The organism is Comamonas sp. GCA5 (assembly GCF_036541385.1).
Lineage (GTDB): Bacteria > Pseudomonadota > Gammaproteobacteria > Burkholderiales > Burkholderiaceae_C > Comamonas > Comamonas aquatica.
In genome coordinates, this window is sequence record NZ_JAZHFR010000006.1 from 1 (window position 1) to 55768 (window position 55768).

Below are 55768 nucleotides of genomic sequence, written 5' to 3' on the forward strand. Positions count from 1 at the left end.
GTTCTGCGGGCGATCTCCCGGATGGACAGGTGCTCACGCAGAGCCCAGCGCCTGATGACACTCAAAGTAGCCACGTCAATCACTCCTGGTCTCCTGCTGCACATAAAAGCAGCAGGCTAGGGTTAATGCGTGGGTCAGATTGAGATGGAAAAACCGGGGGCTAGTGGGTCACTTCTGGATGGAAATCAACAGTGTGGCTGTTCGATCGTCGCTGCGTGAAGCCAGACAAGGCCAACGCCAGCGCGCTGGCGCTGCTGCCCAGGGATTCCGCTCACCGGCTCGACCGGCTGTGGACCCTGGTGCAGGACACCTGCCCGCTGCCACTGCTCGACCACTGGCGCGACACCGTGCTGGAGCTGTTGCAGACACGGCGGATGCTGACCGGTCTTCCCTTGGCCCTCGGGCCGCTGGAAGGCCATCGGCTGGCCCTCGATGTCCCGGCGCTGACGAAGGCGCTGGGCGAGCTGATCCGCAACGGCACCCTCGGCGCCACGCAGTACGAACTGGCCGCGAAAGCACCGCTTCGGCGTGTGGCGTGAGCCATCCCCACGGGCATGCGCGCCGCGCGTGCCCGCCTTCCCTCATCCATCACCAGGAGAAATCCATGGCACTCATGTTTCCGCGCTTGGCGCGCAATTTCATTCGTAACGGCTACTTCCCCACCGACGAGCCGACGCTGGAGCGGACCTTGTCCGCGCTGGCGCCGTCTCCCGGCGCCATGTCCATCCTTGATCCCTGCGCCGGCGAAGGCGTGGCGATCGCCGAAGCCGCCCACGCCCTTGGGCGCGAGCAGGTCCAGGCCTTCGCCGTCGAGTACGACGCCGAGCGTGCCCGCCACGCACGGCAACTGGTCGATCGCTGCATCCACGGTGACCTGATGGACACGCTGATCTCGCGCCAGTCCTTCGGGCTGCTGTGGCTGAACCCGCCGTATGGCGACCTGAGCAAGGACGTGAACGGCAACATCGGCTATCAGGGCCAGGGCCGTGCACGGCTGGAAAAGCTGTTCTATCAGCGCGCGCTGCCGCTGCTGCAGTACGGCGGCGTGCTGATCTTCATCGTGCCGTCCTACGTGCTCGACGCCGAGCTGGTCGGATGGCTGACGCGCCACTTCGCCGACCTGCGCATCTACCGTGCGGTGGAAACGCAGTTCAAGCAGGTGGTGATCTTCGGTCGCAGGATTCGTCAGCGCGACCAGGCGTTGGAGTCGGTCAAAGCCGTGCGCGGTCTGCTGCTGCAGATCGGACAGGGCGACGCCGAAGCCGATGAGCTGCCGCTCGAATGGCCGTTCCTGCCGTACACCGTCCCTGCCAGCCCGGCCGAGCCGGAGCACTTCTGTCGCGTGACGATGGAGCCCGAGCAGTTCGCCGATGAAGTCGGCCGGCTACAAGGACTCTGGCCGGCGCTCGATATGCACCTGGGCGCCGCGCAGCAATCGCTGCGTCCGCCCGCGCGGGCCTTGTCGCACTGGCATCTCGCCCTGGCTTTGGCCGCAGGCGCGATCTCCGGCGTAGTGAAGTCCAAGAGCGGGCGCGTGCTCGTCGTCAAAGGTGATACCCACAAGGAGAAGACCCTCCAGACGGAATACACCGAACGCGACGATGGCTCCGTGGCCGAGACGCGCATCCTCACCGACAAGTTCGTGCCGGTCATTCGTGCATGGGACTTGACGCTGGGCTCGCCCACGTGGGGCGAAGTGCTGACCATCCGCTGATCCCTGTTCCCTGACGGTTCGCCGTCGCTTTCATCCACCCACCGGGGTCACGTTGCCCCGATGGGGTGCCGTGGCCCCTTCTTCCAGAAGGAGAAACCACCATGGCACTCGCAATCCTCAACCGCGCGTCACAAGCACGCTTTTCGCCCGGGCAGGTGGTCATGACCGCCGGCGTCGACGAGCTGGTCCGACAGGGCCGGCTCAACCCCACGCCGTACCTGCGCCGCCATCTTCATGGCGACTGGGGCGACCTGAGCGACGACGATCGGCGATTGAACGACGCTGCGCTGCAATCCGGTGAGGATCGTCTGTTTTCGTCCTACCAGGTCACGCGCGACCTGAAGCTTTGGATCATCACCGAATGGGATCGCAGCGTCACCACGCTGCTGTTGCCCAGCGAATACTGATCCGCATCCAGCGGCACCTACAGTTTTCTTTGCCGCTTCTTTCTTCCCACCCAGGGGCATGTCACCGCCCCGTGGGGGAGGTGCATGCCCCATTGCTCTGGAGCATCACCATGTCCCTCGATCTCGAAACCGTTCCCGAAACCGCTGTGCAGCGCGACCTCCTCGAAGCGGCCGCTTCACCCCTCACGCTCAGCCTGCAGGACTTCGTGTCCGAGTTCGGCGACGAGTTGCTCGACTCGCTCAACCGCGCCAATCCTCCGGTCTACACCGGCCAAGTGCGGGTGCATCGGCAACTGATCCTCGCCGCGCTGAAGCGCAAGCTGTTCCCGGCGCAAGCCGATGTGGTCCACGCCGTCACCGAGCTGTTGGTCGACCGCGGCGAACGTGCCGCGATCGTCAATGGCGAGATGGGCTGCGGCAAGACGACGGTGGGTATTGCCACCGCCGCCGTGCTCAACGCCGAAGGTTACCGCCGCACCCTGGTGCTCTCGCCACCCCACCTGGTCTACAAGTGGCGGCGCGAAATCCAGGAGACGGTGGCCAGCGCCAAGGTCTGGGTGCTCAACGGCCCGGACACGCTGGTCAAGCTGCTTAAACTGCGCGAGCAGTTGGGCGCGCCGGCCCAGGGCCAGGAGTTCTTCGTCCTGGGGCGCGTGCGGATGCGGATGGGGTTCCACTGGAAGCCTGTCTTCGTTCGGCGGCGCACGCCTCACGGCGACGTGGGGGCCTGCCCGGATTGCGGGCATGTCATCAACGACCTCGACGGCGAGCCGATCAACCCGGTCGAGCTGGAAGCCGAGGAGTCCCGTCGCAAGTGCAGCCACTGCCGTGCACCGCTGTGGTCGTTGATCCGTCCCAGAGGCCTGTCCGCCAGCGACCAGTCCTCGACCGTGCTCAAGGCACTGAAGCGTATTCCAACCATAGGCGAAGTCACCGCGCAGAAGCTGATGCAGAAGTTCGGTGACGCCTTCCTCGCATCGATGCTCGGGGACAACATCCACGAGTTCATCAACCTGATGGATGGCAACGGCGAGCTGGTCTTCTCGGACCGGCAAGCCCACCGGATGGAACGCGCGATGGCCAACATGGAGTTCGGCTTCGGCGAAGGCGGCTACCAGCCGTCCGAGTTCATCAAACGGTACCTGCCGCAAGGCACGTTCGACCTGCTCATCGCCGACGAGGCGCACGAGTACAAGAACGGCGGCTCCGCACAGGGCCAGGCCATGGGGGTGTTGGCGGCCAAGGCGCACAAGACGCTGCTGCTCACCGGCACACTGATGGGCGGCTACGGCGATGACCTGTTCCACCTGCTGTTCCGAGCCCTGCCGGGGCGGATGATCGAAGACGGCTACCGGCCGACGAAGAGCGGCAGCATGACCTCGGCCGCGATGGCGTTCATGCGCGATCACGGCGTGCTCAAGGACATCTATTCCGAGAGCACCGGCACGGCGCACAAGACGGCCAAGGGCACCAAGGTATCGGTGCGCACGGTCAAGGCGCCGGGTTTCGGTCCCAAGGGCGTGCTGCGTTGCGTCCTGCCGTTCACGGTCTTCCTCAAGTTGAAGGACATCGGTGGCAACGTGCTGCCGCCCTACGACGAGGAGTTCCGCGAAGTCGCGATGGACACGGCGCAGGCCTCGGCCTACCGCGATCTGGCGGGTCGCCTGACCCAGGAGCTGAAGCAGGCCCTGGCGAAGCGCGACACGACGCTGCTCGGTGTGGTCCTCAACGTGCTGCTGGCCTGGCCGGACTGCTGCTTCCGGTCGGAAACGGTGGTGCATCCGCGCACGCGCAACACCTTGGCGTTCGTGCCGGCTCAGTTCAACGAGCTGGAGGTGATGCCCAAGGAACGCGAGCTGATCGAGATCTGCAAGCAGGAGAAAGCAGAAGGTCGCAAGACCCTGGTCTATTCGGTCTATACCGGCACGCGCGACACCACGTCGCGCTTGAGGGTGCTGCTGGAGCAGGAAGGCTTCAAGGTGGCGGTACTGCGCGCGAGCGTGGATGCCTCCCGCCGCGAGGACTGGATCGCCGAGCAGTTGGACCGCGGCATCGATGTGCTCATCACCAATCCCGAGCTGGTGAAAACCGGCCTGGACCTATTGGAGTTCCCGACCATCGTGTTCCTCCAGTCCGGCTACAACGTCTATTCGCTGCAGCAGGCCGCCCGGCGCTCTTGGCGCATCGGCCAGAAGCAGCCGGTGCGCGTGATCTACCTCGGCTACGCCAACTCCTCGCAGATGACCTGCCTGGGGTTGATGGCCCGGAAGATCATGGTGTCGCAAAGCACGTCGGGCGACGTGCCGGAGTCCGGGCTTGATGTCCTGAATCAGGACGGAGACTCGGTGGAAGTCGCGCTGGCACGACAGTTGGTGTGCTGAACTTCACTGCTTCACTTCAACGGCCCCTCCGGGGGCCGTTCTTTTTTGGGCATCCTGACGGTGACATCGATCCGGGAAGTGGAAGACAGGGCCTCATCCACCGCCATGGGCCATGCGGGTCGCCTCGTAGGCCTGCATGTGTGCAAGGCTTACCCTCAGCAGCGGCGCATCCAGTCGAGCTTCATGCGCGCGTCGCAGCATGTCCCCAATGATGTGCTCATGCTCGGTGGGGCCACCACGTTGCAGATCGCGCAGCATCGATGCGGTGCCGGTGGACCCGCGCTCGGCCAACGTCGTGAACATGCGGGCATAGGCGTCCTGCGATGGGATGTACCCTGAGGCGGCGGCGGTCGCCACGCATTCGCCAAGCATCTGGCGCACCAGCGCTTCGCCATCTTGTGCCTGCACGATTGCGCCAACGGGCGCGCGCATCAGCGTGGTCATGCCGGCATAGGTCGTGAGGAATACGAACTTCTCCCACATCTCCTGCAGGATGTCCTGGCTCAACACCAGTGCGAAGCCGCCGCGCTCCATCAATCCATGCAGCGCCTGCGCCGCGTCCTGCTGGCTGTGGGTGCGTGCGCCGAGGGCGAGGCGCTGCAGCGTATTGAGATGCTGGATTTCTCCGGCCGGCCGAGCGCAACACCGATATGGCACAGGCCGCCCAGAACGCGCTCGGCGCCGAAGCGCGCATCCAGGTGATCCAGATGCCGCACCCCATTGAGCAGCGGAACGATGCATGTCGAGGGACCGATAGCGGGCGCGATGGCGGCCATCGCGCCCTCAAGATCGTAGGCCTTGCAGGCCAGCAGCACGGCATCCACGGAAGGCGGTGCCTCGACGACTGTTTTCACGGGAAGGGTCAGGTCACCCAAAGGGCTCTTGATGACGAGCCCGGTTTCGGCGAGTTGTGCGGCGCGTCTCGGCCGGACCAGGAAACGCACGTCCAGGCCGGCCGCGGCCAGACGCCCGCCGAAATAGCCTCCGATCCCACCTGCACCCAGCACCAGAAGACGCATGGCCATGCTCCTGTTTGAAGTTGAGAATTTCTACTATAGTAGAAATTCGTGGCGCGATCGATTTCAGCGCCATCGAGACTCCACGCATCCATCCTGACTTGATCGCGGCCCATGCCGAACTCCTCTGCTCCCCAGACCAGGCAGAAAGGTGAGCGCGCCGAAGCGCTCCCAGCCAATCTTCGACGTCTGCGCCTGGAGGCGCAGCTCACCCTCGATCGGCTCGGGGCGTTGTCGGGCGTGAGCCGCGCGATGATCTCCAAGATCGAACGTGGCGCTTCGGTTCCCACTGCCACGGTGCTGGGCAAGCTTGCCGCCGCACTGCAGGTCAGTCTGTCTCAACTCCTGGGGGGATTCCATGCGCGCCAGCCCAGGCTGCATGGCAGGGAGCGCCAGGCGGTCTATCACGACCCCGCTTCCGGCTTTGAACGCCGTTCTCTTTCGCCGCTGTTCGAGGATGGCGCGGTCGATCTGGCCTTCAACGTGTTGCCTCCGGGCAAGTCCGTCGAGTTCCCCCCGCACCATGCGGGCGTGGAGGAGTTTCTCGTCGTGCATGAGGGGGCGCTTACCGTGGTCATCGACGGAAGGCGCTTCGACGTCGCTGCCGGAGATACGTTGTTCTTTCCTTCGGATTGCGTGCATGAGTTCCGCAATGAAGGCGGCGAGCCGGCTGTCTTCTATATCGTGATCAACGATCGGACGCGGCGTTAGGCGGCGAGATCGCCCCGGCCCGACCATTCGCCGCGGCATGATCCCGACATGCATCCTGGCAACCGCGTGGTTGCCGGCATTGCTTTCGGCAAATCGGGAGCCGACGGATTCGCTTTGTTTGCTGTGACAAAGGGCCGGCGCGGCGATGGTGATGGCTCGTTGTTTCAGGACACCGATCCATGCGCCCATCCCGCCAGCCCTTCCGTATTGCCGGACGCAGCCATCTGATCCGTTTGCCCGGCTTGCTCCTGGCCGCCATGGCCAGCGGCTGCGCGATGACGAACGCCGTGCCACCGACGCCCGCATCCAAAGTCACCGACATCGCGCCCGAAGCCGTGATGGAGTTCGTGCCGGTGACGCGGTATGGCCGCTACACCCTGGTTGAACTCGCGCCGACGGCGGCCCAGCACGACCTGTTGCTGCAGGTGGTGGATGTGGAGATCCCCGGCACGCTGGGCGCCACCGTCGGGGATGCCCTCCGGCACCTCGTCCTGCGTTCCGGCTACCGGCTGTGCGATGAGCAGTCCGCCGATCTGTTGGCCTTGCCGCTGCCGGCGGCTCACTACCGGCTCGGCCCGGTCCTGCTGCGCGATGCGCTCTTGACACTGGCCGGCCCCGTCTGGGATCTGCAGGTCGACGACGGTGAGCGGAAGGTGTGCTTCATCCGCAGCCTCAGGGAGGCTCATACGCCGCACGAGCCCAAACCACCGGAAATCAACCGTTCGGCGGAGAGCCCTCCGCTGATCCGGGAGGTTTCGCCATGACCATCCGGGACTCAGCGACGGGCCAGCGCACGACGCTGCTGCGGGTCGCCGCCGCAACCTGGTTGTTGCTCGTCAGCGCGGTGGTGCTGGTGGATCACATGGCCTTGTCCGGGCTGGCTGAACAGACCCAGGCCTTCGCGCCCACCGCGCAGGTGTCCCTGCTCGAATCCCGAGTGGACGGCCTCTCGCATCGGATCGAACAACGCCATACTCAGCCCGCCGCCTTGCCGCAGGCGCGCTACGAGCAGGACACCGCGGCGTTGGACCAACGGCTGGCGGCGATCGAGCTGGCGCAGGCCCATCACGCCGCGACCGATGCGCTGCACGCATTGGAAACCCGCGTCGCGCGACTGGAAGCCCGCCCGGTCTCGCGCCAGCCCAAGCTGCCCGCACCACGGCCATCCCAACCTGTGGCGGCCCAACCCAAGCCTGTTGAGCCTTCATTCCGCCTGATCGGAGTGGAACTGCGTGCGGGAGAACACTTCGTGTCGGTGATGCCTGCCGATGGCACCGGGCTGGCCGATGTCCGCCTGCTGCGCGCCGGAGAGTCGGAGGGTGGCTGGCGACTGGACGGGATCGAGCGCGATGGCGCCGTCTTCCGGCAGGGAGACGAGATCCGCAGGCTGCCCATCCCGCCCCGATAAGGAGGCCCACACCGATGGTCCCGCGCCACTTGACCCCGCCGTTGCTGGTTGCATTGCTGGCCGCCTCCGCCATGCAGGCGGCGCTCGCGCAGCCCACCGGCGCAACCACCGCGACCAGGACGGCGCCGAGCCGTGAAGCGCCTGCGGCCATCGCTCGCAGCGACGAACAGCGGGCGCAGGACTGGGGGCTGCGCACGGATGAATGGACGCGCTATCGCGAGTTGATGCAGGGGCCGCTGGGCGTCTACTCGCCCAGCCTCGACCCGCTCACCGCCCTTGGCATCGAAGCACGTTCCGACGAGGAGCGCCGCCGCTACGCGGAATTGCAGGTTCGGGCCGAAGCCCGGCGGGTCGAGAAGACGCTGGCCTACCAGCGTGCCTACGACGCCGCCTGGCAACGGATCGCGCCGGGCATGGCGAGGGTCAACCTACCCGGGGCCAAGCCGACCGGCGCGGGCACCGCCATCGCATCAGGCACCGACCGAACCGCCATCTTCGTGAAGGACGGCTGTACCGCCTGCGACCAGGCCGTGCAGCGGCTGCAGACGTCGGGCGTCGAATTCGATGTCTATGTCGTCGGCAGTCGCGCAGACGACGCGCGCATCCGTGAATGGGCACGCCGGGCCCGTATCGACCCGGCGAAAGTGCGCGCCCGGCACATCACCCTCAACCACGACGGTGGCCGCTGGCTCTCCCTCGGCCTGCAGGGCGAACTGCCCGCCGTCGTACGCCAGGTCGGCGGCCAATGGCAGCGACAGTAGGCCTCGCGCGTCTCGCGCTCCTGCTGCTGGCTTGTTGGGCACTCGGCCAGGCGAAGGCCGGGGAGGTTCCGCCGCCGGCCTACCAGTTCGCGGCACAGCGTGCGGGCATTCCGGCGGCGGTGTTGTACGCGGTGGCCTTGCAGGAGAGTGGCACCCGGTACCACGACCGCCTCGTGCCCTGGCCCTGGACGCTCAACGTGGCCGGGGCATCGCATCGGTTCGCCACCCGCACCGAGGCCTGCGCCGGCCTGCACCAGGCATTGCGCGACGTGCCGCGCACCCGCATCGACGCCGGCCTGGGCCAGATCAATCTGGGCTACCAGCGTCACCGCTACGACCACCCCTGCGAACTGCTCGATCCCTATCGGAACCTGGCGCTGGCCGCGCAGATCCTGCGCGAGCAGCACGCGCCGGGCCAGGACTGGCTGATCACGATCGGCCGCTACCACCGTCCCGCTGGTGGCGCACCCGCTGCGCGCTACCGCCAGAGTGTTGGCCGCCACCTGGCCCGCGTACTGGGCGAGCCAGCGCGGGGCTCGGATACCCGGAGAACCCTGCCATGAAGCCTCGAATCTTCCGTCCGGCTGTGCCGTGGCTGATCGGCTTGCTGCCGCTCGTGTCCGTGCCAGCCGCTTTCGCACAATCGCCGCCCTTGATCGTCGTCGAAGATCGCGGCGGGGCCTCCGCGCTGCCTTATTACCAAGCCCTCGACCTGCAACCGCGCACCGGAAACCGGTCATCACCCAGGATCGAGATGCCACGCCTGCCCGAAGGGCCTTCTGGCGAGGCGGCCATGCTGCCGGTGCGTTCGGCCCATTTGGCCCCTGGCGATGTGGCTCCCCGGGCGATCCAGGCGCCGGGGCTCACGCCGATGTTCCTGGTTGGTGATGACCAGCGCTCCCATGCCTGGCTGCGCCAGCGTGCCCCGGCGCTGCGCGAGCTTGGGGCCGTGGGGTTGGTGGTCCAGGTCGAGTCACCGCAGGCACTTGCGGCACTGCGTGCCCTGGCGCCCGGGCTGATGCTGGCGCCGGCGTCCGGGGACGAACTGGCCGGGCGCCTGGGGCTGCGCCACTACCCGGTGCTGGTGACCGCCACCGGCATCGAACAGTGAGGAATGCCCGATGGCCCAGCCGCACGCCGTCGAAGTCCTGCTGCGGCCAGCGGTGGAGCTATACACCGTTGCCGTATGCGCAGGCGCCGCGGTGGTGTGCGTGGTGGCACCGTGGTCGCTCGCGCTGAATCCGGTACTCGGCCTCGGCAGCGCGCTGGCCTTCCTGGCCTTCGGCGCGATTCGCCTGCGCGACGCCTGGGCCATCCTGCGGTACCGCCGCCACATCCGTCGTCTGCCTCGCTACGTGATGACGAGCCGTGACGTGCCAGTGAGCCAGTACCGTCTGTTCGTTGGGCGTGGCTTCCGCTGGGAACAACGACACACCCATCGGCTGACGCAGACCTACAAGCCCGAGTTCCGGCGCTACGCCGAACCGACGACGTTCTACCGCCTGGCGCGCCGCCTGGAGGAGCGGCTGGAATTCGCGCCTCCGCCGCTGCCTAGGCTGGCGCGGGCATTGGCCTGGGACAGCCCGCTCAACCCGGTCCGGCCTTTGCCGCCAGTGGGTGGCATGCCGCGCCTGCATGGCATCGAGCCGCACGAAACCGACGTCACCCTGCCGCTGGGCGAGCGTGTGGGCCACACCCTGGTACTCGGTACCACGCGAGTGGGCAAGACGCGCCTGGCCGAACTGTTCATCACCCAGGACATCCGTCGCAAGATCCATGGCGAGCATGAGGTGGTGATCGTCTTCGATCCCAAGGGCGATGCCGACCTGCTCAAGCGCATGTATGTCGAAGCCAGGCGCGCCGGACGCGAGGGTGAGATGTACGTCTTCCACCTGGGCTGGCCGGACATCTCGGCACGCTACAACGCCGTGGGCCGGTTCGGGCGCATCTCGGAAGTCGCCACCCGCATTGCGGGGCAGCTTTCCGGCGAGGGCAACAGCGCCGCGTTTCGCGAGTTCGCCTGGCGCTTCGTCAACATCATCGCGCGTGCCTTGGTGGAACTGGGGCAGCGGCCAGACTACCTGCTGATCCAGCGGCACGTCGTCAACATCGACGCGCTGTTCATCGAGTACGCCCAGCATTTCTTCGCCAGAACCGAGCCCAAGGCCTGGGAGGTGATCGTCCAATTCGAAGGACGACTCAACGACAAGACCATCCCGCGCCACATGGTCGGGCGAGAGAAGCGGGTGGTGGCACTGGAGCAGTACCTGTCGCAGACGCGAACCTACGACGCGGTGCTCGACGGCCTGCGCTCTGCGGTGCGCTACGACCGCACTTACTTCGACAAGATCGTCGCTTCGCTGTTGCCGCTGCTGGAGAAGCTCACCACCGGCAAAATCGCGCAACTGCTCGCGCCGAACTACTCCGACCTGTCCGACCCGCGCCCGATCTTCGACTGGATGCAAATCATCAGGAAGCGGGCCGTGGTCTATGTGGGGCTGGATGCGCTGTCCGACGCCGAAGTGGCGGCGGCCGTCGGCAACAGCATGTTCAGCGACCTGGTGTCGGTAGCGGGGCACATCTACAAGCACGGCATCGACGATGGCTTGCCTGGAGCATCGGCCAATGCCAAGGTCGCCATCAATGTCCATGCGGACGAGTTCAACGAACTGATGGGCGATGAGTTCATCCCGCTCATCAACAAGGGTGGCGGTGCAGGCATGCAGGTCACGGCCTATACGCAGACGCTCTCGGACATCGAGGCGCGCATCGGCAATCGCGCCAAGGCCGGCCAGGTCATCGGCAACTTCAACAACCTGTTCATGCTGCGGGTGCGCGAGACCGCCACCGCCGAACTGCTGACGCGACAACTGCCGAAGGTGGAGGTCTACACCACCACCCTGGTCAGCGGCGCCACCGACAGTTCCGACATCCACGGCCCGACCGACTTCACGAGCAACGCGCAGGACCGCATCAGCACGTCGAGCGTGCCGCTCATCGAGCCCGCACACGTGGTCGGCCTGCCCAAAGGGCAGTGCTTCGCCCTCATCGAAGGCGGTAACCTGTGGAAGGTCCGCATGCCGTTGCCAGCGCCCGATCCGGACGAAGCCATGCCCCGGGACCTGCAACAACTGGCCGGCTACATGCGCCAGCACTACGCCGAGGCGGGCGAATGGTGGGAGGGCAACGGGCTGCTCCGGTTGCACGACGACGACGCGTTGCCAGCGGATCTGGCCGAGGAAGTGCAAGAAGGCACGCCGGATGAAGAGGCCCCATCGTGAAAGAGCCCGCCGCGACCGCCGAGCGACAGCAGGCACGCCAACGCGGCCTGGTCGCCAGCGTGGTCACGCTGCCGTGGCGCCTGTTCGGCGTACTGGTCGCCTCGCTGCTGCTGTCCATCGTCATCGAATGCGTCGGCATGCACCTGTTTTGGCCCGACCAGGGCTGGCGCCACGCGCAGGGCATGCTCGACTACGAACTGAACCAGCTCTCCACCCATTTCACCCGGAGCGCCGTTGTGCAGGAGCCGGGACGCACCGCGCGCTGGCTGGTGGAGAGCACCTACGAGTGGGTTTTCGTGAAGACGGGCTTGTTGGACTGGATGCGCGACGCCTCGGCGCAGGCTAGCGCACCTAGCCGAGGCGTGCACCGGGACTTCCGCTATTACCTCGCCCAGGTCTATGTCTGGACCGAGCGCTATCTGATTGCCGCCGGCTTCACCGTCCTGACATTCATCGTCCGCCTGCTGGTCTTGGTGCTCACGCTGCCGCTGTTCCTGCTCGCGGCCTTCGTCGGCCTGGTCGATGGACTGGTTCGCCGCGACATCCGCAAGTTCGGCGCGGGGCGGGAATCGGGCTTCGTCTACCACCGGGCGAAGGCGGCCTTGATGCCGCTGGCGGTGTTGCCGTGGGTGACCTACCTGGCGTTACCGGTGTCATTGCACCCTTTGATGATTCTGCTGCCTGCAGCGTTTCTGCTGGGACTGGCGGTGAACATCGTGGCGGCGAGCTTCAAGAAGTACATTTAGCCGATTGTTGGACCAGGACTACACACTACGACCTTCATCGACCCACGGGTCATGGCGACGTAAAGGTTCTGTGCGCTCATACCCTCGATATTTAGCAGCACCGCGACTTCGGCTTCCAGCCCCTTGAGCAACAGCGTGCTGCCGACGGCGCGTTTTGGTAGCGGGCGCCCCAACAGCCGGTTCTCTTCCCGCACGCGCCGGGCCGCTTCTGCCAGAGGGACGGCCCCCGACGAGGCTTCCCGGAGCGCCTTAAGCATCCCGTAGAAGATGGCCGGCCGATGCACACGTACGTTCGGCAGTGCCCGCAGTTCCGACAACAGCGCGGCGGCCGCAGCGAGAGAGGGCGCGCGCCCGAACGCCAGTGCGCGGCTTTCTGCCTCGTTCGGAGGATTCCTTGCAGTTCCCTTTGCCAACGACTCCAGGCGCCGCGTCAACTCCGCCACGCCCACATTGGTCATAACGCTCTGCGCCAGCGCCAGTAACTGCGCGAAAGCATTCGGTGCCCCCGCATCAAAGTTGCTAGCGAAGGCGATGAGGTCTTGCAGATCGACGGCCTCGACCGTCGAAGCGCCCGGCGTCTGGCTCGCAAAGTTCTGCTGTGCTGCTCGGTTGCGGCTATCGGCGATGATGAGCACGCGCCCGTCAGCGGTTGGCGATGCCGTCCTCGCAGCGGCTAGGCGCTGGGCATGGTCGTTGGGTGGTACGGCCTGCATCCAGGTCACATGCTCCGGTGGCCCACTACGCAGATCCACCGACTGCCCTGCCGCCAACAACCGGCGGGCCTCCAACAACCATTGTCCCAGCGCTTCCGCGCCGGCGTTGCGCCATCGCCAGGGCGTTGCCAGTTCCCCGACGACAGGAAAATGCGCGCACACGTGCTGGTTCCAGTCGGCCAGCGTATTGCCCCGGAACCCGAAGATCGCCTGCATGGGGTCGCCCAGCACGCAGGTCGGCAGGATCAACGAGAGGAAATAGACGATGTAGTGCTGAGGCACCGAACAATCCTGGTACTCATCCACGATCAGATGCGCATACGAGGCTTTCAGCACCTCACTGACGTGCCCGGCCTGCAGGAGCTTCCAGGCGGCGTCGCGGATAGCCGGGTAGTCCCGCGCAGGTGCAGCCAGCCGCAGAATCTCCGGATCGTGGGCGCTGCGGCCCGGAAAGGTCGAGATGAGCCGGATAGCCCAGCCATCGATCGTGCTCAATCGATAGGCGCTGGCTGGCACACCGGCGCGGTCCAGCCGGCCACGCAAGGCCGCGACCCCGGCATTCGTGTGTGTCAGCACGAGAATGGGCTTGTTGCCCCGATGACCGGCAAGCGCGTGGGCAATCAGCTGTGTCTTGCCGCAGCCGGCCGGTGCGGTGACGGTTCCGCGTTGGATTGCACGAAGGTCGATTTCAACGTGGTCCATCAGTGGCCCACCCGAATACCTGGTCCATCAGAGCGCGGAATCCCTGATCGCAAAGATGCAGGTCAGGTGCAACGATGGTCCTCGCCACGTCCTCCATCCACGAGATTTGCTTGAACCAGCCAGCCTTTCGGATGCGCGCCGCCTGACCAAGGATGGCCCTGCGTTCGGCCGACAGGAGGCCGGTGTTCTGGATTTCGTCCCAGATCTGCTGGAAGGTGAGCGTGTTGTTCGAGACAGTGCGCAGGTGTTCGACGATCAGGTCGCCATGCAATTCGTTGGCGTAGCCGATCAGCCTCTGGCAGGCAGCCGGCGTGAGACTGCCGAACAGCTCGTCCTCCAGCGCCCGGCCCGCGCGGTAGGCGACGACGGTGCCACCGTTCTCGACAAAAGCCTGCTCGACCGCAGGAGTGGGCTTCTTGTCGTCGTCGCGCAGCACCATCACCCGGTAGCCCAGAGACTGGAACGCTGCGGCGCGGGCATACGGTCGATCCGGCTCCCCGCCACCGCAGTCGACGAGGGCCACGCCCAATGCAGCCAGTGACGCATTCCCCTGGTCAAGCCTGTATAAGTCCAGCCCGCGCAGCAGGCCTATCTCGCTGGCTCCCTCGCACACGACCACGGAGCCAGCCAGGAAGGCCTCGGGGTAGAGGCGGATCGTGCTCTGGATGTCATTGTCGGCGCCGACCAGGCGAGCCTCATGGCCGAGGGGGCCGCGGCGCAACACGAAGAGCTGGCCGCCAGACAGTTCTCTCAGCGCCACGGGTGAGTGGGTGGTGAGGAACACCTGAAGCGGAGCAGCGGCCTCCTTGGCGCCGAGGGAGCCCAAGAACCTCGCGATGCGGTGCGGCTCCAGCCCGTACTCCAGTTCGTCCGAGAGCACGATCGACGCCTGACCGGCCGCCTTGCGCTGTAGGCCAGCGACAAGCAGACGCGTGGACCCGACGCCCAGGCTGCGAAGCGGGATGCCGCTTTCGTTGTGCAGGGAGATGGTGCCGCCACCGAACGACACCGAATGCGAATCCAGCAGCGCCTTGGCCTTAGCGCCGATGTTGACGCCCAGCTCCTGAGCAGTGGCGGTGACGATCCCCAGCGCTTCTCCCAACTGTTGTTCGGCCTGGTCTCCGAAGGCACTCCGCGCATCTCTGGCGGCCTTGACGAGGGCGGCCGACGCGTCGGCTCGCTCTTCCGAGATGCGGTTCAGTACCGAGCCGCGCTGCCATCCCAGGTTGAAGTCCGCCAGCGCGCCGATACGAGTGGGCGCCAGGGCGACGCGATCCTTCCATGCGAGCGTCTTGACGATGCCTTGCTGTGCGGCGCGGTCGGAGACGAGGGTCCACGAGGGCTCCAGGTCACTGGCGACCGTCAGGTTCAGGCAGAGCACAACCTCCGCGCCGGCAGAGGGCTCGTCTTCGACGACGCCAGTGTTGGCGTGGTATCCGCGCAGGAATGCACCAAAGCCCTCCAGCGTCCTCATGCTGTCATCGAGGTCGCCGAGCGTCAGCGTGATGCTGATTGGGGTTGTGATGTCCAGGCCGAAGAAGTCAGCATCCGAGAACTGGACATTGCGTCTGGCCCCCAGGCATAGGTCGATCGCGTCCAGCACCGTGGACTTGCCGCTGTCGCCCGGGCCGATCAGGCAGTTGATGCCAGGCGTCGGGCACCAGGTCAGCAGCTGGATGCCGCGGAAGTTGGCGATCTGGATTTTTCTGATTCGTGCCATGCCTATCCCCCGCGCATTGAAGCCGCTCCCACTGAAATCGCAACACCTCACTATCCACTCGGGCCGCCTGCTGCAGGCCTCCTGCCCAGTTCTCTACTTGGTAGGGCGAGACAGCGACTCGGCAAGCTCCAACAACTTTGCGACGTCCTCTGCGGGCAATGACGCCTCCTTGAGGTATCGCACTAAAGCCATCGCTTCAGGCTGCGTGTGCAAGTAGTCGACGACTTCAGGGTCAGTCGAAGGCGATAGGCGGAACAACACGTCGGGATCTGCCGCCAGCACCTTCGCTAGAGCTTTGATGACCTCAGGCCTAGGCGGAGACTCCTTACCACGCTCGATACGGCTCAAGTAGGCCGGCGAAATGCCGACTAAGCCTGCCGCCTCGCGTAAGCCAAGGCTCTGTGCCACCCGAAGGTCGCGAATCGTCTCTCCAAAGCTACTCATGCCGCGCATCCTACCTCAGGTGTTTAGTGTTGTGCAACATTTAACACACTTAGTAGACTACTCCATTGTTTGGTAAAGTTTGCTCTTTCCTGCCGATCTTGGGCCAGGACCATGCCGGCCAACCTGCCCACGTCGTCACTTTTCAGGAGCGAACAGATGCTTGGGGAAGAAGTGTTCACGGTTAAAGAGGTCGCCACGCTCTTAAAGGTCGGCGAGAAGACGGTCTACTCCATGGCCCAGGCTGGAGAACTACCTGCGTTCAAGGTGCGAGGTCAGTGGCGATTCGCCCGAAAGGACATCGATACATGGATAGAGCAGCAGAAACACACAACCCATGATTTCGGCGAGGAAGACCAGAAATGACCCCAGCCTCGGTGAGCGGAGTTTTTATATGAGCAGAACGAAGAACAAGCAGGCCGAGAACACCATCCCAGCTGGATACACGCTCGACTACGTTTCTGGCAGACAGATCAAGGAAACGAAGAAAGAGCTCGTCCGGCAGCGGGTAGTTCGTGCCCTGATCCATGAATACGGATTCTCTCCGGAAGACATGGAGCTGGATTTCTCCATTGGCGGGCGCAAGAAGGTGGATGTGGCCATCTTCCACCACGGCAAGGACCACACAATTGAGAATCTCAGCCGCGCAGTGATTTGCCGCCAAGAACCGAACGTCGGCAAAAATGCCATGCGCATCCGCGATTACGAGCAGGCCGCCAAAGACCTCGACGAGATCGAAACCATCATGCGCGAGGTCGATGCCGTTCAATACGGCTTGTGGACCAACGGCCTGGAGTTCTTCTTTGTCGAGAAAGAGCAAAAGCGCTTCGAAACCAAGTGCAACCCCATCGGCGACTGGCCGATGGCCGAAGAGTCGGTCGGCACTAAGGAGGTCATCTCCGATGCCCATACCCGTGTCGCCGACAACGAGATGCTGAAGATCACCTTCCGGCGTTGCCACAACTTCATCCATGGCAACGAGGGCATGCCCAAGGACGCCGCCTTCTGGCAATTCCTGTACCTAATATTCTGCAAGATGCACGACGAGAACCTGCGTGCCAAGCAGCGGCAGGCCTGGCAGCGCCGTTTCTGGGCTGGCCCCAGGGAGCAGTTCGAGCCACAAGGGCGCAAAGCCATCCGCGTCCGCATCGAGGAACTCTTCACCGAGGTCAAGAAGCAATACAAGAATATTTTCCGCGGCAACGAGGAGATCACTCTCTCCGACCGGGCGCTGGCCTTTATCGTTTCGGAACTGGCCAAGTACGACTTCACCCGGACTGACGTCGATGCCAAGGGCGTGGCCTACCAGGAGCTGGTTGGCGTTAACCTGCGTGGCGACCGGGGCCAGTATTTCACTCCTAGAGGCGTCGTGAAGCTGGTCATTGAGATGCTCGACCCCAAAGAGACCGAGACTCTGCTGGACCCGGCCTGTGGCACCGGTGGCTTCCTGGTCGCCACCCTGGGGCACATGCTGAAGAAGTTCCGCGAAGAGCAAAACATCCAGGCCGGAAACGAGAACACCACCGAGTTCCTGAACATCCACGAACGGCTGAAGGAGTATGCCGCCGCCAATGTCTTCGGCACCGACTTCGACCCGTTCCTGATCCGCGCCGCTCAGATGAACATGGTGCTGGCGGGCGATGGCCGTGGACATATCTACAACATCAACTCATTGGAGTTTCCGCTGGGGCATCTAGCCGACCTGCCCAGCGTCAAGAAGGAGATCCCGCTGGCGTCGGTGGATATCATCGCCACCAACCCTCCCTTCGGCTCCGACATCCCGATTACGGACAAGCACATTCTGGAGCAGTACGAGCTGGCTCATGGCTGGGAGCCGGACGGCGAAGGCGGGTTCCGCAACACCGGCGTCCTCAAGGGCAGCGTTGCCCCCGAAATTCTCTTTATCGAGCGCTGCATCAAGTGGCTCAAGCCGGGAACCGGCCGCATGGGCATCGTTCTTCCCGACGGAGTTCTCGGCAATCCGGCCGCGGAATACATCCGCTGGTGGATCATGCGCGAAACGCAGGTGCTTGCTTCCGTCGACCTGCCGGTAGAAGCCTTCATTGCCGAAGCCAACGTCAACATCCTCACCAGCTTGCTGTTCCTGCGCCGCAAGGACGACCAGGAGAAGCATCGCGAGGCCCTAGGTCGTGCCGAGGAATACCCAGTCTTCATGGCCGTTGCCGACAAGGTTGGCTTCGACCGCCGTGGTAACAAACTCTACAAGCGCACCCCGGACGGCGAAGAGATTGTCGAGCCCAAGCAGCATATCGAGCGCATCCGTATCGGCGGGCGCTTCGTGGAACGGACCCTGACCCGCAGTGAAAAGATCGAGGACAACGATCTGCCGGTCATCGCTGAGAAGTACCGCGAATTTCTCAAGGAGCAGAACGGGTGAGCGATCAAGACGACATCATCGAGACCCCGCAGGATGCTGCCGAAGAGAGCGGCCCGGATAACTTTTTCATCGACATCCTGACCGGCAACAAGGAAAGCGCCTCGGCCAAGAAGCTGCTGGTGCAGAAAGTTCTGCGCCAGCTCATCGAGAGCTATGGCTTTGACCGAAACGATCTGGAGGTCAACTACAACCCGCAGATCCCCGGCCAGGGGCGCAAGCGCATCGACATCGCGATTTTCCGCCCCGATGCCGAGCACAATAACGACAACCTGCAGCGGATCATCGTCTGCAAAAATCAGAAAAAGCGAGACAAGCTCCGCTCCATTGCCGAGGCCGACGCCGACCTGCGCGAGCTCAAGGAGCTGCTGGAACTGATCCCGGGCGCGACGCTGGGCATGTGGACCAACGGTCAAGAAGAGTTCCTGTTCCAGGTCGAGCGCACCCGATTTGAAGTCCGGCCCAAACCGCTGGGTGTCTGGCCGGTTCCGGGCGAACGCACCTCCGATCTCGATCGCACCGGCGGTGTCATTCAGGTCAGCGCCGAAGCGGAAGATCTGGAAGACGCCCTGATGCGCTGCCGTCAATATCTGAACCGGAATCTTGGTCTCGATCACAAGGATTCCTTCAAGCAGTTGGCCGTGCTGATGCTGGCCAAGATCCATGACGAGACCCTGCCCACCGGTGAGCGCAAGTTCTGGATCAGGGGTGACGAGCCTTTCACCGAGGCGGGCCAACAGGCCATTGCCCAGCGCATCACCGAATCCATTGCCGCCGCCAAGGCCTGGCAACCGAACCTGCTGACCCGTGGCTGGGATCTGACGCTGGAACCCCACGAGACCGCCCGCGTGGTCATGGAGCTGGCCCGTTACTCACTGAGCGAAACCCAGCCACGTTACCGTACCGAGGCCTTCCGTGCGGTTGCCCGCAGCGTGATGGACGGCCGCGAGGGCCGCTACCCTACGCCGCTCAACGTGGCCGAAATGGCGGTGGAGATGCTCGACCCGCAACCCGGTGAACGCATCATGGACTGCTCCAGCGGCACCGGCACCTTCCTGGCCATGACCGCTGCGCACATCTTCAGGAAAAAACTGGCGGCCGTGGGCACGACGCCTGAAGAGGCCACCAACGAACAGATCCGCCAGGCGCAAAACGAAACCGCCGCCTGGGCGGCCAGCAATGCCCTCGGCTGCGACATTGATCCCTTCCTGGCCGTGGCCAGCCGCATGAACCTGCTGTTCACCACCGGCAATCCCGGTCGTGTGTTCCGCATCGATGCTCGCACCTTCCCGGACGGCGATCTGGATGGCATTGAGGCCGCTCGCCCGGCCATGCCGCTGGGCAGCATGGATATGGTTCTGCTCAACCCCTGGTTCTCGACACAAGACACGGTCAGCGACACCTCCATCCTGGAGCGCTACGACCTGGGCAACAACTGGGAGCGCGACGAAGAAGGTGGATTCCGCAACACCGGCAATCTAAACATCGGCGGTGTGCCGCCCGAGGTGCTGTTTATCGAACGCGCCCTGCAATGGGTGAAGCCTGGCACCGGCCGCGTGGGCATCCTGTTGCCCGATGGTTTGCTGGGCAATCCGGGCGATGAGCACGTGCGCTGGTGGATTCTGCGCCACTGCGAGGTCTTGGCCTCGGTTGACCTGCCGGTGGAGCCGTTCAAGGTCACCGTGAAGGAGTATGGCCTAACGCCCGCCTTACCCAGCCTGCTGGTGCTGCGCCGCCGCAGCCAGGAGGAGCTGATCAATACCGAACATCCCGAATACAAGGTCTTTATGGCCGTGGTAGATCGGGCTGGAGAAGATACTCGTGGGAAGCTGTTTCAGCGTGCCCCTGATGGTGAGGTGCTGATCTTTGAAGAGAACGTCATTGAGCGAGTGCGTAATGGGGGCCAAGTCGAGGTTCGGCGTTCCATAAAAAGAGCGCCACGTATTCATGACGAACTGCCGCTGGTGGCAGAGAAATACAAGGAATTTCGCGCAACCGGCGAGGTGACGTTATGAGCAGAAAGTTCCAAGTGAAAGCGATTCCAAGCACCTGGCTGCAAAGCAATGGGCGGCGGCTCGACTGTGGTCCTTATATGTCTGGTGCGGTTGAGATTCGAGAGGTACTGAAACGACACACCACTGAAGCTCTGCCCAATCTCACCTCAGGTCACGAAGGTGGAATTTACTACGGCCCAAGAAGCACTCGAAACTATGTCGATGATGCTGAACATGGTGTGCCATTTTTGACAACAACTTTCATGATGCAGGCCGACTTATCCCGCCTGCCTTTGATCAGCAAGAAGGAGGCAAAATCAAGAAAGCTGGCCAATCAGCAAGTCAAGCAGGGCATGACGCTGATTACCCGATCCGGGACTGTTGGGAGGACAGTATATGCTCGATCCAGCATGAGGGAAGTTTGGTCAAATGAGGACATCATAAAGATTGTCGCGAACCCTCAAAATGCCAAATCCGGCTATCTGTATGCTTATCTATGCACCCGGTTCGGCGTCCCATTCGTGCTGTCTGGTAAGTACGGCTCAGTTATTACGCATCTGGAGCCAGAGCACTTTAGTGACTTGCTTGTCCCGCGTCTTGGCACAACCATCGAGCAGAAGGCCCATGACCTTGTTGAGGAATCCGCAGCCTTGCTTGACAAATATCAGGCGAATTTAGGTGAGGCCACAGAACTCTACTTCGACGCTGTTGGCTTGAAGGATATTAGTCCCGGTGAATGGCACTCATGGGGATCAGATCTTGGCTTCACAGTTAAGGCAGGCGTCGAATCTCTACGGGCGTTAAATTTCAACCCACGCTTTAACCGACTTTGCGACCGTATTAAAAAAGGCCCTTGGAAACCCTTGGGCGAGCTATGCGTTCCCGGAACACTGAAACGAGGAGTTCGTTTCAGTCGTGTGGATGCTGACCCTGAATATGCTTATCGCCTCATCGGACAAAAGGAACTTTTCTGGCTACGCCCACAAGGACGGTGGATTGGGAAAAATTTTGTCCCAGACGGCGTACTAGTTGAGGATGGCTGTGTGCTTGTGGCCGCTCAGGGCACACTTGGCGAATCAGAACTTTATTGTCGTGCGGAATTTGCGACCGGCAAGGCTTTGGAAAACGCATATTCAGAACACATTCTCCGTGTCTTGGCTGATCAGAGTTTGATTGAGCGTGGCGCCCTCTTTGCCTTCATGCGTTCCGAGTCTGCCTTCAGGATGCTCCGTTCCATTTCGGTGGGCAGCAAGCTTCAAGACCACCATTACGCGATGCTCCCCTCGCTTCCCATCCCTTATCCGTCCAGTGACATCAGGAAGCGCTGTGATGAACTTGTTATTGCAGCGTATGAGGCAAGGGAAAAGGCTATAGAGCTGGAAGACCAAGCCCGCTCCCTCGTCGAGCACGCCATTGAGGAGGGAGGCCGCTAATGGCGAAGGTCATACCCATCGGGCAACCCGCGAACGAATCTGAACGCCAGGCCATCGGTTTCCTTCGGGATCATCTGCCCGATGGTTGGCTGATCTTCCACAACTTCGAGATGCGCCAAGGCCAGGAGGTGTTCGAGATCGACATCGCCATCCTCGCGCCTCATGCGGTGTATCTGGTGGATATCAAAGGGACGCGGGGCAACATCGATGTGTATGGCTCCAAGTGGTATCCGCAGGGGCGGCAACCGTTTCACTCACCCCTCGCGAAGCTTCGTCACCACGCGAAGGTGATGGCCAGCTTTATCCGCGATACCAATCCTGGACAGATCGAGCTGCGCAAGGCTCATGTCCATGCCGCCGTGTTGCTCACTGCCGATGACGCCACCGTGTTCGATCAGGCGGGCATCGACAGCCCGGACGTGACCGACTTCAAGCACTGCCTGAAATACTTCCGCGACGCGGGCCGCATCCCTGACAACCGGCTGGATAACATCACCCGCTTCCATTCCCAGATCGCCAAGGCAATCACCGGCAACGCCAAGCCCAAGAGCGCGGCGCTGGTGTTCCGCGACTGGCAAGTGGAAGAGAAGCTCGGCGGCACCGACCGCTATACCGAGTACCGCGCCAAACACAACCTGTTGGGCAAGAGCGGCGGCATGGCACGCCTGCGGGTCTACCAGGCCGACCCGTACCAGGACGAGGCCGCCCGCAAGGAAGAGTTCAAGAAGATCAGCAACGCCTATCGCGCCGTGGCGCACATGCCGACCCACGCCAATGTGCTGGCGGTGAAGGATCTGTTCGTCTCCGACGATGAAGACAAGGTGGTGCTGGTCACAGAGGATCTGCCTGGCCAGGCACTGCGCCTGCACATCAACAAGGTCTCGATGGCGCTGACCTTCGATCAGAAGCTCCAAGTGATGCGCGACGTGCTGTCGGCCCTGGACCATGCGCACCGGCATGAGGTGATCCACCGCAACCTGACCCCGGACGCCATTCTACTGACCAAGGGCGGCCAGGCCCGGATAACCGATTTCGATTTCGCCAGGGTGGGCAAGAACCGCACCTCTACCATCGCCGATCAGGTGGTGGATGATCTGGATGCTGCCTACCAGGCTCCGGAGTGCTTTAAGGACCCGACCCAGGCCAGCATTGCCTCCGACCTCTATGCCGCCGGGCTGATCTTTTTTGAACTGCTGACCGGCGAGCTGCCCTTTGAAAGCGTCGACCAGATGATGGAGGCCGACGGCAAGTTCCCCATCAAGCCCTCGGAGCACAAGCCGGACCTGCCCAAGGGGATCGACGAGTGGTTGCAGAAATTCTGCGAGTTTGACCCAGAGGAACGGCACACGAGCGCAGCCATCGCTCGCAAGGCCCTGGATGATCTGATTCTGCCAGAGGCCAAGAACGACTCAGGCCCGGATGTGAGCGGCCCGGCCGTGGTTGTGCCACAGCTCCCAGATAACCTGATGAACTTGCCGCAGGATTTCATCCTGGCGGATCGCTTCCGCATTCAGAAGAAGTTGGGCAGCGGCGGCTTCGGCGTCGCCTACAAGGTGTTCGATTCCCTGGGCGATGTGGTCCGCGTCATCAAACTGGTGACCAAGGACCGCCGCAGCGTGTACGAACGGCTGCGCCGTGAGTACAAGACCCTGACCAATCTCCCCGAACATCCGCATGTGGTGAAGGTGATCTGGGCGGATCGCATGGCCGATGCTAAGCAGACGCCTTACATTGTCTTTGAGTATGTGGAAGGTTTGGATGTTTCCGATCTGATCGATGCCGAGGCGTTGTCGCTGGATGATACCGTGCGCATCGTGCGCGAGGCCGCCGAGGGGCTGGCCCATCTCCACAAGCACGGCGTTTACCATCAGGACGTCAAGCCCTCCAATCTGCTTTGGACGGACAAAGGCGTCCGTATCATCGATTTCAACGTCGCGGTCTCCGAGAACGATGAGGTTCAAGGAGGTGGCGGCACGCGCCGTTACCTGCCGCCGGATTACGACTACTCCTCCGAGCCGGATGCTTCGGATCGAATGGATCGTGACCTCTATGCCTTGGGCATCTCCTTCTATGAGTGCCTGACCGGCAAGTATCCATTCGACGATCCCACGCCGCCGATCAAGACTCAGCCCAGGGACCCCAAGCAGTTCAAAGGCTGCGCCGACCTCAGCTCGTCGCTGGTCAATGTGCTGGCGAAAATGATCGCGCCTGAGCGCAAGGACCGTTTTGCGTCGGCGGAGGAGTTCTTGATTGCCCTGGCCGAGGTCAAGCGCCTGCGCTCGGTGCTGACGACCGGCGAGATTGGTGCCGGACCCAAGGTGGTGTCCAAGCTGGGTTTCGAGCCGACCAAGCCAAACACCAACCCCTTTGTCACCCACCTGCTGACGCTCTATAGCCAGAGCCAGGTGTCCAACGCAGGCACCCGTGGCCTCGACGAAGTTGGCAAGGCCACCTACGTGTCGACTTATCTGGACGAAAAGCTCAAGCCCGCGCTGCTCAAGGGCGAGTTCCGTTTGGTCATCATCAGCGGTAACGCCGGCGACGGCAAGACGGCCTTCATTCAGCAGTTCGAGGCCTTTGCCGAGAGCAAGGGCGCACAGATACAGCGCGGCGCGAACGGGGCTGTGTTCCAGCTCAAGGGGCATACCTACCAAAGCAACTACGACGGGAGCCAGGATGAAGGCGACGAGCGCAACGATGCTGTGCTTCAGAAGTTCTTCGCTCCCTTCGCGGGCAAGGATGCCTCCGACTGGCCCGAGAATCAGACCCGCCTAATCGCCATCAACGAGGGACGGCTGGTCGACTTCTTCCTTGAGCATGAAGAAGAGTTCCCGTTGCTTGCCAAGCAGATCCAGCAGGGCTTGGCCGGAGCTGCTCCGGAAGGCGGTATCGCGGTTATCAACCTCAACCTGCGCTCGGTGGTCGCCGAACCCGAGGAAGGTCAACCTTCGATTCTGGAGCGGCTGATCGCCCGCATGACCCAGCAGGAATACTGGCAGGCATGCGACAAGTGCGATCTCAAGGGCAAATGCTACGCCTATCACAACGCCCGGACCTTCCAGGACCCGGTTGCCGGTCCCAAGGTGATCGAGCGCCTGAAGATGCTCTACACCATTACGCACCTGCGCGGCCGACTGCACATCACCATGCGCGACCTTCGTTCGGCGCTGGCCTTCATGCTGGTAGGCACCCAGGATTGCGACGGCATTCACCACCTCTATCAGAACGGCGGTGAAGAAACCCAGAATCGCATCCTTGACGGTTTCTATTTCAACTCGTGGCTTGGTGGGGCGGAAGGATCCAATGACCGGCTGATTGCCTTGCTGCGCGAAATTGACGTCGCCGAAGTCAGCAATCCCGATCTGGACCGCGAGCTCGGCTTCCTCAATCCCAAGACCAAGGCCATGAGCCGCTTCTCGTTCGCGGAGCGGGCTGGGTACGACGATGAACTTGTGGCGACGCTGTTCCGCAATCTGCCTCGCGATTACTCGTCGAAGAACCGTGCTCGACTGATCGCCAAGCACCGCAATTATTTATCGCATATGCGCCGTCGCCATTTCTTTGAGCGACGCGACACCGGCTGGAAGGAGATGCTGCCATATGGAAGCATCGATCCCTTCCTGGATGCCATTGAGCAGCCGGGAGCAAAAAGCACAGATGAGGTTACGGCCATTCTTCGAGCCATCAACCGGGGCGAAGGTCTGAGCGATCCGGCGCGTTTGGGCAACCAGTTGGCGCTGCGTGTTCGCCAAGTGGATAAGGGCACCATCCGCAGTTACCGTCTCTTTGACGGCGACCATTTCACGCTCCGCACCGCGCAGGAAACAGCGGCTCACCCTTTCCTTGAATACCTGTCTCAGGCGCTGGTGCTGCTTTACGACTCCGGCGACGGGCACAAGGCCAGCCTGCGCATCAACCTCGACATCTATGAAATGCTGATGCGGCTCAACAACGGCTACCGTCCCAGCATCGAGGAGCAGGAAGGTTTCCTGTTAAGTCTGGCGGTATTCAAGAACCTGTTATCTGCTGCACTCTATCAAGAAGTTCTGCTGACGGAGAATGGGCTCCGGTTCTACCAGATAAACAGAAAAGAGGATGGCGTATTGGCATTGGGTGTTTCTGAAAAGGGGGCTAAATATCATGTCAATCAAGGGTAGAGACAAGGAATTCAGAACACCTAAGGTCAGTTATTTGCATTGGCAGCACACAGAAATGGATCGTGTGCTGACCATGCTATTTCCTCGCCTCAAATTCAATGGCTATGGCAGTCGCAAACCGCCACGCGCAAATATTTTGCAGCCAGAAGAATTTGCAGATGAAATGATGCTATCCGAAGAGGTTAAGCAGTATTTTGAGGGATTTGAAGAACATCCCTCCATTGTCCACAAGTGGGTAGAGACCGAACTTCTTGATGTGGTAAATCGGGGCAAGTCGAATCAAGCTGTCGCCTCTCCGCGCCCGCTTCATGGAGAGACCTACAAATTTCGAAATTCGAAGCACTGCCGTGACTATGGGGCAGCCGAGCAGATTTATTGGATGCTCTACTATGCCCGCAAAGGCAAGGGCCAGGCCGCCCGAGACACGCTAAAACGCTTCTTTTTCCCTGGGATTGACCATGTAACCGGTAGGCATGAATCCGGCACGGTCGTCGATGTAGAAACCCAAGCGCTACTTCGCTTCGATTCTCAAGTTACTCAGGACACACAGGACTCCAAGGAGCCCGAGCGCTTTCCACCACTTCTAATCGATCAGGCCGACACCATGGCCGACGACATTCTGCGGCTATTGGCCTATGAGCCCTATATTCCTCGCTCGGTGCTGGTGGATTACCTCAAAACCCTGATGGCATTCCATCTGGCGCTCTACCACCTCAAGCTGTTGCAGATACTGCCCAAGCTGGTGAAGCAGCGCTCGGACAATGCGCTGGCGAGTTCACCTGATCCCGTGGCGCTGGTCGTGGATATGGGGGACGTCAATAATCCGCATATGGTCGAGCTGGCTCGCAAGTCCACTGACCGGCTCTATCGCCAGATTCCTGCCTTTGTGCAGGCCAATTTCGTCGTCAAGAAGCTCGATGAGATGGCGGAATACCTGAGCAAGAAGACGGGCAAGCTGACCACTCCAGGGGCCGGCGTGTTTACCGTCGGCGATCTGGTTTCTCTACTGAAGCCCGAGCACGACGCCGAGCGGCAAGCCTACTTCAAGTTCCGCCTGGCCAGCCTGATCGAGGAGTCGGCCTCTGGAAACGAGGACATCGATCCGGAGATCCGGGACGTCACCGCCATGGGCCTTGGCGAGTTCGAATCCTTCATAGAAATCCTGATGGCATATCGCGGCAAGTATCACCGCCAGTACATCACTGAGTGCCTGGACTCACTGCTGCTGAAGAACAAGGAGAACGGCCTGTTGGCCCAATCCCGAACCAAGGGAAGTCCTCGGCGGTTTGTGCTGGGAAGCAAGCTTCTTGAGGTGCTCCTTCAGGTGGCTGTGCTCACTCAGGATGACGGGCGTTTCGTGACCCGCGAGGTTCGCATCGAAGAGTTGCTGGCCTTTTTGAGAAGCCGCTACGGCCTTCACATCGACCGGCTGCCGGAAGGAGCACAGGCCAACAGCAGCATCCTCGACAGACGCGCCCTGCGCCTCAACCTCGAAGCCTTCAAGCGTCGCCTGCGTGAAATCGGGTTCTACGAGGACCTGTCGGATGCCTACGTGACCCAGAAGGTATCGCCCCGCTATGCGATTGAGAGAAATGACGGAACAGATAAAAACGGGAGGCACGCATGAGTAATGCGTTCACCAAGCTTTCCCAGGACAAGTTGAATGCGGCGGTCGCTTGTCTGCTGTGCCCCCGTATCGAAGCGATCCTGGGTGACCGTGGCCCAGGCCACTGCATGCGGGTCACCGATCTCGATGACGAGGTAATGGAGTCGGTCTGCAAGGAACTACGTCGGACCCGACCCGACGGAAATATCTTTATCCTCGGCAGCCATGATCAGGAGGGCCAGCCCTTCCGAGTCACTTCCACCAAACTGGTGGAGTTGCGCAACCCGGACGCGAACGGCGAGCTGCGTCAGCCGTTGCTGGTCTTCATACCGACTTCGCTTCGCACTAGCGCCGAGGACTCTTTCGGTGTGGCGACCTTCGAGGAGCTGACCTTCGCCGGTATCTACGAGGACCTTATCGACTCGCTGCTTGATCGGCTCCCGACAACGCTGGTTGGCCATGCTCGCGATCTTCTGGGCATCCTCACCGACGAGGAGTGGCTGTTTGCCGACCATGTTTCCCGCGTGCGGTACCTGCTCACTGCGCTCGAAAACGGGATTGATGGAGAAACCCTCGGGGCCAGCCTGTATGAATTGACGTTGATTCCAGACTTCAAGCTCTTTGCCGATCCCGGCATGGTCAATGGCAAGATTCGCCGTAACCTCGGCAGCGTCCGCAGTCTGATGGCCTCGCACAAGTCGGTTCGTGGTCGTATCGCCGATCTGGGACTCAGCGACAAGGCATTGGAGTCGCGACTATTCACCTATTTGAAAATACGAAGTCCAGGAGCCCGAATCCTGGACGCCGCCCATCGCGACCGACAAGAGCTGGTGGAGCATTTCATTCGATAAATGGACGTTCCAGGAAGAGCTTTCGCTGGACAAGGTCCTGCTGACAGTACTGGAGACCGACTTGCCAGTCGTTCAGGAGGATGAGACCGACGACCAACTCTCCGGCCTCATCGGGCAACAGGTTCTGGTGCCGAACGACCGCCGCAAAATGAACGTGGTGTTCGAGGTTAGCCCTCACCCCGGCAAGGTAAGCGGGCTTGATCATTTTACGGTTCAGATCATTTCGCAGAATGACGGCCCGGTTGGAAAATCTAAGAAAGTCAAGGCCTGGACGCCGAACCGTCTGCAATGCACGACCAACTTGGCCAAGCTCAATAAGATCGAATTCGAGGAAGGATGGCATTTCATCCGTGTAATGCCTTGGACGGCCGATGGCGATCCGATTCCGCTGGAAGCGGATTCCGCCTCCGAGGGCGCAAGACGTTCCTACGAGAGCGAACCTTTCTACGTCCTGCCCGGTGGCAACATCGAGGAAGAACCACCGCAACGCGCCATACCCATTGAGCAGAGCCTGGAGCATGCGCGTTTCCGGCTGCAACTGACTGCCCTGGGCGATGAACGCGATCCCGATGATATCGCCATCAGTGGTGTCGCCTGGGCCGAGGGCGGTCGTTCCAAGAAGACCTCTCGCCAGGAAACCCTACACGCAAAATTCGGTCGTGAGGGCACGGTTCAGATTCCGCTTTCGCGTATGCTCAAAACCATCGAGCAGCGCGTCTTGGCGGAGCCTAAGCACCCGTCAGGCTGGCGAATGCAGATCAATCTGGATACCGCCGAGCCGCCTTCCGAGGTTGGACTCACGCTGCCATCTTCCGCCGCGATGGCTTCCTTCTTGGCTGCCCGCGAGGAGTTTTTGCAGCAGTGCGCAAAGACACTGCCGAGCTGATCATGCAGGGGCTTTCGTTCCGCGACTCGGAAAGGGAATGCCTCGCGTATGCTGAAAGCTACCTTGACTTGGTCAGGAACCTCATCCGTCAGGCCGAGACGACTTCTGGTGCCGAGCGTCAGCAACACTTGCAAGCGCTCAAAAATGTGCTGGCCGTCGATTCCATTCATGTCATCTTGACCGACTTCGGTGGAAGGCACCGGGAGGCTGTTTTGGTCTCCCCAACCCATCCGCTTCGTGCCTTGTGGCTGAGCAGTTGGGTCGCCCTGGGTAAGGATTGGATTGAGAAGATCAAGTCAGGCGGAAAGGATCACATTCCTAACGTCCGTTCCGCGCTGTTGGATGGCCTTGTGCCCTCTGCCTATCCGGTCGGTATTCCCGTCGAGGATGGCCGCATCTTCACTCCGGTGGACAACCTGAATGCTTTCTGGGCGCTCTACGCCCCGACGACCGAGGAAAATTCCCGTGGTCTGATGGCGGAAATCTGTTCAGCGCTCGGCTTGGCCGAGCCCTCTGCGGCGGGATCAGATATTTCCGGACAAGTCATTGCGGACAAGATCGAGCGCTATCTCTCTCAGCATCCCTATGTTCGAGAGTTATCACTGAACATCTTCAACCCTGGGGCCGGATCGGTGATTGCGGAGGCTCTGCTATCGCTCCAGCAGAAGCGCGAGCATGCCGATTTGCGCTATGACGTGCGGCTCTTTACCACCGATCCCGACTCACCTGTTTTGGGCGAGGCTCTTGAGTCGATGGTCCGTCCGGGAGCCACGGTAAACGAGGCCGCCGACGCATTTGCGACCTCAACGGGCAGCCATCTGTTCTCCAAACTGAACTTGGCCAAGCACCCCCTGAATGAATTCCATGCAAATTCCAAGGAGTTCCCGGCCCACATCAGTGTTCTTCTGGATGTGTTTCCCGCCGAGGAGCTTTCCATTGCAGAGAAGCCGATGGGCGTGACCCCACTGCATGGGCTGATACAGGACTTTGACACTGAATTCGTTGATGACGATTCGGGAACCTTCTGGAACAAGCGGCCGATTGTCGGGCGCTCCCTCGGCGCGGACAACCATGCGGCGTGCTTCGATTTGCTGTCGTCCCTGAGCCGACACCTCTGCTTTGCTACCTCAGCGGTTGCTGCTTCTGGTGCCAGCTTCAAAGCTGTGCCTGTGGTGACCCTTGGCCTCGATGTGGCCCAACGAGAACTGATCTACGAGGTTCACCAGATCAGCGATTGGGTGTTCACCATCGACCGAAATATGGGGATTGAGTTCTTCGACCATGGCGGCCGGAAGAACAGACCGGACTATCTGATTGACTATGTGCCGGGAGCCAGCTCCCAGGCGACACACAACCTGATCATCTCGTCGCGCTCGAACGATGAACTGGAGGCGATGCTGAAGCCGGTGCTGCTTGAGCATGGCTTGTCCGCCGACGGCGAGCAGTCGGTTCAGATCCTGGCAAATCTGCGGTCGCTGTCCGGTCAACTAGCGCTCAAGCTGATTTCTGCTCGCACACAACAGGCGGAGGCACTTGGTCTGGCTTTGGCTCGGTTCTACCTCGAATATCAGGGCGCATTGAGCAATCAGGTCATTGTGCCGTTGGATGCGCACACGGACCTTTACCGCTCAAGCGGTGAGTCAGACGATGTCAATGATGCAATCAGTCTGCAACGCACCGACTTGGGATTGTTCGACTTGGATTTGAACACCAGAACGATCACTTGCAACCTGGTCGAGGTGAAATGCTATTCGCAAGTGGGCGACTTTGCGGCCTTCAACCAACTGAAGGAACGGATTTCCGCCCAGATCAATCAGAGCGAGCGCATCCTCCAGCGCCACTTTGACCCGGCCTTGAAGAAGCCCGACCGGCCGGATAGGTTGCTCAAGAGCCGGGAGTTGGCTCAGATCCTTCGTTTCTATCTAGAGCGCTCACTACGTTACGGGATCTTTGATGCGACTGCTGCGCAGGAAGCACGAGGGCTACTTGAATCCATCGAGCAGGGCTACTCGCTTCAGTTCAGACGCTGCGCCCTGATCTTCGACTTCGACAAGACCGGAACCGAGGCCCCCGACAACGAGGTTGGCATTGAATTCCACCGCATCGGTAAGGATCTCATTCGCGCCTTACTGGAGAACTGCCGCAAGCCTGTTTCCGTCGAGATTGAGGAAGAACCGACCACGCACCTTCTTAGCGAGCAGTTCATACCGAACGTGCCAAAACTTGAGACAGCGGCCTTTATCGCACCCAAGAGAGCGCGGTCAACGTCCTGGACGGTGGATGAGCTCTGGGACGATGATCCGGAGGTACCAATCACCGCGCCAGCACCCCCGGCCGCAGAGGGAGCACCTGCGCCTGCTCACCAAGAGGCAGAAGAACAGGCGAGCCCTGTCGAGCCAACCCCTCCGTCTTCTATCGCTTCGGAAGTCGAAAAGGATGACGAACAACCTGCCGTGGCTGCCGTACCGGAAGCGCATGCTGAACCAGAGCATGGAGGGCACCCGGCGTCCGAGCCTGTGCCTCAAGCAGAGGCCTGCTATGACATCATGCTCGGCGTCAATGGCGACTCGCCTCAGTACGGATTACTCGGAGAGGTCTCCGGTAGAAAGGTCGCGCTAGATCTCAACCACACCCACACGATCAGTCTCTTTGGGGTTCAAGGCGGCGGCAAGAGCTACACACTTGGAACGGTGATCGAGATGGCCTCCATGCCGTTCCAGCATATCAACGTGCTGCCAAGCCCGCTTGCCACGGTCATCTTCCATTACAGCCCGACGCAGGATTATGCGCCGGAGTTTACCTCGATGATCAATTCGAACTCGGTGGATGAGGAGATTCGCGTCCTTCGCGAACGTTACAAGGCCAACCCAGAAGCGCTGAAAGATGTGCTGATTCTTACCCCTGCGAACAAGGTGGATGATCGCCGGGCCGAATACCCGGATATCGAGGTTAAGCCGATTGCTTTCTCTGCCTCCGAGCTTAAGGCCGCCCACTGGAAATTCCTGATGGGTGCGATTGGCAGCCAGAGCATGTACATGCGCCAGATCAATCTCATAATGAGGGGACTGCGCGACAACCTGACCTTGGACGCCCTACGAGCAGGCATTGATAACTCTGGCCTGTCCGATCACCTGAAGGAGCTGGCCCAGACGCGCCTGCTGTTCGCCAGTGAATACATCAACGATAACCAACGGCTTCAAGACCTGATTCGTCCGGGCCGCTTGATCATTGTGGATCTGCGTGACGAGTACATTGAAAAGGATGAAGCGCTCGGTCTGTTCGTGGTGATGTTGCAGATTTTCTCGGAAGCCACTTACCAAGGAGGCGCCTTTAACAAGCTCGTGGTATTTGACGAAGCCCACAAGTACATAGAGAACGATGATCTAGTTTCCGGATTGGTTGAAGTGGTTCGGGAAATGCGACATAAAGGCACCAGCATCATGGTCGCGTCCCAAGACCCGCCATCGGTTCCCGTTTCTCTAATTGAGCTGTCCTCACAGATCATCATGCACAAGTTCAACTCACCAGCCTGGCTTAAGCATATCCAGAAGGCCAATGCCGCCCTCGGAGAGTTGACTTCCGAGAAAATGAGTCACCTCGGTGCAGGCGAAGCCTATGTTTGGTCAAGCAAGGCCTCAGATGACTCGTTCACCCGCGGCGCAGTGAGAATCAAATGCCGTCCACGCATCACCCAGCATGGCGGCAGCACAAAGACGGCAGTTGCTAACCAGCAATAGCAATGCGAGCAGGCCTCACCAATCTGAACAAAACGAAGGCGACCTCCACCAAATGAGAACTCCCTTCCTGTGGGAGTGAGTTAGGCACTTTAGCCCCCTCCTGGAACCCATTTAAGGACGGGGTGCGGCTCTCCTGCTCCCGCACCCCAACCGCGCCACGCCAACCACGAACGTAAATCCGGCACCCTGCCGATTCCGATTGTTTGCGGCAGGTTCCAGCCGACCACCGCAGCATTCCGCCATCCAGACGACTGCGGAATGGCGTGATGACGACCACAGGCAAACCAACGACCGACTGCCGCGGCGCGCCGGCATTGGCCCTAGTCCTAGCCGTCGCGCTGACCAATGCCACGCCCGCGTCAGCGGGCGATGCCTCCCCAGAGCATGCGCAGTTGGCGACCCTCGCGCGCCAGCTCGATCTGATCGACCGCCTCGCCGAGCACGCCGCCCATACCGCTCCGCAGGAGCGCGCCCGCTACCACTTCGACCATGCCCGCCTGCGCGAGGACCTCCAGCGCGTTCGGGCCGGTATCCAGGACTACCTGACGCCGCCGCGCGCCCAGCCGCGCGATTCGGTCGAGCTGTCCGGTGACTACCGCCAGTCCAGCCCGCCCTCCGACCAGGAGGCACCCCAATGAACGCCGCCCAGGTCAGCGCCTTCCAGGCCAACGGCGGCTTCGCCCCCGCCGCTGTGGCCACGGTGGTGCTCGGTCTGGTGTTCGCCGTCCTGCTCCTGTGGGGCGTGTGGGCCATGCGTACCGCCTACACCGGCTGGGCCGAGCAGCGCCTGTCCCAGCGTCAGTTCCTGGGTGTCGTCGTGCGCTTCGTCGCGATGTACCTGGTGCTGACCTATTTCCTCCTGTCCTGACCACCACGAAAGGCCCTACCGCCATGAAGACCCATCCGATTCCCCATCGCGTTGCCACCACCATCCTCGCGCCATTGATGCTGATGGGTTTGCCATTGGCGGCCCGGGCGCAGGGCCTGCCGACCATCGAGGACCCCTCGCGCGGCCAGGGCAGCGGCATCATGCAGACGCTGCAGAACTACGGCTACGACATCGTGCTGCTGATCGCGCTCCTCGTGGTCGCCTCGATGTTCGTCGGCGTGTGCTACCACGCCTATACGCGCTACTCGGAAATCCATACCGGCCGCGCCACCTGGGGCCAGTTCGGCCTCACCGTGGCCGTGGGTGCGATCCTGCTGGTGGTCGGCATCTGGCTGCTGACCAAGGCCACCGGCGTGCTCTGAGCGGCGATGGCTGCCTTGAACGATATCGCGCGTGACGGGTTGGTGACCTTCCTGCCGCACAGGCTGAACCGCCAGCCCGTCGTGGTGAGGGGCCTGACCGCCGACGAACTTTGGATCTGCGCCGGTCTGTCCGCGGTGGCGGGGTTCATCGCCGGCGTGCCGCTGGCTTGGGCCACGCACAGCGTCGCCATGGTGCCGACCCTGATCGTGGCCGGCGTGGCGGCTGGCGTGTTCGGTGGTGGCGGCTTCCTGCGCCGGCAGAAGCGCGGCCGCCCGGACATCTGGCTGTACCGGCAACTGCAGTGGCGCCTGACGCTGCGCCATCCGCTGGCAGCGTCCTCGCTCGGTGGGCACCGTCTCATCACGCGGTCTGGGTACTGGACCACCCGGCGCTCACGCGGAGCAGCCGCCTCATGAGCCGTTTCAGGAATGAAGTCCATCACCTGCAGGCCCATGTGCGCACGCTGCGCCTGGGCGCCGGTGCGTTGTTCGTGGTGGCGCTGCTGCTCGGTTTCGGCTGGTGGAGTGCGCCGAGGCAACTGACGATCCACGTGCCCCCCGATCTGCGCTCGGGCAGCACCCGCGCCTGGTGGGATGTGCCGCCCGAGAATGTCTATGCGTTCGCCTTCTACGTCTGGCAGCAGGTACAACGTTGGCCGACGGATGGCGAACAGGACTACCCGCGCAACCTCCACGCGCTGTCGGCCTATTTCACACCGGCCTGCCAGGCCTTCCTGCGCCAGGACTACGAGCACCGGCGCAGCAGTGGCGAATTGCGCCAGCGGGTGCGTGGCATCTACGAGATTCCGGGGCGCGGCTTTGGCGACAACCCCACGATGCGGGTAAAGACGGTTTCCAGCCGCGACTGGATCGTCACGCTCGATGTCAGCGCGGACGAGTACTACGGCGCCGAGCAGGTCAAGCGGGCCCTGGTGCGCTATCCGCTGAAAGTGGTGCGGCTGGACGTCGATCCCCAGCACAACCCCTTCGGTCTTGCGCTGGACTGCTATGACGGCGCGCCGCAGCGGATCGAGGCACCGTCGCCGGCAGTGCCTCCGTCCGGCACGCCCGGCGGCGGCCTTTCGCAGGGAGGCAACCCATGAAACACCACGTCTTCACCATCGTGGCGAGCCTGGCCGTTGGCTTCGGCCTGGTGCCGGACAGCCATGCCATCGAGGTCCTGCGCTGGCAGCGGCTGCCGCTGGCCGTCCCGCTGGTCGTCGGCCAGGAGCGCGTGGTCTTCATCGATCGCAACGTGCGTGTCGGCCTGCCCCCGAGCCTGGGCGAGCGGCTGCGCGTGCAGAGCGCGGGTGGCGCCATCTACCTGCGCGCCAGCGAGGCCATCGGGCCGACGCGGCTGCAACTGCAGGACGTGGAATCCGGCGCCATCGTGCTGGTCGACATCGCAGCCACGGACGCCGGGGAAGGCGAGCAGCCGCTGGAGCCTGTACGCATCGTCCTGCAGGAGGCCGTCGCGGAGGCCAGCGGTGACACTGCCGCCGGTCCAACCCAGGCAGCGCAACCCGCGAGGCGTCGGCAAACGCCGATAACCGTTGTCCTGACGCGCTACGCGGCGCAGAACCTTTACGCACCGCTGCGCACCGTCGAGCCCGTGGCCGGCATCGGGCGCGTGCCGCTGCGGCGCCCGCTCGCGCTGGACGCACTGCTGCCAACGCTGCCGCTGAAGGCGCGGGCGCTGGCGGCCTGGCGACTCGAAGACCAGTGGGTCACCGCGGTGCGCCTGACCAACACCTCGCCTCACCGTATCGATCTCGATCCAAGGGTGCTGCAAGGCGACTTCGTGGCCGCGACCTTCCAGCATCCGGACCTGGGGCCGGCGGGCGCTTCGACCGACACCACGGTGGTCTATCTGGTCACGCGCGGCCGTGGCCTGGCCGAGTCCCTGATGCCGGTGCTCAGCCCCATCGATGCCGGCACGAACTTGCCGCCGGCCGCCGCTGCGGGGAGGACGTCCGATGAGGAGTAATCCCCTGTTGAAGTGGCTGCTGATTCCGATGGCATTGTTGCTGGTGTTCGTCGGTGCCAGGCTGTTCTCAGGCAGTGACGCTGCGCCTGGCAAGCAGGATGTTCCGGGGCAGCTCACTCCCGAAGAAATGAAGGCGCTCGGCATCGCGGGCGACACCCCGCGCGACACCGTCGCCACCCTGGTCGCGCAGGTCAAGCAGCTCCGCACCGAGCTGCAGACCGCGCTGAGCGACAACCGCCAGCACAAGGCCGAGAACGAGCGCCTGCGTACCCGCGAGGGTGCGATCGACCAGCGCATCCAGAACGCCCTCGACAGCGAACGCCGCCGCCTGGAACAGGAGCGCACCCAGGCCGCCAGCGACCGGCAGCAGACGCAAGGGCTGATGCAGGAATTGCAGCGCCGCCTGGACGGGCTGTCCGGCAAGGGCGATGCCGCCGACCTGCCGATCGGCCTTGGACTGGATGGGCATGACGGCGGGCCGCTCAAGGACGGCGGCATGCGCTGGATCGAACCGGATGACGCCCGGTCCGATCCGAAGAACGGTTCGGCCGGCGGCCTGCGTTTGCCCGCTTTTCCCTCCAGCTTCGGCCCGGCCTCGCCGGAGCTGTCGGCTGCGGCGGAGGCCGTCAGCGACAGGACGGCGCAGGCCGTTGGCGGCACCGCCCAGGCGGTCTATACGGTGCCCGCCAATGCCACGCTGATGGGCTCGGTCGCCATGACCGCGCTGATCGGTCGCATTCCCATCGACGGCACCGTCAACGACCCGTTTCCCTTCAAGGTGCTGATCGGGGCCGACAACCTGGCGGCCAACGGCATCGAAATTCCCGACGTGGCCGGTGCGGTGGTCAGCGGCACGGCCTCGGGCGACTGGACGCTCTCGTGCGTGCGTGGGCAGGTTCGTTCCATCACCTTCGTGTTCAGCGACGGCACCATCCGCACGGTGCCGGAGGACGACGGCAAGCGCAGTCGAAGCCAGAACAGCACCAGCCTGCTGGATGGCCTGGGCTGGATCAGCGATCCCTACGGCATCCCGTGCGTCTCGGGCGAGCGGCGCAGCAATGCCCAGCAGTACCTGGGATCGCAGGCGTTGATCACCGCGGCCGGCGCGGGCGCCGCCTCGCTTATCAAGTCCGACAACGGCAGCGTGGCCGTGGTCGCCAACAACAGCGGTTCGCTGGGCACGGTCGGCATTTCGGGCAACGAGGCCATGGGCCGCATCCTGGCCGGTGGCGTGCGCGACATGGCCGACTGGGTCAACAAGCTCTACGGCCAGGCCTTCGCTGCGGTCTACGTGCAGCCCGGCGCCAGGGTGGCCGTGCACCTGGAGCAGCCGATCGCCATCGACCACGACGCCAAGGGGCGCCGGGTGAATCACCTCATGGGAGAAGCGCATGCGTCGGACCTGGATTGACCGCCCCCTTGTCCTGCTCGCCGCCGCCGTTCTCGCAGGTTGTGCCACCAGCTCGGAAAAGCTGCTGCCCCGGGGCGAGCACACCATGCTGGACATCTGGCAGCACGAGACTGGCGGCTACAGCGGCGGCCAGGCCGGCCGCCTGCTGCTCGACGCACGCCAGGAGCTACGGCGCCCGCTGGCCGACGCTGACACCCTCGCGGCGTCCGCCCGGAACGCGGCCTACACCCGCACGGCAGCGAACGAGATCCAGCGACAGTTCCATCGACTGCCGAACCCCGATCTGGTGATGTACGTCTTTCCGCACCTGGCCGGCACCGACCCAGTACCGGTGCCCGGCTACAGCACCGTCTTCCCGCTCTACCAGCGCGTGCAGTACGCGATGCCCGGCGAGCGGTTGGAGGACTACTGATGGGCTGGCGACTGCCGTGGCCGCGTCGTCCGGCCCCCAGGCCAGTCCAGGCCGACATCGAGCCGGACGCCTGGACGCGGCATGTCGACCGCCTCGCTGCGCACGGCATCGACGCACCTGGCGCCGCCCTTGGGTCGAATCATCGGCGACCCGCGACGCGGGCCGACCACGCGGCGCTCTACGACGTGGCGCCGTCCTTCGCCGACCTGCTGCCCTGGGTCGAGTACCTGCCGGCCACGAAGAGCATGCTGCTCGAAGATGGCCAATCGGTGGCGGCGTTCTTCGAGTTGCAGCCGATCGGTACCGAAGGGCGCGAGACCGCCTGGCTTTGGCAGGCCCGTGATGCCTTGGAGAATGCGCTGCAGGACTCCTTCGACGAACTGGACGAGAACCCGTGGGTGGTGCAGCTCTACGCGCAGGACGAAGCCGATTGGGACCACTACCTGCGCACGCTGGGGGCGTACCTGCATCCACGCGCGCAGGGCAGCGCGTTCAGCGAGTTCTATCTGCGCTACTTCGGGCACCACCTGCGCGCGATCGCGAAGCCGGGCGGCCTGTTCGAGGACACCACGGTCACACGCCTGCCGTGGCGCGGCCAGACCCGGCGCGTGCGCATGGTGGTTTATCGCCGCACCCCGGACGCCGCATCGGCCCGGCGGGGGCAATCGCCCGAGCAGGCCCTGGCGACGATTTGCGACCGCCTGGTCGGCGGCCTGGCGAATGCTGGCGTCAAGGCCCGGCGCCTTGGCGCGGCGGACATTCACGACTGGCTGCTGCGTTGGTTCAACCCGAATCCCGGCGCGCTGGGCAGCACGGCCGAAGACCGGGAACGTTTCTACGCGCTCGCCCGCTACCCGGAGGAACGGGAAGAAGGTGAGATCGAACTGGCCAGCGGCGACTTCGCACAACGCCTGTTCTTCGGTCAACCGCGCTCGGATGTCGCCCGCGGCCTGTGGTTCTTCGACGGCATGCCGCACCGGGCTATCGTCATGGACCGCCTGCGCTCGCCGCCCGCGACCGGACACGTGACCGGCGAGACGCGCAAGGGCGGCGATGCGATGAACGCGCTGTTCGACCAGATGCCTGAGGACACGGTGATGTGCCTGACTCTGGTCGCCACGCCGCAGGATGTGCTGGAGGCGCACCTCAACCACCTGGCCCGCAAGGCGGTTGGCGATACGCTCGCCAGCGAACAGGCGCGCCAAGACGTGCAGCAGGCCCGCGGCCTCATCGGCAGCGCGCACAAGCTGTACCGGGGCACGCTGGCGTTCTACCTGCGCGGCCGCGACATGGCGCAGCTCGACGCCCGCGGCCTGCACCTGGTCAATGTCATGCTCAATGCGGGCTTGCAACCAGTGCGCGAAGAGGACGAGGTGGCCCCGCTCAACACCTACCTGCGCTGGCTGCCCTGTCTGTTCGACCCGGCGGCGGACAAGCGGCAGTGGTACACGCAACTGATGTTCGCGCAGCACGCGGCCAATCTGGCGCCGGTGTGGGGGCGCAGCCAGGGCACCGGCCATCCGGGCATCACCTTCTTCAACCGGGGCGGCGGCACGATCACCTTCGATCCACTGAACCGGCTCGACCGGCAGATGAACGCCCACCTGTTCCTCTTCGGCCCCACCGGCTCCGGCAAGAGCGCCACGCTGAACAACATCCTCAACCAGGTCACGGCGATCTACCGGCCCAGGTTGTTCATTGTCGAGGCCGGCAACAGCTTTGGCCTGTTCGGTGACTTCGCCGCTCGGCTGGGCCTGAGCGTGCATCGCGTGAAGCTGGCACCCGGCGCGGGCGTGAGCCTGGCGCCATTCGCCGATGCCTGGCGACTGGTCGATACACCGGGCCAGGTGCAGACGCTGGATGCCGACGCCCTGGACGAGGACGGCGACACCCATCAGGCCGACGACGGGGATGACCAGCGCGACGTGCTCGGCGAACTCGAAATCACCGCCCGACTGATGATCACCGGCGGCGAGGACAAGGAGGAAGCGCGCATGACGCGCGCCGACCGCAGCCTGATTCGCCAGTGCATCCTGGACGCCGCCCAGCGCTGCGTGGCACAGCCGCGCACGGTGCTGACCCGCGACGTGCGCGACGCGCTGCGCGAACGCGCCCGCGACGCCAACCTGCCGGATGCCCGGCGCGCGCGGCTGCTGGAGATGGCCGATGCGATGGACATGCTCTGCCAGGGCGCGGATGGCGAGATGTTCGACCGTCCGGGCACGCCCTGGCCCGAGGCGGACATTACCATCGTGGATCTGGCCACCTTCGCGCGCGAGGGCTACAACGCGCAGCTCTCCATCGCCTACATCTCGCTGATCAACACGGTGAACAACATCGCCGAGCGCGACCAGTTCCTGGGCCGGCCGATCATCAACGTCACCGACGAAGGCCACATCATCACCAAGAACCCGCTGCTCGCGCCCTACGTGGTCAAGATCACCAAGATGTGGCGCAAGCTCGGTGCGTGGTACTGGCTGGCGACGCAGAACATCGACGACCTGCCCAAGGCCGCCGAGCCCATGCTCAACATGATCGAGTGGTGGATCTGCCTGTCGATGCCGCCCGACGAGGTGGAGAAGATCGCCCGGTTCCGCGAACTGTCGCCCGCGCAGAAGGCGCTGATGCTGTCCGCGCGCAAGGAGACGGGCAAGTTCAGCGAGGGCGTCATCCTGTCCAAGTCGATGGAAGTGCTGTTCCGCGCCGTGCCGCCCAGCCTATATCTGGCCCTTGCGCAGACCGAACCGGAAGAAAAGGCCGAACGCTACCAGCTCATGCGCCAGTACGGCATCGGCGAACTGGATGCCGCCTTCAAGGTGGCCGAGAAGATCGACCAGGCGCGTGGCATCGCATCGCCACCGCTGTTCCTGCCGAAATGACCGGAGCGCGTCATGTCCTCGAAGCGAACCACCTTGCCGAGCCGGTCCCAGGCCATTCGCAAGCGCGCCGGGCGCATGCCACGGCTGCCTTGGGTGGTCGCCGGCATCCTTGTAGCCGGCCTGCTGGGCTGGCTCCTGTACCGCACGCCCGGTGCGCCGGCACCACGCACGGGGCCTGAGGTCGCGCAGGCGCATCCGGCCGGCCCACCCTGGCGTCACGGCCCAGCCGATGCGCGCTTCACGCTGACGCTGTACGCCGACCTGGAATGTCCGTTCTGCAAGGCCTACTACCCGACCCTGATGGCCTGGATCGATGCCCATCCCGAGGCCAGCCTGCGGTGGCATCACCTGCCGCTGGCGATGCACGATCCCGAGGCGAGTCGGCTGGCCCGCGTGGCCGAGTGCGCAGGCGAAGCGCAAGGCCACGAGGCCTTCTTCGGTGCCATCGCCTGGCTCTACCAAAACACCCGGGGCGATGGCCAGGGGCTGCCCACCGATCAGGCCTGGCCAGGTCTGACGACCGCCATGCGGGCCTGCCTGGAAAGCGATCGCCCTGCAGCCATCGTTCGCGCGCAGGCCGACGAGGCTGTGAGTAGCGGCATCAACGCCACGCCCACCGTGCGGCTTGACGACGGCCTGACGGGGAAATCGCTGCTGCTGCACGGTCCGGTCGAGGGCGATGCGCTGCTGTCGGCGCTTGATCTGGTTGCATCGCCGGACAGGCCCGACGCTCGTTCAGTGGGGGCCGCCGACGCCGCCGGCACGGCGGTCCGTGGTCGCCGTCATGGCCTCGCCGAGGCCCAGTAGTCGCGGAGCGCGCGCACGCTGTCCGATGGCGAAGGCATGTAGCCGCTCAGGTTGATGAGCCCGACGTTCATGCCGCGTTCGTCGGTGGTGCCCCTGAGCATCAGCCGTTGGAAGCGGCCGGTGTCCAGGCCATATCGATGCGGATCATCGACTTTCAGCGCCAGTAGGTGCAGGTGCGAGTTCCAGATTCGGAACTTCGCATGTTCGATGGCCCGTATCGCCTGCCAGGGAACGAAGACCCGCTGGGGGCCTTCGCGCTTGAGGCCGAGGGTATCGGCCACGAGGTCGGCGGGTGGGTCGAGGCGACGCAACCGCCGCAAGAGTGTTCGCACGATCGCCCGTGTGAGCGCCACGGCCAGGATGACGCCGCCCAGCGCAAGGGCGAGCACGACAGGGTCCGTCTCGTGGATGTCCTTGACGAGGGGCGGCAGCACGACGACCAGCAGAGGGAACACGATCCCCATGCCCATGACCAGCACTTCCCACCACGCGGCGCGCGCGATGGGAATGCGCAGCGTCGCCGGGAAGCGAGGCAAGGGCATGTGCTTGCCTCGCCAGCGCAGGCGGCGTCCATACTGCCGGGCCAGGACCATGAGCCCCATGACGAAGGTGACGAGGAAGACCGCGGCAGCCAGTCTGGCGGGGCCAGGGTCCGCGCGCAGGGATGACAGCAACGCAAGCACCAGCATCAGACCCGACACCAGGAGCACCGGCTCCACCACGAAGACGTAGATCCTTGTCCACCAGACGCTTCCCGCTCGCTGTGCGCTCATGGCCCTCCGTCCCGATCCCGCTTCGATACCGCTCCCATCCTGGTCATCCAGTCGCTGCGGTCGAAATACACCTCGTTGCGGCGAATCTTGCCCGCGTGGTCCAGTTGCACCAGGCACACGCCGACCACGGTCAACACCTCACCGCCGACCGGGATGTCCGCGCGCCATTTGTTGAGGAAGCCATCCTGCATGGGGATGCCCTCGACCTGCGTCCAGACCCACGCCGGATTGCGTGCCAACAGGCGCTCGAAATAGCCCAGCAACGCGGGCTTTCCCCGCAGCCCTTGGGGTACGGCAGGGTCGAGATAGAAGGCATCCTCCGAATAGAAGGCAGCCAGTCGCTGGGGATCGTTGCCGGTCCAGGAGGGCAGCCACGCCAGCGCAAAGCGCCGCGCCTGCTCCGCATCGAGGGCGTTCATCGTGATGTACCGGGCCGACCCGGAACGCGCGTCATCGGTGCGCCGACTTGCGGGTTCCGCTGTCGATGGCCTTGAGCAGCGCAGCGCCAAGCACCGACTTGAGCACGCCGCCGAGAACGAAGGGGGCCACGCCCACGGCGATGGCTTTCTGCACGCCGACCATCGCGGCCAGCCAGGCGCCGCCGAGCAGCAGGCACAGGGCGTTGCCGATCAGCATCGCCGCGAAGGCCATCACGACGCGCCCGCCATGCCAGCCGCGTTCGACCAGCCAGCCGGTCAGCGCGCCGGCCACGGGAAAAGCCAGCAGGTAGCCACCCGTCGGTCCCAGGAAGCGCGCCAGGCCTCCCGTGCCACCGGCGAACACCGGCAACCCGAGCGCGCCCTGGGCCAGCCAGACGAGGATCGTCAGGCCACCCAGGCGCCAGCCGTACAGTGCGCCGACCAGCGTGACGGCCAGCGTCTGCATGGTCATCGGCACCGGCACCATGGGCACGCTGACGTGGGACGACGCGGTGAGCACCAGGGTGCCGAACAGCACCGCCAGCACCTTGGTCGCGGTGGACTGTCCGCGCAGCCAGCGGGTTGTGTCGAGGGTCCCGAGGGTTTGGGTCGAGGTTGAGGTCATGGGTTCTCCTTCATGAATGGCGGTACTGGCCGCCGGGCGCATCCTTGCGCGGACACCGGAAACGTCATCGATCCTGCTTGCCCTGCAGGCAGATCAGCGTCTGCTGGCCGAGCGCCACCTGGGCGCGTCCCTGCTCGGTGACGCCGAAGACTTCGAGTTGGCAGATGGTCAGGGTGCGTCCGGAGCGCACCACCGTGCCGATCGCTTCGAGGTAGTCGCCCTGCGCGGGGGCCAGCAGGTTGATCTTGAACTCGACGGTCAGCACGGAGCTGTCCGGTGGAAACAGCGTGAAGCCCGCGTAGCCGCCGGCCGAGTCGGCGATGGCGCTGGTGCCGCCGGCATGGAAGTAGCCATGCTGCTGGGTGAGGGTTTCGCGGAACGGCAACCGGATGCTGACCCGCCCGCGCGCAACCTCGTGCAGTTCGGCGCCCAGGTGGTGCATCAGGCCCTGGCGGGCGAAGCTGTCGCGGACGATTCGCTCGACCTGGGGATCGAGCGGCAAGGATGGGGCGGCTTGGGTCATCGTTCTAAGGTTCCTTTGCAGTGGAGAGGGGGTTGAATCGAGGTGGCCGCTTCTCCAGGAATGCACGCATGCCTTCCTCGTGGTCGGGCAGCGAAAGGGTGTGGTGGAAGGCGGCCCGCTCGCGGCGTAGTCCTTCATCCATGGGCAGGCTGGCGCTGGCACGCGCGGCCTGCTTGATCAGGACCAGCACCTCGCCCGACAGCGACGCCATGTCGGCGGCGAGCCGGCGGCCCTCTTCGAGCAGGTGATCGGGGGGCACGATGCGCGAGACCAGCCCGCTGCGTTCGGCCTCGCGGGCGTCCATGCGGCGCCCGGTCAGCAGCAGGTCCAGCGCCTTGGCCATGCCGAGCAGGCGCGGCAGGCGCTGCGTGCCGCCCGCGCCGGGCATGGTGCCGACGCGAACCTCCGGGTGGCCGAACACGGCGTTCTCGGCCGCCAGCACGATGTCGCACATCTCGACCAGTTCGCAGCCGCCGCCGAGCGCGAAGCCCTGCACCAGCGCCACCACGGGCTTGGGGAACGTGCCCAGCGGCGCGCAGCAACCGGCGAAGTCAGTGGCCCGCGCCTGCTCCGCGCTGATGCCCAGCATTTCCTTGAGATCGGCACCGGCCGCGAAGTGTTCGCCTTCGGCGCGCAGCAGGACCACCCGCACGGCGGCGTCGGCCGCCAGCCTGTCGAGGTGCGCGGCCATCGCATCGGTCAGTGAGCGGCACAGGGCGTTGCGGGCTGCCGGCCGGTCGATGACCAACTCGGCATAGCCGTCTGGGTGCGACGCGCATCGAATGAAATCGGAAGACATGGGTTCTCCTGCGAGGAACCGCCCGAAGTGCCGGGCCGTCATCGATTCGGCAGCGCCGGGCAGTACCTGCGAAGTCTGCTGCGCGATGACGCTTGCGGCCAAGCGCGAATATCTCAGGTGGGACTGAAAATTTCTCGCTGGAGCCGACGCCATGCCCGGCCCAGAATCAATTCGCGGACGGGCCTCGTCTTTCCCTCAACGCCCCGGTACTCCCCGTCCCAGCGAACTCCCATGGAACATACCGCCCTCGTGGCGCTGATCGTCTACGCCTTCGTCATGTCGATCACGCCCGGTCCCAACAACGTGATGCTGATGTCCTCGGGCCTGCTCTTCGGCTTGGGCCGAACCTGGCCGCACCTGTTGGGCATCCCCGCGGGCGTGATGGTGCAGCTCGGGATCACCGGCGCCGGCCTCGGTGCGGTGTTCGCCCTCGAACCTCGCCTGCAGGTCGCATTGAAGGTCGTGGGCAGCCTCTACCTGCTCTGGCTGGCCGCGCGGCTGTGGCGCGCGGTCGAACTGGAGGAGACCGAGGCCGGCCGGCCCATCGGCTTCATGCAGGCGCTGGCCTTCCAGTTCGTCAATCCGAAGGCCTGGCTGATCTCGGTGACGGTGGTGTCCACCTTCCTGCCGCCGGGCGAAGGCTACGCACTGCGCCTGCTGGTGGTCAGCCTGGTGTTCGCCGCCATCGGACTGCCCTGCATGCTGGTCTGGGCCGTCTTCGGCGCCGGCCTGCGGCCCTGGCTGCGCGACCGCGCCGTCGCTCGCGTGGTCAATCGTGCGATGGCGACCCTGGCCGCCCTGACCGTTCTTCTCTTCTGGATCTGATGCCATGACGACACTCTCCCATGATCAACTCCGGGCCCATGCGCTGGCCTGGATCGATGACTGGAACCGGCGCGACGTGCCGGCGGTGCTGGCCGCCTACGCCGACGACGCACTGTTCGTGAGCGCGCTGGCGCAGCCCTATACCGGTGGCACGCGGGTACAAGGCAAGGACGCGCTGCGCCGCTACTGGCTGGCCGCGCTCGCCGACAGGCCGGACCTGCGGTTCGAACTCATCTCGGCCATCTGCGATGTCGAGGCGCAGACCGTCGTCGTCCATTACGTGGCGCAGGCCTGCGGCAAGCGCACGCGCATGTGCGAGATCATGCGCTTCGAGAACGGGCGGCAGGTCCATGGCGAGGCTCTGCACGGCGTCCCCGCCGAGGAGGACACGCCATGACGGCACTGCTGCGCGCCGTCCGGACCGACGACGGCAACCGCTATGACTGGGGTGGGGTCTGCCTGGGCTGGCGACTGCTGGAACTGCAACACATGCAGGTGCGGCAGGAATGGATGCCCGCAGGCGGCGCCGAAGCACCCCACTGGCACGCCAGGGCGCACCAGTTCTTCTACGTGCTCAGTGGCCACCTGCGCCTGAGCACGCCCGACCAGGACGTGCTGCTGGCAGCCCGTCAAGGCGTGCATGTCCCGGCCGGCACTCGCCACATCGCCGCCAATGGTGGCGACGAGGACGTGAATTTTCTGGTGTTCTCCAGCCCCAGCACGCAGGGCGACCGCATCGAATCGACCTCGGCCGCCGAACCGGATCGCCATCGCGACTCGGAGCCTGCGTCATGACCGTTTTCGCCATTGCCCAGCTCACCATCCACGACCGGACAGCCTACGACCGCTACCAGGCGCGCTTCATGGAGGTGTTCCGCCACCACCGGGGACGTCTGCTGGCCGCGGACGAGCAGCCTCGCACCATCGAAGGCACCTGGCCGCACCAGAAGCTCGTGCTCATGTCCTTTCCCGACGAAGCCGCCTTCCATGACTGGGCGGAATCGGACGAGTACCAACGCATTGCCCAGGATCGCATGGCCGGCGCGCAGGCCGTGGTGCTGCTGGTCCAGGGTCTCGCTGTGAATGACTGAGCCCATCGACATTCGCGCCGCCGACGGCTATGCACTGGGTGGATTCGCCTGGCGCCGCCCCTGCGATCCACGACGCCCGCATCCGGTCGCGGTCATCAACGCTGCCACCTCGGTGCGCTGCCGGTACTACGGGCGCTTTGCCGACTGGCTCCACAGCCACGGATGGGACGTGGTGACCTACGACTACCGCGGCATCGGCGAATCGCGACACCGTGGGCTGCGTCGGCTGCAGGCCGACTGGATCGACTGGGGGCAGCACGATTTCGAGGGTGTGCTGCAGTACCTCGCCTGGCGATTCCCCGGCCAGCCGATCGACGTGGTCGGCCACTCCGCTGGGGGCTTCGTGATCGGGCTGGCCGCGTCCGCACACCGCGTGCGGCGCATCTTCACCATGGGGGCGCAGTACGCCTACTGGCGCGACTATGCGCCCGCCGCACGCCGCGCCATGTTCCTGCGCTGGCACGTGGCCATGCCGCTGCTGGCGCGGGTGCTTGGCTACGTGCCAGCCAAGCGCCTGGGATGGATGGAGGACACGCCCAAGGGTGTGGCGCTGGACTGGGCACGCATGGGTCCCCGCTTCGAGGGCACGGTGCGCCGCGGCCGGGAGACGCTGGAAGGCGAGCCCGAAGCCGAAATGCTGGCACGGCGCTTCGGCCAGGTGCGCGCACCGATCCTGGCGCTGGGCATCGAGGACGATCCGTTCGGCACGGTACCGGCGCTGGACCGCCTGCTGGATTACTACACCGGCAGCGAGCGTCATCACCTGCGCTTGGCTCCCGCGGCCATCGGGCAGGCCGAAATCGGCCATTTCGCCTTCTTCCACGAGCGCTTCCGCGAGGCGCTGTGGCCCCTGGCGCTGGACTGGTTGCGCACCGGCGAGCCACCGGCCCGCCACCTCGGTGCACTGAAGCATCGACCTGCGGACGACTATCAGGCAGCGAGAAGTACGGCATGACTGTGGATGAGGCCCATTCACCAGGACTGGAGCGGAAGCGCTGGCCGATCAAGATCACATCAGTAGCGATTCTGCGGCTTGACTGAACGTGATCGTGGGGTGCTGGGTGCTCACTGGCCTGCACCTGTCGCGATCGTTCAATACAGGGGATGAAGCCCGGCCCAGAATCCATTTCTCCATCTAACTTGGAGAGCTGAGATGATTTTCAGATACACGATTCTCTACGTCGAAGACGTGGCCGCCTCGCTGGCCTTTTACGAACGTGCTTTTGCCATGGAGCGGGGCTTTCTGCACGAGTCGGGGGACTATGGTGAACTCGTTACGGGGGCAACCAAGCTGGCCTTTTCTTCCGTCAAATTGATGCGAACTCTGGGCAAGACACCCGGCAAGCCCGCACCCGAGATCCCGGTATTCGAGATCGCCTTTGAAACGGAAGACGTACATGCGGCCTATACGCGTGCCGTAGCCGCTGGCGCACAAGCCGTGCAGGAGGTCAGAAGTGAGCCTTGGGGGCAGACGACGTGTTACGTCACCGATATCAACGGTTATCTGGTAGAGATTTGCTCTCCTGTCCAGTTGCCAAGCGCAGGTTGACGCAGGAGTTCGAGGATGCTGGATTGCCGGCGCAACTGCGCCGGGGTATGGCCGAACCAGCGTACAAGCTCGCGGTTCATGTGGGCCTGATCGCTGAAGCTACATATGCTGGCTATTTCGGCAAGAGGTTCGCCCGACGAAAGCAGCCCGGCTGCCCGGCGCGCCCGTCCCAAGAGCCGCCAGTAGTCCGGCGGTGGGAGTCTTCTGCCCAGAAAGACTCTTTGCATCGTTCGGATGGAAATGCCCATCCTGCGGCAGACAGCGCCGACCGTTTCTCCAGACTGGCTGAGCGCCACGATGGCCTCGTCCAGATTCGTCCAGGCTTCGCACTGCTCGTCGAGAATTTCCCCGATTCGATCATGGTCTGCGGCAATCACCTGCATGGCGGGCGCGCTCACGCCCGCGCCCGGGCGCAACCTATAGCCTGTGATCGTGGTGCCGGGGAGCAGATCGACCAGCCGAGGCCGAACATCAAACCCGGTTGACACGATCTGAACCAAGCCATCCGCATGGCGGATGCACAGTACGTCTTGGCATCCGTCGGGCAGCACCAGATAGCGCTCGGCCCTGTTCACCGGGTAAACCCAGCGGTGGAAGCTGGCAATGTCTTGCATGTCGGGAAATTTACTCCAGGAACCGCCGAATGATCCGATATTCATGGTTTGCTGGATCGATTGGCATGATGGCCTTTGAGCCACTCGATGACATCGTCAGCATTCCGATCTGGCGGGAACACCGGATAGAACACATGCTCGATTACGCCATCGTGCGCAATCAGGGTCAGCCGCTTGAGCAGCGCCAGGCCTTGCACCTCGAAGACCGGCAGACCGAGCGCGGCTGCAAATGAAAGGCAATGGTCGGACAGCAAGGGAAAAGGCAGGTGCAGGCGCGCCACCGCCTCGCATTGGTACGCGGTGTCCTGCGTGGACACGCCGAACAACTGGGCGACGCCCAAGGACTTCAGTTCGGCGAAATGATCCCTGAAGGCACAGGATTGCGGGGTGCAGCCCCGTGCTCCTGGAATCTCGTCCCAGCCCGGAGGCAGTGCGACATCTGGCCGGCCCGTCATCGGGAAGAGATAAAGCACCGTGCGTCCGCGCAGGCGCGAAGGATCGATACGGCCACCATCCGTCGATGCCAGTTCAAGCCTGGGCAGGCGCATGCCTGTCAGGTGGCGGGCGCCGCCATCATCCTCCGGCTGTGGAAGACCCGACCAATCGACCTGTTGCAGGTTGTTCATGGCTTCACCACCGCTCGTTACCGGCCAGCCAAAGGACGTAGCTCTTCCAGCCGGCGGGTTCGGCGAAGCGCGTGTAGGCCCGGATGGCATCGGGGTTGTCCTCGGGGACCAGCCAGCGCAGATGAATCCAGGCGCGTGATCGCCCGGTATCGGCGATGGCCGTGATGAGCCGCTGCGCGAGTCGTTTCCCGCGCGCGGCGGGCAGGACGTACAGGTCGTCGAGCTGGCCCGAACGCCCTCCGGAGATCGCCTCGGGCAGATCGAAGAACACTGCGAAGGCGACGAGTTCGTCGCCGAGAAAGCCACCCAGCACTTCCGCGATCGGATCGGCGATCAAGGCATTGGCATGAGCCAGTGCATTCGCCCCGGCGCCTTGCCCGTGGCGCATCTCGTCGCCATAGGCGGCCAGCAGGGAGGCAAGCGCAACGGCTTCATGGGCAACGAGCCGTCGAAGCGTCACATCGTCATCCGGCGGTGCTTTCTGGTCTTTCGGATATGCGGTATTCATACGTGTCTATGCTGTCCGCGCTTCTGGGTTCCGAGTTCCGCTTTCCGACTGACATTGCTCGCGCAGCCAGCCGCGCAGGTTATCCAGCCGTCGATCCTCGGATAGCGCCTCGGGATAGACGAGCCAGAAGCCGACACCCGCGCTCACGGGGTGGTCGAAGACCGAGGCCAGGCGTCCGAGCCGGACGGCACTCTCGGCCAGTTCGCAGACGGCGATCGACACGCCAGCCCCATCGGCGGCCGCCTGCATCGTCAGGCCGCCCGAATCCACGCGGGTCACGACAGCCGGCTCGAACGGCCCGCCGGGCAGGCTGTCCATCCAGCGCTGCCAAGTGAGGCAATGCCGCGAAACGAACAGGTTGGCGCGCGCGACCTGCTTGAGGCGTTCCCGGCGCGAGCCGGTGGCAAAGCCCGGGCGCGCGTACAGATCGATGGTGGCCTCGAACAACAGGTCGGCCTGCAGGCCGGCCCACTGGCCGTCGCCATACCAGATGCCGGCATCGGCCACGCCGGCGGCCAGATCCACGTCGTCCTGCGTGGTGGAGATGTCCAGCGAGAAGCCGCGCCGCTCGAACGGATACAGGCTCAGGCGGGGCGACAGCCAGTTGGTCGCGAAGGTCGGCAGCATGTTCACGCGCAGGGGCCCGTCGCGCCGCTCCTCGCGCAAGCTGCTCACGCCCTCGGCGATCAGGGCGAAACCCTCGTTGAGGCTAGGTGCCAGCCGGCGGCCGGCGCTGGTCAATTCCAGCCGCGTACCGATGCGGCGCAGCAGTTCGACGCCGAGCATGTCCTCCAGCGTGCGCAACTGGTGGCTGACCGCCGAGGGGGTGACCGCCAGTTCCAGGGCCGCGTCCTTGATCGAGAGATGGCGCGCCGCAGCCTCGAAGGCGCGCAAGGCATTCAACGGGACAGGGATGCGCATGGGGGATTCACCCTCCTGGAAGTCATTGGTCGTTCATGGACTCATTAAACCGGAAATCGTCGTCTCCACGCTCGCCGACACGAGGACCAAAACTCAGCATCGTCTGAGATTTGCTCACTCGTGCCGACGGCGAACCGGCCGCACACTGACGCCATCGACAACCTGTACAGCGGTGCGCACCATGCTCAATTCCCTTGACGATCGCGATGGCCTGATCTGGCTCGATGGCGAGCTGCTGCCCTGGCGCGAGGCGCGCCTGCACGTGCTCACGCATGCGCTGCATATGGGCGGGGCCGTCTTCGAGGGCATGCGCGCCTATGGCGGTCATGTCTTCCTCAATGCGCCTCACCTGGAACGCTTCCAGCAGTCCGCCGCGCTGCTGGACTACCACCTGCCGTGGTCGCAAGGCGAACTGACACAGGCCATCGAGGCGGTGCTGTGGGCCAACCAGCTCGACGACGCCTACATCCGCCCGGTGGCCTGGCGCGGCGCGGAGAGTGTTTCCATCGCTTCGCCGCGCGCCCGCATCCACGTGGCGATCGCGGCCTGGGACTGGCCCACGGCGGCGTCCCAGGGCCGCGCCGAGGAAGGCATCCGGCTGCAGCTGGCGAGTTGGCGGCGTCCCCGTCCCGACACAGCACCCACCGCGGCCAAGTGCTCGGGGCTGTACATGATCGGTACCCTTGCGCGCCATGCCGCCGCAGCGGCGGGCTGCGATGACGCACTGCTGCTCGACAGCGAAGGCCGGGTCGCCGAAACCACGGCAACCAACCTGTTGATGGTCCATGACGGGGTGCTGGTGACCCCATTGCCGACCTGCTTCCTCGACGGCATCACCAAGCGGCACGTGATGGGACTGGCGCGCCAGCGCGGGCTGCGGGTCGAGGAGCGGACCGTGACGCTGGACGAACTGCGCGCCGCCTCCGAGGTATTCACCGCCGGCACCTCGGTCGAACTGCAGCCGGTGGTGGCGCTGGTCGAGGATGCGGTGACCACCGAATGGCCCGTGGGGCCGGTGACGCGACAACTGATCCGGGACTTTCACGCGTCCGTGACCGAGGCGAGCCAGGTTGGCCGGACCTTGCGGGAACGGGAGACCGGCTTGTTGGAACGGCGCCCCTGGCCCGCTCGCGTCGCCTCCGCCTTGCAGGCGCCGTAGCGTGCCATGGACCGGTACGCAGACGGACCCGCGAGAGGACAGGCACGATGCCATGCAGACTGGCTTCATACACGCCCCAGACAGTCGCGCAGTTGCGCGGCAAAGCGCGCCGCGTCCCCCGGTTCGAGCGTCGAGACCGTGACGCGCAGCGCGGGGGCCGCGGGCGCGATCGCGAAGGCATCGCCGGTTCGCACGGCCCAGCCGCAGCGTGCGAGGCTTTGCGCGGTGCGGTGAACGTCACGGTCTTCCGGCAACGGAATCCACACATTGAATCCGTCGCAGGGCTGCCTGGCGGCGATGCCAACGGCGCCGAGTGCATCGATCAGGGCCTTGCGACGCGTGGCGTAGGCGGTCTTGGCCGCATGCAGGCGCGCCGTGGCCGCGTCGGATCCGAGCAGGCCGCGCACGGCCGCCTGCAGCAGGTGGCTGACCCAGGTCGTGCCGGGAGCCAGTCGCATGCCGAGCCTTGCGGCGGTCCCCGCATCGGTAGCGATGAAGGCCAGCCGCAGGTCCGGGCCGAAGCCCTTGGACACGGAGCGCACCAGCGCCCGCCGCGTGGTGGCCGCGGGCGCGATGGAGAAGTACGGCGTCTCGGCCAGCAAGGCGAAGTGGTCGTCCTCGATCACCAGCACGTGCGGATGGCGGGCGAGCACGCGGCGCAGTTCGCGGGCGCGCTGCTCGCTCAGGCCGCAGCCGGTGGGGTTTTGCGCCCTTGGTGTGCACAGCACCGCCTGGGCGCCATTGGCCAGCGCCGCTTCCAGCGCCTGCGGGCGCATGCCGTGCGCATCCATGGCCACGGGCACCGCTGCCAGGCCCGTGCTGTGCAGGATGTTGAGGCTGCCGAGGAAGCACGGGTCCTCCACCGCCACCTTGTCGCCGGCGACGAGGTAGGCAGCCAACAGACGCTCGATCGCATCGACCGCACCATGCGCCAGCACCAGACCGTCACCCTCCCGGAGATCCGCTCCGAACCACTGCCGCGCCAGCTGTTCGAGTGCCGGGTCGAGTACAGGCTGGCCATACAGCGCGGGCCGATAGCCGCTTGCTGCCAGCGCCTGCAATGGATCGGGCAGCCAGGCCGGGTCCGGATTGCCGCTGGCCAGATCCGCCAGCGCCGAGCCGGGCTGCAGGCCCTCCTGCTCACCGAGACGCGCCGCTGGCCGGATCACCGTTCCGTTACGCCCCAGCGTCTCGGCAATGCCTGCGGCCACCAGCTTCCGGTACGCGGCGGCGACCGTGTTGCGGTTGACGCCCAGTTGATCGGCCATCTCGCGCACGGACGGCAGTGTCTGGCCCGCGGCAAGCTGGCCCGCATGTGCCTCGCGGCGAATGCGCTCAAAGATGTCCGATGCGGTCTTTTCTGCCATTCCCGTTTGTCCCGTGACAATGTATATTTTGTCCTATGACAATGTTAGCAGCACGGAGAACCCCTTGTCCATGAACGCGCAGACGCATCCCTGGCCCACCGCACACAGCGTCGAGGACTTTCGGCGCAATCTGGCGGCGGTGCATCGGCGCATCGCCGATGCCTGCTCCGCGCGGACGCGATCCGTCCGATGTGCGCCTGCTGCCGGTCAGCAAGACCGTGCCGGAGGAGCGCATCCGTCTGGCTTACGCCGCCGGCTGCCGCGACCTGGGTGAGAACAAGGTGCAGGAGGCGCAGCGCAAGGCCGAAGCGATGGTGGATCTCGCCGACCTGCGCTGGTCGGTCATCGGCCACCTGCAGACCAACAAGGCCAAGGTCGTGGCACGCTTCGCCAGCGAGTTCCAGGCCCTGGACAGCCTGCGTGTGGCGGAGGCGCTGGACCGTCGCCTGCAAGCCGAAGGGCGCGCGCTGGATGTGTTCGTGCAGGTCAATACCTCGGGCGAGGCCAGCAAGTTCGGCTTGCCGCCTTCCGAGGTGGCCGGCTTCGTCCGGGCGCTGCCGGGCTTCTCCGCCCTGCGCGTGCGAGGCCTGATGACACTGGCACTGCTGTCGGCCGATCCGGCGCGGGTCCGTCCCTGCTTCGTGCTGTTGCGCGAACTGCGTGATCGGCTGCGCCAGGAGGCGCCGGCGGGCATCGGCATGGACGAACTGTCGATGGGGATGTCCGGCGACTTCGAGCTGGCCATCGAGGAAGGCGCCACCGTCGTGCGCGTCGGCCAGGCCATCTTCGGCGCTCGCGCGACGCCGGACAGCCACTACTGGCCCGACGACGAGCGGGCTGCGACATCGACCGCATCGGAGCAGACCGCATGAAGACCGCCCTGGCCCTGCGCCACATCCATTTCGAAGACCTCGGCACACTCGAACCGCTGCTGCGCGAGCGTGGATTCGACGTGCGCTACCTCGACCCCGCGACCGACGACCTGGCCCGTGAGGAGGCCGCGGCAAGCGATCTTCTCATTGCACTGGGCGGGCCGATCGGCGCCTTCGACGAGCGGGCCTATCCCTTTCTTGCCGACGAACTGCGTCTGCTCGAACGGCGCTTGGCCAGCGGCCGGCCGCTGCTCGGCATTTGTTTGGGCGCGCAATTGATCGCGCGCCTGCTCGGCGCCGCCGTCGCCCCCATGGGCTTCAAGGAGATCGGCTTCGGCGCGCTGACGCTGACGGATGCGGGCCGCCGCTCGGTGCTGGCACCGCTGGCCGGCGTGCCGGTGCTGCATTGGCACGGCGACCGCTTCGAGCTGCCTGAGGGCAGTGAACTGCTGGCGAGCACCGAAAGCTGCGTGCAGCAGGCCTACGCGGTCGGCAACCGGGTGCTGGGTCTGCAGTTCCACCTGGAAGCCGATGCCAGCCGAATCGAACGCTGGCTGGTCGGCCATTGCTGCGAGCTGGGCCAGGCCGGCGTCGATCCGCGCACGCTGCGCGCGGATGCCGAGCGGCATGGGGCAACGCTGAAGGCTGCGGCCCACCGCACGATCGGCGCGTGGCTGGACCGGCAGCAGGACACGGGGGGGCGTCCTGAATGACGGTGACCCAACCTGTGCCCATCGATGTCATCAGCATCCAGTCCCAGGTGGTCTACGGGCGGGTCGGCAACAACGCGGCGATTCCCGCGTTGGAAGCCTGCGGGCTGCTTACGACCGCGGTGCCGACCGCGCTGCTCAGCAACACCCCGCACTATCCCTCGGTCCATGGCGGTGCGGTGCCCGACGCGTGGTTCGCTGGCTGGTTGGATGACCTGGAGGCGCGCGGCATCCCCGCGTGCGCTCGCGTTGTGCAGGTCGGCTTCCTCGGCGCGCGTCGCAGGCACGGATCCTCGCATCCTGGTGGTCGACGATGCGCGAGCGCCACCCGCAACTGCGCCTGCACCTGGATCCGGTCATTGGCGACTACGACCAAGGCGTGTATGCGGCGGCTGGCATGGCCGAGGCCTGGCGCACGCTGCTGATTCCAGAAGCCCACGGCCTCGTCCCCAATCGGTTCGAGCTGGAACAGGTCACCGGCAGAACGCTGCAGGGTCTGGCGGATTGCCGCGAGGCTGCCCGTGCGCTGTTGCGCGGCCCCACCCAATGGGTGGTGGTGACCAGTGTCCAGGATGATCCT

At 64.1% G+C, this 55768-nt stretch carries 52 protein-coding genes and 4 pseudogenes (1 of these 56 cut by a window edge); 41 read left to right on the plus strand and 15 right to left on the minus strand.

The genetic code is table 11. The features are described from left to right. Nucleotides 1–83: pseudogene (locus SJH88_RS02430) on the minus strand (XRE family transcriptional regulator); the annotation flags it as partial. Between the two features lie 93 nt (nt 84–176). Between SJH88_RS02430 and SJH88_RS02435 the strand changes: the two are divergent. The 4 genes and pseudogenes from SJH88_RS02435 to SJH88_RS02450 form a co-directional block, all read left to right on the plus strand. Then, a pseudogene (locus SJH88_RS02435) lies at nt 177–539 on the plus strand (hypothetical protein); the annotation flags it as partial. Between the two features lie 65 nt (nt 540–604). After that, nucleotides 605–1714 (plus strand): DUF6094 domain-containing protein, encoded by a 1110-nt coding sequence (locus SJH88_RS02440; RefSeq protein ID WP_274753511.1) that lies wholly within the window; start codon nt 605–607, stop codon nt 1712–1714. 101 nt (nt 1715–1815) lie between these two features. After that, the gene (locus SJH88_RS02445) at nt 1816–2121 is read left to right on the plus strand and encodes a hypothetical protein (protein ID WP_274753512.1); all 306 of its coding nucleotides are present in this window, start codon (nt 1816–1818) and stop codon (nt 2119–2121) included. Nucleotides 2122–2231: 110 nt separating this feature from the next. Continuing rightward, nucleotides 2232–4502, plus strand: a complete 2271-nt coding sequence (locus tag SJH88_RS02450; RefSeq protein WP_274753513.1) for a helicase-related protein — start codon at nt 2232–2234, stop codon at nt 4500–4502. A 93-nt stretch (nt 4503–4595) separates the two neighbouring features. On the opposite strand, the pseudogene panE reads toward SJH88_RS02450, so the two are convergent. Continuing rightward, a pseudogene (gene panE, locus SJH88_RS02455) lies at nt 4596–5521 on the minus strand (2-dehydropantoate 2-reductase). A 111-nt stretch (nt 5522–5632) separates the two neighbouring features. On the opposite strand from panE, the gene SJH88_RS02460 reads away from it, so the two are divergent. The 8 genes from SJH88_RS02460 to SJH88_RS02495 all read left to right on the plus strand — a co-directional run bounded on the left by SJH88_RS02460 (nt 5633) and on the right by SJH88_RS02495 (nt 12425). Then, nucleotides 5633–6229, plus strand: coding sequence for a helix-turn-helix domain-containing protein (locus tag SJH88_RS02460; protein WP_274753514.1), 597 nt, complete (start codon nt 5633–5635; stop codon nt 6227–6229). Nucleotides 6230–6408: 179 nt separating this feature from the next. After that, nucleotides 6409–6993, plus strand: a complete 585-nt coding sequence (gene pilL2, locus SJH88_RS02465; RefSeq protein WP_274753515.1) for a PFGI-1 class ICE element type IV pilus protein PilL2 — start codon at nt 6409–6411, stop codon at nt 6991–6993. Further along, nucleotides 6990–7637, plus strand: coding sequence for a hypothetical protein (locus SJH88_RS02470; protein ID WP_274753516.1), 648 nt, complete (start codon nt 6990–6992; stop codon nt 7635–7637). The genes pilL2 and SJH88_RS02470 overlap by 4 nt, the downstream gene beginning before the upstream one ends. A 71-nt stretch (nt 7638–7708) precedes the next feature. Continuing rightward, entirely contained in the window at nt 7709–8398 is a 690-nt protein-coding gene (locus tag SJH88_RS02475) for a TIGR03759 family integrating conjugative element protein (RefSeq protein ID WP_420921713.1), read from the plus strand. Continuing rightward, on the plus strand, nt 8383–8961 hold the full coding sequence (locus SJH88_RS02480) for a lysozyme family protein (protein ID WP_095377287.1): 579 nt from the start codon (nt 8383–8385) through the stop codon (nt 8959–8961). Before SJH88_RS02475 ends, SJH88_RS02480 begins: the two co-directional genes overlap by 16 nt. Beyond that, the gene (locus SJH88_RS02485) at nt 8958–9509 is read left to right on the plus strand and encodes an integrating conjugative element protein (RefSeq protein ID WP_274753518.1); all 552 of its coding nucleotides are present in this window, start codon (nt 8958–8960) and stop codon (nt 9507–9509) included. Before SJH88_RS02480 ends, SJH88_RS02485 begins: the two co-directional genes overlap by 4 nt. A gap of 10 nt (nt 9510–9519) precedes the next feature. Next, entirely contained in the window at nt 9520–11679 is a 2160-nt protein-coding gene (gene traD / locus SJH88_RS02490) for a type IV conjugative transfer system coupling protein TraD (RefSeq protein WP_274753519.1), read from the plus strand. After that, nucleotides 11676–12425 (plus strand): TIGR03747 family integrating conjugative element membrane protein, encoded by a 750-nt coding sequence (locus tag SJH88_RS02495; RefSeq protein ID WP_024889612.1) that lies wholly within the window; start codon nt 11676–11678, stop codon nt 12423–12425. Before traD ends, SJH88_RS02495 begins: the two co-directional genes overlap by 4 nt. On the opposite strand, the gene SJH88_RS02500 is transcribed toward SJH88_RS02495, so the two are convergent. From SJH88_RS02500 to SJH88_RS02510, 3 genes are all read right to left on the minus strand, one after another. Next, nucleotides 12422–13840, minus strand: a complete 1419-nt coding sequence (locus tag SJH88_RS02500; RefSeq protein ID WP_274753520.1) for a UvrD-helicase domain-containing protein — start codon at nt 13838–13840, stop codon at nt 12422–12424. The genes SJH88_RS02495 and SJH88_RS02500 overlap by 4 nt on opposite strands. After that, a complete protein-coding gene (locus SJH88_RS02505; RefSeq protein WP_150084284.1) occupies nt 13827–15560 on the minus strand; it encodes an ATP-dependent nuclease in 1734 nt (577 codons plus the stop codon). The genes SJH88_RS02500 and SJH88_RS02505 overlap by 14 nt, the downstream gene beginning before the upstream one ends. A gap of 93 nt (nt 15561–15653) precedes the next feature. Next, a complete protein-coding gene (locus tag SJH88_RS02510) occupies nt 15654–16004 on the minus strand; it encodes a helix-turn-helix domain-containing protein (protein ID WP_024889609.1) in 351 nt (116 codons plus the stop codon). 156 nt (nt 16005–16160) lie between these two features. Between SJH88_RS02510 and mads1 the strand changes: the two genes are divergently transcribed. From mads1 to SJH88_RS02605, 19 genes are all read left to right on the plus strand, one after another. Then, nucleotides 16161–16367, plus strand: a complete 207-nt coding sequence (gene mads1 / locus SJH88_RS02515; RefSeq protein WP_024889608.1) for a methylation-associated defense system helix-turn-helix domain-containing protein MAD1 — start codon at nt 16161–16163, stop codon at nt 16365–16367. Nucleotides 16368–16395: 28 nt separating this feature from the next. Beyond that, nucleotides 16396–18399: a methylation-associated defense system DNA methyltransferase MAD2 gene (mads2, locus tag SJH88_RS02520; protein ID WP_274753521.1), complete on the plus strand. Its 2004-nt coding sequence runs from the start codon at nt 16396–16398 to the stop codon at nt 18397–18399. Beyond that, on the plus strand, nt 18396–20411 hold the full coding sequence (gene mads2, locus SJH88_RS02525) for a methylation-associated defense system DNA methyltransferase MAD2 (RefSeq protein WP_274753522.1): 2016 nt from the start codon (nt 18396–18398) through the stop codon (nt 20409–20411). Before mads2 (SJH88_RS02520) ends, mads2 (SJH88_RS02525) begins: the two co-directional genes overlap by 4 nt. Beyond that, the gene (gene mads5, locus SJH88_RS02530) at nt 20408–21823 is read left to right on the plus strand and encodes a methylation-associated defense system restriction endonuclease subunit S MAD5 (RefSeq protein WP_274753523.1); all 1416 of its coding nucleotides are present in this window, start codon (nt 20408–20410) and stop codon (nt 21821–21823) included. The genes mads2 (SJH88_RS02525) and mads5 overlap by 4 nt, the downstream gene beginning before the upstream one ends. Beyond that, nucleotides 21823–25980: a methylation-associated defense system protein kinase MAD6 gene (gene mads6 / locus SJH88_RS02535; protein WP_274753524.1), complete on the plus strand. Its 4158-nt coding sequence runs from the start codon at nt 21823–21825 to the stop codon at nt 25978–25980. The genes mads5 and mads6 overlap by 1 nt, the downstream gene beginning before the upstream one ends. Beyond that, the gene (gene mads7 / locus SJH88_RS02540; RefSeq protein WP_420921712.1) at nt 25964–27607 is read left to right on the plus strand and encodes a methylation-associated defense system protein MAD7; all 1644 of its coding nucleotides are present in this window, start codon (nt 25964–25966) and stop codon (nt 27605–27607) included. Before mads6 ends, mads7 begins: the two co-directional genes overlap by 17 nt. After that, on the plus strand, nt 27604–28437 hold the full coding sequence (gene mads8, locus SJH88_RS02545; RefSeq protein WP_274753526.1) for a methylation-associated defense system ATP-binding protein MAD8: 834 nt from the start codon (nt 27604–27606) through the stop codon (nt 28435–28437). The genes mads7 and mads8 overlap by 4 nt, the downstream gene beginning before the upstream one ends. 61 nt (nt 28438–28498) lie before the next feature. Continuing rightward, complete coding sequence (locus SJH88_RS02550) at nt 28499–29323, plus strand: hypothetical protein (protein ID WP_274753527.1); 825 nt, start codon at nt 28499–28501, stop codon at nt 29321–29323. Beyond that, nucleotides 29299–33060, plus strand: a complete 3762-nt coding sequence (locus tag SJH88_RS02555; RefSeq protein WP_274753528.1) for an ATP-binding protein — start codon at nt 29299–29301, stop codon at nt 33058–33060. Before SJH88_RS02550 ends, SJH88_RS02555 begins: the two co-directional genes overlap by 25 nt. Before the next feature lie 314 nt (nt 33061–33374). Then, entirely contained in the window at nt 33375–33698 is a 324-nt protein-coding gene (locus SJH88_RS02560) for an integrative conjugative element protein, RAQPRD family (protein ID WP_442877330.1), read from the plus strand. Beyond that, on the plus strand, nt 33695–33928 hold the full coding sequence (locus SJH88_RS02565) for a TIGR03758 family integrating conjugative element protein (protein WP_009463356.1): 234 nt from the start codon (nt 33695–33697) through the stop codon (nt 33926–33928). The genes SJH88_RS02560 and SJH88_RS02565 overlap by 4 nt, the downstream gene beginning before the upstream one ends. 77 nt (nt 33929–34005) lie before the next feature. Further along, nucleotides 34006–34311, plus strand: a complete 306-nt coding sequence (locus SJH88_RS02570) for a TIGR03745 family integrating conjugative element membrane protein (RefSeq protein ID WP_245540490.1) — start codon at nt 34006–34008, stop codon at nt 34309–34311. 6 nt (nt 34312–34317) lie between these two features. Continuing rightward, nucleotides 34318–34728: a TIGR03750 family conjugal transfer protein gene (locus SJH88_RS02575; protein ID WP_274753529.1), complete on the plus strand. Its 411-nt coding sequence runs from the start codon at nt 34318–34320 to the stop codon at nt 34726–34728. Beyond that, nucleotides 34725–35414: a PFL_4703 family integrating conjugative element protein gene (locus SJH88_RS02580; protein ID WP_032958271.1), complete on the plus strand. Its 690-nt coding sequence runs from the start codon at nt 34725–34727 to the stop codon at nt 35412–35414. Before SJH88_RS02575 ends, SJH88_RS02580 begins: the two co-directional genes overlap by 4 nt. Then, nucleotides 35411–36298, plus strand: coding sequence for a TIGR03749 family integrating conjugative element protein (locus SJH88_RS02585; RefSeq protein WP_274753530.1), 888 nt, complete (start codon nt 35411–35413; stop codon nt 36296–36298). Before SJH88_RS02580 ends, SJH88_RS02585 begins: the two co-directional genes overlap by 4 nt. Continuing rightward, complete coding sequence (locus tag SJH88_RS02590) at nt 36288–37709, plus strand: TIGR03752 family integrating conjugative element protein (RefSeq protein ID WP_274753531.1); 1422 nt, start codon at nt 36288–36290, stop codon at nt 37707–37709. Before SJH88_RS02585 ends, SJH88_RS02590 begins: the two co-directional genes overlap by 11 nt. Then, entirely contained in the window at nt 37690–38121 is a 432-nt protein-coding gene (locus SJH88_RS02595) for a TIGR03751 family conjugal transfer lipoprotein (RefSeq protein ID WP_274753532.1), read from the plus strand. Before SJH88_RS02590 ends, SJH88_RS02595 begins: the two co-directional genes overlap by 20 nt. Beyond that, nucleotides 38121–41000, plus strand: coding sequence for a conjugative transfer ATPase (locus tag SJH88_RS02600; protein ID WP_274753533.1), 2880 nt, complete (start codon nt 38121–38123; stop codon nt 40998–41000). Before SJH88_RS02595 ends, SJH88_RS02600 begins: the two co-directional genes overlap by 1 nt. A 12-nt stretch (nt 41001–41012) precedes the next feature. After that, nucleotides 41013–41807: a DsbA family protein gene (locus tag SJH88_RS02605; protein ID WP_274753534.1), complete on the plus strand. Its 795-nt coding sequence runs from the start codon at nt 41013–41015 to the stop codon at nt 41805–41807. On the opposite strand, the gene SJH88_RS02610 is transcribed toward SJH88_RS02605, so the two are convergent. The 5 genes from SJH88_RS02610 to SJH88_RS02630 all read right to left on the minus strand — a co-directional run bounded on the left by SJH88_RS02610 (nt 41783) and on the right by SJH88_RS02630 (nt 44946). After that, on the minus strand, nt 41783–42580 hold the full coding sequence (locus tag SJH88_RS02610; RefSeq protein WP_227364611.1) for a hypothetical protein: 798 nt from the start codon (nt 42578–42580) through the stop codon (nt 41783–41785). The genes SJH88_RS02605 and SJH88_RS02610 overlap by 25 nt on opposite strands. Then, nucleotides 42577–42999, minus strand: a complete 423-nt coding sequence (locus SJH88_RS02615) for a nuclear transport factor 2 family protein (RefSeq protein ID WP_274753535.1) — start codon at nt 42997–42999, stop codon at nt 42577–42579. Before SJH88_RS02615 ends, SJH88_RS02610 begins: the two co-directional genes overlap by 4 nt. A gap of 31 nt (nt 43000–43030) precedes the next feature. Then, nucleotides 43031–43624 carry a biotin transporter BioY gene (locus tag SJH88_RS02620; protein WP_274753536.1) on the minus strand — a complete coding sequence of 198 codons (594 nt, stop codon included), beginning with the start codon at nt 43622–43624 and terminating at the stop codon, nt 43031–43033. A 64-nt stretch (nt 43625–43688) separates the two neighbouring features. Next, entirely contained in the window at nt 43689–44147 is a 459-nt protein-coding gene (locus tag SJH88_RS02625) for a PaaI family thioesterase (RefSeq protein WP_227364614.1), read from the minus strand. Nucleotides 44148–44151: 4 nt separating this feature from the next. Continuing rightward, nucleotides 44152–44946 (minus strand): enoyl-CoA hydratase/isomerase family protein, encoded by a 795-nt coding sequence (locus tag SJH88_RS02630; protein ID WP_124086408.1) that lies wholly within the window; start codon nt 44944–44946, stop codon nt 44152–44154. Nucleotides 44947–45177: 231 nt separating this feature from the next. Here SJH88_RS02630 and SJH88_RS02635 point away from each other — a divergent pair, with 231 nt between their 5' ends. From SJH88_RS02635 to SJH88_RS02660, 6 genes are all read left to right on the plus strand, one after another. After that, complete coding sequence (locus SJH88_RS02635; protein WP_274753537.1) at nt 45178–45771, plus strand: LysE family translocator; 594 nt, start codon at nt 45178–45180, stop codon at nt 45769–45771. Nucleotides 45772–45775: 4 nt separating this feature from the next. Further along, nucleotides 45776–46168 (plus strand): nuclear transport factor 2 family protein, encoded by a 393-nt coding sequence (locus tag SJH88_RS02640; protein WP_026353018.1) that lies wholly within the window; start codon nt 45776–45778, stop codon nt 46166–46168. Next, entirely contained in the window at nt 46165–46566 is a 402-nt protein-coding gene (locus SJH88_RS02645) for a cupin domain-containing protein (RefSeq protein WP_124086410.1), read from the plus strand. Before SJH88_RS02640 ends, SJH88_RS02645 begins: the two co-directional genes overlap by 4 nt. Beyond that, on the plus strand, nt 46563–46862 hold the full coding sequence (locus SJH88_RS02650) for a DUF1330 domain-containing protein (RefSeq protein ID WP_024889585.1): 300 nt from the start codon (nt 46563–46565) through the stop codon (nt 46860–46862). Before SJH88_RS02645 ends, SJH88_RS02650 begins: the two co-directional genes overlap by 4 nt. Further along, nucleotides 46855–47817 (plus strand): alpha/beta hydrolase family protein, encoded by a 963-nt coding sequence (locus tag SJH88_RS02655; RefSeq protein ID WP_274753538.1) that lies wholly within the window; start codon nt 46855–46857, stop codon nt 47815–47817. Before SJH88_RS02650 ends, SJH88_RS02655 begins: the two co-directional genes overlap by 8 nt. A 198-nt stretch (nt 47818–48015) precedes the next feature. Next, the gene (locus SJH88_RS02660; protein ID WP_274753539.1) at nt 48016–48411 is read left to right on the plus strand and encodes a VOC family protein; all 396 of its coding nucleotides are present in this window, start codon (nt 48016–48018) and stop codon (nt 48409–48411) included. On the opposite strand, the gene SJH88_RS02665 is transcribed toward SJH88_RS02660, so the two are convergent. The 4 genes from SJH88_RS02665 to SJH88_RS02680 are packed head-to-tail and all read right to left on the minus strand — an operon-like array spanning nt 48363 to nt 51080. Further along, nucleotides 48363–49025: an AraC family transcriptional regulator gene (locus SJH88_RS02665; protein ID WP_274753540.1), complete on the minus strand. Its 663-nt coding sequence runs from the start codon at nt 49023–49025 to the stop codon at nt 48363–48365. The two genes, SJH88_RS02660 and SJH88_RS02665, sit on opposite strands and share 49 nt — an antisense overlap. A 41-nt stretch (nt 49026–49066) precedes the next feature. After that, entirely contained in the window at nt 49067–49651 is a 585-nt protein-coding gene (locus SJH88_RS02670; protein ID WP_274753541.1) for a peroxiredoxin, read from the minus strand. A gap of 4 nt (nt 49652–49655) precedes the next feature. After that, complete coding sequence (locus tag SJH88_RS02675) at nt 49656–50159, minus strand: GNAT family N-acetyltransferase (RefSeq protein WP_274753542.1); 504 nt, start codon at nt 50157–50159, stop codon at nt 49656–49658. Nucleotides 50160–50165: 6 nt separating this feature from the next. Beyond that, nucleotides 50166–51080, minus strand: coding sequence for a LysR substrate-binding domain-containing protein (locus tag SJH88_RS02680; protein WP_029578117.1), 915 nt, complete (start codon nt 51078–51080; stop codon nt 50166–50168). 181 nt (nt 51081–51261) lie between these two features. Here SJH88_RS02680 and SJH88_RS02685 point away from each other — a divergent pair, with 181 nt between their 5' ends. Next, complete coding sequence (locus tag SJH88_RS02685) at nt 51262–52239, plus strand: branched-chain amino acid transaminase (protein WP_274753543.1); 978 nt, start codon at nt 51262–51264, stop codon at nt 52237–52239. A gap of 65 nt (nt 52240–52304) precedes the next feature. Here SJH88_RS02685 and ptsJ read toward each other — a convergent pair whose 3' ends face one another. Then, entirely contained in the window at nt 52305–53606 is a 1302-nt protein-coding gene (gene ptsJ, locus SJH88_RS02690) for a MocR-like B6 salvage transcription factor PtsJ (RefSeq protein WP_274753544.1), read from the minus strand. 70 nt (nt 53607–53676) lie between these two features. Between ptsJ and SJH88_RS02695 the strand changes: the two are divergent. The 3 genes and pseudogenes from SJH88_RS02695 to SJH88_RS02705 all read left to right on the plus strand — a co-directional run. Beyond that, nucleotides 53677–54478, plus strand: a pseudogene (locus tag SJH88_RS02695) (YggS family pyridoxal phosphate-dependent enzyme). Beyond that, on the plus strand, nt 54475–55191 hold the full coding sequence (locus tag SJH88_RS02700; RefSeq protein WP_274753545.1) for a glutamine amidotransferase: 717 nt from the start codon (nt 54475–54477) through the stop codon (nt 55189–55191). The pseudogene SJH88_RS02695 and the gene SJH88_RS02700 overlap by 4 nt, the downstream one beginning before the upstream one ends. A gap of 310 nt (nt 55192–55501) precedes the next feature. Next, on the plus strand, nt 55502–55768 hold the 5' portion of the coding sequence (locus SJH88_RS02705; protein WP_274753546.1) for a PfkB family carbohydrate kinase. It continues 261 nt past the right edge of the window; 267 of the gene's 528 nt are visible here — the first part of the coding sequence; its start codon is at nt 55502–55504; the stop codon falls past the right edge of the window.

Bases quoted from the DNA above. Each gene is read 5' to 3' on its own strand.
- SJH88_RS02440 (WP_274753511.1), top strand. From the start codon at position 605: ATGGCACTCATGTTTCCGCGCTTGGCGCGCAATTTCATTCGTAACGGC.
- SJH88_RS02445 (WP_274753512.1), top strand. From the start codon at position 1,816: ATGGCACTCGCAATCCTCAACCGCGCGTCACAAGCACGCTTTTCGCCC.
- SJH88_RS02450 (WP_274753513.1), top strand. From the start codon at position 2,232: ATGTCCCTCGATCTCGAAACCGTTCCCGAAACCGCTGTGCAGCGCGAC.
- SJH88_RS02460 (WP_274753514.1), top strand. From the start codon at position 5,633: ATGCCGAACTCCTCTGCTCCCCAGACCAGGCAGAAAGGTGAGCGCGCC.
- pilL2 (WP_274753515.1), top strand. From the start codon at position 6,409: ATGCGCCCATCCCGCCAGCCCTTCCGTATTGCCGGACGCAGCCATCTG.
- SJH88_RS02470 (WP_274753516.1), top strand. From the start codon at position 6,990: ATGACCATCCGGGACTCAGCGACGGGCCAGCGCACGACGCTGCTGCGG.
- SJH88_RS02475 (WP_420921713.1), top strand. From the start codon at position 7,709: ATGCAGGCGGCGCTCGCGCAGCCCACCGGCGCAACCACCGCGACCAGG.
- SJH88_RS02480 (WP_095377287.1), top strand. From the start codon at position 8,383: ATGGCAGCGACAGTAGGCCTCGCGCGTCTCGCGCTCCTGCTGCTGGCT.
- SJH88_RS02485 (WP_274753518.1), top strand. From the start codon at position 8,958: ATGAAGCCTCGAATCTTCCGTCCGGCTGTGCCGTGGCTGATCGGCTTG.
- traD (WP_274753519.1), top strand. From the start codon at position 9,520: ATGGCCCAGCCGCACGCCGTCGAAGTCCTGCTGCGGCCAGCGGTGGAG.
- SJH88_RS02500 (WP_274753520.1), bottom strand. From the start codon at position 13,840: ATGGACCACGTTGAAATCGACCTTCGTGCAATCCAACGCGGAACCGTC.
- SJH88_RS02505 (WP_150084284.1), bottom strand. From the start codon at position 15,560: ATGGCACGAATCAGAAAAATCCAGATCGCCAACTTCCGCGGCATCCAG.
- SJH88_RS02510 (WP_024889609.1), bottom strand. From the start codon at position 16,004: ATGAGTAGCTTTGGAGAGACGATTCGCGACCTTCGGGTGGCACAGAGC.
- mads1 (WP_024889608.1), top strand. From the start codon at position 16,161: ATGCTTGGGGAAGAAGTGTTCACGGTTAAAGAGGTCGCCACGCTCTTA.
- mads2 (WP_274753521.1), top strand. From the start codon at position 16,396: ATGAGCAGAACGAAGAACAAGCAGGCCGAGAACACCATCCCAGCTGGA.
- mads5 (WP_274753523.1), top strand. From the start codon at position 20,408: ATGAGCAGAAAGTTCCAAGTGAAAGCGATTCCAAGCACCTGGCTGCAA.
- mads6 (WP_274753524.1), top strand. From the start codon at position 21,823: ATGGCGAAGGTCATACCCATCGGGCAACCCGCGAACGAATCTGAACGC.
- mads7 (WP_420921712.1), top strand. From the start codon at position 25,964: ATGTCAATCAAGGGTAGAGACAAGGAATTCAGAACACCTAAGGTCAGT.
- mads8 (WP_274753526.1), top strand. From the start codon at position 27,604: ATGAGTAATGCGTTCACCAAGCTTTCCCAGGACAAGTTGAATGCGGCG.
- SJH88_RS02565 (WP_009463356.1), top strand. From the start codon at position 33,695: ATGAACGCCGCCCAGGTCAGCGCCTTCCAGGCCAACGGCGGCTTCGCC.
- SJH88_RS02570 (WP_245540490.1), top strand. From the start codon at position 34,006: ATGCTGATGGGTTTGCCATTGGCGGCCCGGGCGCAGGGCCTGCCGACC.
- SJH88_RS02575 (WP_274753529.1), top strand. From the start codon at position 34,318: ATGGCTGCCTTGAACGATATCGCGCGTGACGGGTTGGTGACCTTCCTG.
- SJH88_RS02580 (WP_032958271.1), top strand. From the start codon at position 34,725: ATGAGCCGTTTCAGGAATGAAGTCCATCACCTGCAGGCCCATGTGCGC.
- SJH88_RS02585 (WP_274753530.1), top strand. From the start codon at position 35,411: ATGAAACACCACGTCTTCACCATCGTGGCGAGCCTGGCCGTTGGCTTC.
- SJH88_RS02590 (WP_274753531.1), top strand. From the start codon at position 36,288: ATGAGGAGTAATCCCCTGTTGAAGTGGCTGCTGATTCCGATGGCATTG.
- SJH88_RS02595 (WP_274753532.1), top strand. From the start codon at position 37,690: ATGCGTCGGACCTGGATTGACCGCCCCCTTGTCCTGCTCGCCGCCGCC.
- SJH88_RS02600 (WP_274753533.1), top strand. From the start codon at position 38,121: ATGGGCTGGCGACTGCCGTGGCCGCGTCGTCCGGCCCCCAGGCCAGTC.
- SJH88_RS02605 (WP_274753534.1), top strand. From the start codon at position 41,013: ATGTCCTCGAAGCGAACCACCTTGCCGAGCCGGTCCCAGGCCATTCGC.
- SJH88_RS02610 (WP_227364611.1), bottom strand. From the start codon at position 42,580: ATGAGCGCACAGCGAGCGGGAAGCGTCTGGTGGACAAGGATCTACGTC.
- SJH88_RS02615 (WP_274753535.1), bottom strand. From the start codon at position 42,999: ATGAACGCCCTCGATGCGGAGCAGGCGCGGCGCTTTGCGCTGGCGTGG.
- SJH88_RS02620 (WP_274753536.1), bottom strand. From the start codon at position 43,624: ATGACCTCAACCTCGACCCAAACCCTCGGGACCCTCGACACAACCCGC.
- SJH88_RS02625 (WP_227364614.1), bottom strand. From the start codon at position 44,147: ATGACCCAAGCCGCCCCATCCTTGCCGCTCGATCCCCAGGTCGAGCGA.
- SJH88_RS02630 (WP_124086408.1), bottom strand. From the start codon at position 44,946: ATGTCTTCCGATTTCATTCGATGCGCGTCGCACCCAGACGGCTATGCC.
- SJH88_RS02635 (WP_274753537.1), top strand. From the start codon at position 45,178: ATGGAACATACCGCCCTCGTGGCGCTGATCGTCTACGCCTTCGTCATG.
- SJH88_RS02640 (WP_026353018.1), top strand. From the start codon at position 45,776: ATGACGACACTCTCCCATGATCAACTCCGGGCCCATGCGCTGGCCTGG.
- SJH88_RS02645 (WP_124086410.1), top strand. From the start codon at position 46,165: ATGACGGCACTGCTGCGCGCCGTCCGGACCGACGACGGCAACCGCTAT.
- SJH88_RS02650 (WP_024889585.1), top strand. From the start codon at position 46,563: ATGACCGTTTTCGCCATTGCCCAGCTCACCATCCACGACCGGACAGCC.
- SJH88_RS02655 (WP_274753538.1), top strand. From the start codon at position 46,855: ATGACTGAGCCCATCGACATTCGCGCCGCCGACGGCTATGCACTGGGT.
- SJH88_RS02660 (WP_274753539.1), top strand. From the start codon at position 48,016: ATGATTTTCAGATACACGATTCTCTACGTCGAAGACGTGGCCGCCTCG.
- SJH88_RS02665 (WP_274753540.1), bottom strand. From the start codon at position 49,025: ATGCAAGACATTGCCAGCTTCCACCGCTGGGTTTACCCGGTGAACAGG.
- SJH88_RS02670 (WP_274753541.1), bottom strand. From the start codon at position 49,651: ATGAACAACCTGCAACAGGTCGATTGGTCGGGTCTTCCACAGCCGGAG.
- SJH88_RS02675 (WP_274753542.1), bottom strand. From the start codon at position 50,159: ATGAATACCGCATATCCGAAAGACCAGAAAGCACCGCCGGATGACGAT.
- SJH88_RS02680 (WP_029578117.1), bottom strand. From the start codon at position 51,080: ATGCGCATCCCTGTCCCGTTGAATGCCTTGCGCGCCTTCGAGGCTGCG.
- SJH88_RS02685 (WP_274753543.1), top strand. From the start codon at position 51,262: ATGCTCAATTCCCTTGACGATCGCGATGGCCTGATCTGGCTCGATGGC.
- ptsJ (WP_274753544.1), bottom strand. From the start codon at position 53,606: ATGGCAGAAAAGACCGCATCGGACATCTTTGAGCGCATTCGCCGCGAG.
- SJH88_RS02700 (WP_274753545.1), top strand. From the start codon at position 54,475: ATGAAGACCGCCCTGGCCCTGCGCCACATCCATTTCGAAGACCTCGGC.